General features: G+C 66.4%; 56 protein-coding genes and 1 riboswitch (2 of these 57 only partly in view). Of the genes, 33 read left to right on the forward strand and 23 right to left on the reverse strand.

Annotated features, from left to right (window positions below):
- Both VH567_RS08915 and poxB read right to left on the reverse strand, forming a co-directional pair.
- Window positions 1-455 carry the 5' portion of an NAD(P)H-binding protein gene (locus VH567_RS08915; RefSeq protein WP_423325213.1) on the reverse strand. The gene continues 223 nt to the left of window position 1, outside the view, so the window shows 455 of its 678 coding nt (coding positions 1-455); its start codon is at window positions 453-455; its stop codon lies off the left edge, out of view.
- A gap of 82 nt (window positions 456-537) precedes the next feature.
- Window positions 538-2,283, reverse strand: a complete 1,746-nt coding sequence (gene poxB, locus VH567_RS08920; RefSeq protein WP_423325215.1) for a ubiquinone-dependent pyruvate dehydrogenase — start codon at window positions 2,281-2,283, stop codon at window positions 538-540.
- A 345-nt stretch (window positions 2,284-2,628) separates the two neighbouring features.
- On the opposite strand from poxB, the gene VH567_RS08925 reads away from it, so the two are divergent.
- The 5 genes from VH567_RS08925 to VH567_RS08945 all read left to right on the forward strand — a co-directional run bounded on the left by VH567_RS08925 (window position 2,629) and on the right by VH567_RS08945 (window position 7,327).
- The gene (locus VH567_RS08925; RefSeq protein WP_423325217.1) at window positions 2,629-3,312 is read left to right on the forward strand and encodes an NAD(P)H-dependent oxidoreductase; all 684 of its coding nucleotides are present in this window, start codon (window positions 2,629-2,631) and stop codon (window positions 3,310-3,312) included.
- 40 nt (window positions 3,313-3,352) lie between these two features.
- Entirely contained in the window at window positions 3,353-3,505 is a 153-nt protein-coding gene (locus VH567_RS08930) for a hypothetical protein (RefSeq protein WP_423325219.1), read from the forward strand.
- Entirely contained in the window at window positions 3,502-5,886 is a 2,385-nt protein-coding gene (locus tag VH567_RS08935) for a phosphoketolase family protein (RefSeq protein ID WP_423325221.1), read from the forward strand. The genes VH567_RS08930 and VH567_RS08935 overlap by 4 nt, the downstream gene beginning before the upstream one ends.
- Window positions 5,874-6,914 (forward strand): acetate/propionate family kinase, encoded by a 1,041-nt coding sequence (locus tag VH567_RS08940; protein WP_423325223.1) that lies wholly within the window; start codon window positions 5,874-5,876, stop codon window positions 6,912-6,914. Before VH567_RS08935 ends, VH567_RS08940 begins: the two co-directional genes overlap by 13 nt.
- A 128-nt stretch (window positions 6,915-7,042) precedes the next feature.
- Window positions 7,043-7,327, forward strand: a complete 285-nt coding sequence (locus VH567_RS08945) for a hypothetical protein (protein WP_423325225.1) — start codon at window positions 7,043-7,045, stop codon at window positions 7,325-7,327.
- 29 nt (window positions 7,328-7,356) lie between these two features.
- On the opposite strand, the gene VH567_RS08950 is transcribed toward VH567_RS08945, so the two are convergent.
- From VH567_RS08950 to VH567_RS08965, 4 genes are all read right to left on the reverse strand, one after another.
- A complete protein-coding gene (locus VH567_RS08950; protein WP_423325227.1) occupies window positions 7,357-7,779 on the reverse strand; it encodes a histidine kinase in 423 nt (140 codons plus the stop codon).
- An 83-nt stretch (window positions 7,780-7,862) separates the two neighbouring features.
- The gene (locus VH567_RS08955) at window positions 7,863-8,495 is read right to left on the reverse strand and encodes a response regulator transcription factor (RefSeq protein ID WP_423325229.1); all 633 of its coding nucleotides are present in this window, start codon (window positions 8,493-8,495) and stop codon (window positions 7,863-7,865) included.
- Window positions 8,496-8,503: 8 nt separating this feature from the next.
- Complete coding sequence (locus VH567_RS08960; RefSeq protein ID WP_423325231.1) at window positions 8,504-10,063, reverse strand: PAS domain-containing sensor histidine kinase; 1,560 nt, start codon at window positions 10,061-10,063, stop codon at window positions 8,504-8,506.
- A gap of 256 nt (window positions 10,064-10,319) precedes the next feature.
- Window positions 10,320-11,138, reverse strand: coding sequence for a universal stress protein (locus VH567_RS08965; RefSeq protein WP_423325233.1), 819 nt, complete (start codon window positions 11,136-11,138; stop codon window positions 10,320-10,322).
- Window positions 11,139-11,321: 183 nt separating this feature from the next.
- Between VH567_RS08965 and VH567_RS08970 the strand changes: the two genes are divergently transcribed.
- The 4 genes from VH567_RS08970 to VH567_RS08985 all read left to right on the forward strand — a co-directional run bounded on the left by VH567_RS08970 (window position 11,322) and on the right by VH567_RS08985 (window position 16,521).
- Window positions 11,322-11,972, forward strand: a complete 651-nt coding sequence (locus tag VH567_RS08970) for a BON domain-containing protein (RefSeq protein ID WP_423325235.1) — start codon at window positions 11,322-11,324, stop codon at window positions 11,970-11,972.
- Window positions 11,972-12,688, forward strand: a complete 717-nt coding sequence (locus VH567_RS08975) for a VIT1/CCC1 transporter family protein (protein WP_423325237.1) — start codon at window positions 11,972-11,974, stop codon at window positions 12,686-12,688. The genes VH567_RS08970 and VH567_RS08975 overlap by 1 nt, the downstream gene beginning before the upstream one ends.
- A 261-nt stretch (window positions 12,689-12,949) precedes the next feature.
- Window positions 12,950-13,891 carry a L,D-transpeptidase gene (locus VH567_RS08980; protein ID WP_423325238.1) on the forward strand — a complete coding sequence of 314 codons (942 nt, stop codon included), beginning with the start codon at window positions 12,950-12,952 and terminating at the stop codon, window positions 13,889-13,891.
- A complete protein-coding gene (locus tag VH567_RS08985) occupies window positions 13,888-16,521 on the forward strand; it encodes a cation-translocating P-type ATPase (protein ID WP_423325240.1) in 2,634 nt (877 codons plus the stop codon). Before VH567_RS08980 ends, VH567_RS08985 begins: the two co-directional genes overlap by 4 nt.
- A gap of 5 nt (window positions 16,522-16,526) precedes the next feature.
- Here the strand turns inward: VH567_RS08985 and VH567_RS08990 are convergent, their stop codons facing one another.
- Entirely contained in the window at window positions 16,527-17,096 is a 570-nt protein-coding gene (locus VH567_RS08990; protein ID WP_423325242.1) for a GNAT family N-acetyltransferase, read from the reverse strand.
- Between the two features lie 167 nt (window positions 17,097-17,263).
- Here VH567_RS08990 and VH567_RS08995 point away from each other — a divergent pair, with 167 nt between their 5' ends.
- Window positions 17,264-17,851, forward strand: coding sequence for a hypothetical protein (locus VH567_RS08995; RefSeq protein WP_423325244.1), 588 nt, complete (start codon window positions 17,264-17,266; stop codon window positions 17,849-17,851).
- Between the two features lie 31 nt (window positions 17,852-17,882).
- Here the strand turns inward: VH567_RS08995 and VH567_RS09000 are convergent, their stop codons facing one another.
- From VH567_RS09000 to VH567_RS09010, 3 genes are all read right to left on the reverse strand, one after another.
- On the reverse strand, window positions 17,883-18,845 hold the full coding sequence (locus VH567_RS09000) for a Brp/Blh family beta-carotene 15,15'-dioxygenase (protein WP_423325246.1): 963 nt from the start codon (window positions 18,843-18,845) through the stop codon (window positions 17,883-17,885).
- The gene (locus VH567_RS09005; protein WP_423325248.1) at window positions 18,823-19,590 is read right to left on the reverse strand and encodes a bacteriorhodopsin-like; all 768 of its coding nucleotides are present in this window, start codon (window positions 19,588-19,590) and stop codon (window positions 18,823-18,825) included. The genes VH567_RS09000 and VH567_RS09005 overlap by 23 nt, the downstream gene beginning before the upstream one ends.
- A gap of 273 nt (window positions 19,591-19,863) precedes the next feature.
- Window positions 19,864-20,517, reverse strand: coding sequence for a PAS domain-containing protein (locus tag VH567_RS09010; protein ID WP_423325250.1), 654 nt, complete (start codon window positions 20,515-20,517; stop codon window positions 19,864-19,866).
- A 248-nt stretch (window positions 20,518-20,765) separates the two neighbouring features.
- Between VH567_RS09010 and VH567_RS09015 the strand changes: the two genes are divergently transcribed.
- The 7 genes from VH567_RS09015 to pnuC all read left to right on the forward strand — a co-directional run bounded on the left by VH567_RS09015 (window position 20,766) and on the right by pnuC (window position 29,106).
- Complete coding sequence (locus tag VH567_RS09015) at window positions 20,766-22,535, forward strand: tryptophan-rich sensory protein (protein ID WP_423325252.1); 1,770 nt, start codon at window positions 20,766-20,768, stop codon at window positions 22,533-22,535.
- On the forward strand, window positions 22,532-22,891 hold the full coding sequence (locus VH567_RS09020; protein WP_423325254.1) for a thiol-disulfide oxidoreductase DCC family protein: 360 nt from the start codon (window positions 22,532-22,534) through the stop codon (window positions 22,889-22,891). Before VH567_RS09015 ends, VH567_RS09020 begins: the two co-directional genes overlap by 4 nt.
- Window positions 22,888-23,382 carry a DUF427 domain-containing protein gene (locus VH567_RS09025; RefSeq protein WP_423325256.1) on the forward strand — a complete coding sequence of 165 codons (495 nt, stop codon included), beginning with the start codon at window positions 22,888-22,890 and terminating at the stop codon, window positions 23,380-23,382. The genes VH567_RS09020 and VH567_RS09025 overlap by 4 nt, the downstream gene beginning before the upstream one ends.
- On the forward strand, window positions 23,376-24,854 hold the full coding sequence (locus VH567_RS09030; RefSeq protein ID WP_423325258.1) for a deoxyribodipyrimidine photo-lyase: 1,479 nt from the start codon (window positions 23,376-23,378) through the stop codon (window positions 24,852-24,854). The genes VH567_RS09025 and VH567_RS09030 overlap by 7 nt, the downstream gene beginning before the upstream one ends.
- A 95-nt stretch (window positions 24,855-24,949) precedes the next feature.
- A riboswitch (TPP riboswitch) is annotated at window positions 24,950-25,059 on the forward strand.
- A gap of 32 nt (window positions 25,060-25,091) precedes the next feature.
- Complete coding sequence (locus VH567_RS09035) at window positions 25,092-27,401, forward strand: TonB-dependent receptor (RefSeq protein WP_423325260.1); 2,310 nt, start codon at window positions 25,092-25,094, stop codon at window positions 27,399-27,401.
- Window positions 27,402-27,448: 47 nt separating this feature from the next.
- Window positions 27,449-28,552: a phosphotransferase enzyme family protein gene (locus VH567_RS09040; RefSeq protein WP_423325874.1), complete on the forward strand. Its 1,104-nt coding sequence runs from the start codon at window positions 27,449-27,451 to the stop codon at window positions 28,550-28,552.
- Complete coding sequence (gene pnuC / locus VH567_RS09045) at window positions 28,552-29,106, forward strand: nicotinamide riboside transporter PnuC (RefSeq protein ID WP_423325262.1); 555 nt, start codon at window positions 28,552-28,554, stop codon at window positions 29,104-29,106. Before VH567_RS09040 ends, pnuC begins: the two co-directional genes overlap by 1 nt.
- A gap of 27 nt (window positions 29,107-29,133) precedes the next feature.
- Here the strand turns inward: pnuC and VH567_RS09050 are convergent, their stop codons facing one another.
- On the reverse strand, window positions 29,134-30,084 hold the full coding sequence (locus tag VH567_RS09050) for a 3-keto-disaccharide hydrolase (protein WP_423325264.1): 951 nt from the start codon (window positions 30,082-30,084) through the stop codon (window positions 29,134-29,136).
- Between the two features lie 23 nt (window positions 30,085-30,107).
- Window positions 30,108-31,112 (reverse strand): LacI family DNA-binding transcriptional regulator, encoded by a 1,005-nt coding sequence (locus tag VH567_RS09055; protein ID WP_423325266.1) that lies wholly within the window; start codon window positions 31,110-31,112, stop codon window positions 30,108-30,110.
- A 125-nt stretch (window positions 31,113-31,237) separates the two neighbouring features.
- Here VH567_RS09055 and VH567_RS09060 point away from each other — a divergent pair, with 125 nt between their 5' ends.
- From VH567_RS09060 to VH567_RS09100, 9 genes are read left to right on the forward strand one after another with little or no spacing between them, the layout of a single operon-like run.
- Entirely contained in the window at window positions 31,238-32,476 is a 1,239-nt protein-coding gene (locus VH567_RS09060; protein WP_423325268.1) for an MFS transporter, read from the forward strand.
- A complete protein-coding gene (locus tag VH567_RS09065) occupies window positions 32,473-33,537 on the forward strand; it encodes a sugar phosphate isomerase/epimerase family protein (protein WP_423325270.1) in 1,065 nt (354 codons plus the stop codon). Before VH567_RS09060 ends, VH567_RS09065 begins: the two co-directional genes overlap by 4 nt.
- Window positions 33,534-34,688: a Gfo/Idh/MocA family protein gene (locus VH567_RS09070; protein WP_423325272.1), complete on the forward strand. Its 1,155-nt coding sequence runs from the start codon at window positions 33,534-33,536 to the stop codon at window positions 34,686-34,688. Before VH567_RS09065 ends, VH567_RS09070 begins: the two co-directional genes overlap by 4 nt.
- A complete protein-coding gene (locus tag VH567_RS09075) occupies window positions 34,685-35,071 on the forward strand; it encodes a c-type cytochrome (protein WP_423325274.1) in 387 nt (128 codons plus the stop codon). The genes VH567_RS09070 and VH567_RS09075 overlap by 4 nt, the downstream gene beginning before the upstream one ends.
- A gap of 13 nt (window positions 35,072-35,084) precedes the next feature.
- A complete protein-coding gene (locus VH567_RS09080; protein WP_423325276.1) occupies window positions 35,085-36,008 on the forward strand; it encodes a hydroxypyruvate isomerase family protein in 924 nt (307 codons plus the stop codon).
- 26 nt (window positions 36,009-36,034) lie between these two features.
- Complete coding sequence (locus VH567_RS09085) at window positions 36,035-36,865, forward strand: 3-keto-disaccharide hydrolase (RefSeq protein ID WP_423325278.1); 831 nt, start codon at window positions 36,035-36,037, stop codon at window positions 36,863-36,865.
- The gene (locus VH567_RS09090; protein ID WP_423325280.1) at window positions 36,862-37,443 is read left to right on the forward strand and encodes a gluconate 2-dehydrogenase subunit 3 family protein; all 582 of its coding nucleotides are present in this window, start codon (window positions 36,862-36,864) and stop codon (window positions 37,441-37,443) included. Before VH567_RS09085 ends, VH567_RS09090 begins: the two co-directional genes overlap by 4 nt.
- On the forward strand, window positions 37,440-38,273 hold the full coding sequence (locus VH567_RS09095; RefSeq protein ID WP_423325282.1) for a sugar phosphate isomerase/epimerase family protein: 834 nt from the start codon (window positions 37,440-37,442) through the stop codon (window positions 38,271-38,273). The genes VH567_RS09090 and VH567_RS09095 overlap by 4 nt, the downstream gene beginning before the upstream one ends.
- A 52-nt stretch (window positions 38,274-38,325) precedes the next feature.
- The gene (locus tag VH567_RS09100; RefSeq protein ID WP_423325284.1) at window positions 38,326-40,002 is read left to right on the forward strand and encodes a GMC family oxidoreductase; all 1,677 of its coding nucleotides are present in this window, start codon (window positions 38,326-38,328) and stop codon (window positions 40,000-40,002) included.
- 27 nt (window positions 40,003-40,029) lie between these two features.
- On the opposite strand, the gene VH567_RS09105 is transcribed toward VH567_RS09100, so the two are convergent.
- From VH567_RS09105 to VH567_RS09120, 4 genes are all read right to left on the reverse strand, one after another.
- Window positions 40,030-40,773 (reverse strand): MipA/OmpV family protein, encoded by a 744-nt coding sequence (locus VH567_RS09105; RefSeq protein WP_423325286.1) that lies wholly within the window; start codon window positions 40,771-40,773, stop codon window positions 40,030-40,032.
- A 169-nt stretch (window positions 40,774-40,942) separates the two neighbouring features.
- Entirely contained in the window at window positions 40,943-41,473 is a 531-nt protein-coding gene (locus VH567_RS09110) for a TetR/AcrR family transcriptional regulator (protein WP_423325288.1), read from the reverse strand.
- Between the two features lie 185 nt (window positions 41,474-41,658).
- Window positions 41,659-42,303 carry a glutaredoxin 2 gene (gene grxB, locus VH567_RS09115; protein ID WP_423325290.1) on the reverse strand — a complete coding sequence of 215 codons (645 nt, stop codon included), beginning with the start codon at window positions 42,301-42,303 and terminating at the stop codon, window positions 41,659-41,661.
- 132 nt (window positions 42,304-42,435) lie between these two features.
- Complete coding sequence (locus tag VH567_RS09120) at window positions 42,436-43,344, reverse strand: LysR substrate-binding domain-containing protein (protein WP_423325292.1); 909 nt, start codon at window positions 43,342-43,344, stop codon at window positions 42,436-42,438.
- A 113-nt stretch (window positions 43,345-43,457) separates the two neighbouring features.
- Here VH567_RS09120 and VH567_RS09125 point away from each other — a divergent pair, with 113 nt between their 5' ends.
- From VH567_RS09125 to VH567_RS09140, 4 genes are all read left to right on the forward strand, one after another.
- Window positions 43,458-43,811, forward strand: a complete 354-nt coding sequence (locus VH567_RS09125) for a putative quinol monooxygenase (RefSeq protein WP_423325294.1) — start codon at window positions 43,458-43,460, stop codon at window positions 43,809-43,811.
- Window positions 43,812-43,867: 56 nt separating this feature from the next.
- Window positions 43,868-45,331 (forward strand): glycoside hydrolase family 1 protein, encoded by a 1,464-nt coding sequence (locus VH567_RS09130; RefSeq protein ID WP_423325296.1) that lies wholly within the window; start codon window positions 43,868-43,870, stop codon window positions 45,329-45,331.
- A gap of 28 nt (window positions 45,332-45,359) precedes the next feature.
- Window positions 45,360-46,991 (forward strand): tannase/feruloyl esterase family alpha/beta hydrolase, encoded by a 1,632-nt coding sequence (locus VH567_RS09135; RefSeq protein ID WP_423325298.1) that lies wholly within the window; start codon window positions 45,360-45,362, stop codon window positions 46,989-46,991.
- Between the two features lie 139 nt (window positions 46,992-47,130).
- The gene (locus VH567_RS09140; RefSeq protein WP_423325300.1) at window positions 47,131-47,499 is read left to right on the forward strand and encodes a cupin domain-containing protein; all 369 of its coding nucleotides are present in this window, start codon (window positions 47,131-47,133) and stop codon (window positions 47,497-47,499) included.
- A 92-nt stretch (window positions 47,500-47,591) separates the two neighbouring features.
- On the opposite strand, the gene VH567_RS09145 is transcribed toward VH567_RS09140, so the two are convergent.
- Complete coding sequence (locus VH567_RS09145; RefSeq protein WP_423325302.1) at window positions 47,592-48,488, reverse strand: LysR family transcriptional regulator; 897 nt, start codon at window positions 48,486-48,488, stop codon at window positions 47,592-47,594.
- Between the two features lie 84 nt (window positions 48,489-48,572).
- Here VH567_RS09145 and VH567_RS09150 point away from each other — a divergent pair, with 84 nt between their 5' ends.
- From VH567_RS09150 to fghA, 3 genes are read left to right on the forward strand one after another with little or no spacing between them, the layout of a single operon-like run.
- Window positions 48,573-49,682 carry an S-(hydroxymethyl)glutathione dehydrogenase/class III alcohol dehydrogenase gene (locus VH567_RS09150; RefSeq protein ID WP_423325304.1) on the forward strand — a complete coding sequence of 370 codons (1,110 nt, stop codon included), beginning with the start codon at window positions 48,573-48,575 and terminating at the stop codon, window positions 49,680-49,682.
- Between the two features lie 17 nt (window positions 49,683-49,699).
- Window positions 49,700-50,266, forward strand: a complete 567-nt coding sequence (gene gfa, locus VH567_RS09155; RefSeq protein ID WP_423325307.1) for an S-(hydroxymethyl)glutathione synthase — start codon at window positions 49,700-49,702, stop codon at window positions 50,264-50,266.
- A complete protein-coding gene (fghA, locus tag VH567_RS09160; protein ID WP_423325309.1) occupies window positions 50,266-51,111 on the forward strand; it encodes an S-formylglutathione hydrolase in 846 nt (281 codons plus the stop codon). The genes gfa and fghA overlap by 1 nt, the downstream gene beginning before the upstream one ends.
- A gap of 48 nt (window positions 51,112-51,159) precedes the next feature.
- On the opposite strand, the gene VH567_RS09165 is transcribed toward fghA, so the two are convergent.
- From VH567_RS09165 to VH567_RS09190, 6 genes are all read right to left on the reverse strand, one after another.
- Complete coding sequence (locus tag VH567_RS09165) at window positions 51,160-51,723, reverse strand: NADPH-dependent FMN reductase (RefSeq protein ID WP_423325311.1); 564 nt, start codon at window positions 51,721-51,723, stop codon at window positions 51,160-51,162.
- On the reverse strand, window positions 51,720-52,670 hold the full coding sequence (locus VH567_RS09170; protein WP_423325315.1) for a LysR family transcriptional regulator: 951 nt from the start codon (window positions 52,668-52,670) through the stop codon (window positions 51,720-51,722). Before VH567_RS09170 ends, VH567_RS09165 begins: the two co-directional genes overlap by 4 nt.
- Window positions 52,667-53,074 (reverse strand): DoxX family protein, encoded by a 408-nt coding sequence (locus tag VH567_RS09175; RefSeq protein WP_423325317.1) that lies wholly within the window; start codon window positions 53,072-53,074, stop codon window positions 52,667-52,669. Before VH567_RS09175 ends, VH567_RS09170 begins: the two co-directional genes overlap by 4 nt.
- A 4-nt stretch (window positions 53,075-53,078) precedes the next feature.
- Entirely contained in the window at window positions 53,079-53,708 is a 630-nt protein-coding gene (locus VH567_RS09180) for a hypothetical protein (RefSeq protein WP_423325319.1), read from the reverse strand.
- Entirely contained in the window at window positions 53,705-54,508 is an 804-nt protein-coding gene (locus VH567_RS09185; RefSeq protein WP_423325321.1) for a DODA-type extradiol aromatic ring-opening family dioxygenase, read from the reverse strand. The genes VH567_RS09180 and VH567_RS09185 overlap by 4 nt, the downstream gene beginning before the upstream one ends.
- Window positions 54,509-54,647: 139 nt before the next feature.
- Window positions 54,648-55,668, reverse strand: the 3' portion of a protein-coding gene (locus VH567_RS09190; protein ID WP_423325323.1) for an NAD(P)-dependent alcohol dehydrogenase. It continues 122 nt past the right edge of the window; only the last 1,021 of its 1,143 coding nucleotides appear in the window; the start codon falls outside the window, past its right edge; its stop codon occupies window positions 54,648-54,650.

A 55,668-nucleotide genomic window follows, 5' to 3' on the forward strand; every position in this document is an offset into this window, starting at 1 on the left:
TCTCCGCCCAGGAAGCCGGGACGCACGATCGTGAGCGACGCGTATCCGAGGCCGCGTACGGCGTCCTCCAACGCACCCTTGGTCTGGAGATACAGCAATCGCGACCGCGCGTTCGCACCGACGGACGAGGTCAGGGCGAAACGGGTTGCACCGGCGCGGCGGGCTTGCGTGGCAATCGCGAGGGAATAATCATAATCGATTGCCCGGAATGCCGCCGCCGATCCCGCCTGCGCACGTGTCGTCCCGAGCGCACAGATGACGGCATCGACAGCCCACCAACTCGCGTCCAGCGGGAGGCTGTCGCTTTCGACTATCGGATTGATGAGCTTTCCATGGAGCGGCAATTGCCTGCGTGTCGGCGCGACGACCTGGGTCACGCTCTCGTTCTCCAGCAGGAGCTTTAGGACTTTACTCCCGATCAAGCCGGTGGCTCCTGCCAGAAGAATCTTGGTCATCGAATGATCCTAAGGTTGCTTGACGGAAGACACGCAGAAAATGGGAAGGGCGGCGCGATCGTGACGGCGCCGCCCTCCGTCTTTAGAAAAACCGTTTCAGCAGCCCGACGTTGGTCTTGGCAAGCTCGACGATCTCGTCGCCTCGCCCGCTGATGACGGCCTTGGCCATGTACAGCGTGAAGCCCTTCATCTGTTCCAGGGTGATCGTCGGCGGCACCGCGAGCTCGGTCCGCGCGGTGACCGCGTCGAGCAGGGCGGGACCCGGGTGCGCCAGAACCTCGCGAACCGCGCCTTCCAGATCGCCGGGATCCGTCACTCGCACCCCGTGGATTCCGATCGCCCGCGCCATCGCCGCAAAGTCCGGGTTGTCGAGCGCGACGCCGGTCTCGATCAGCCCGGCGGCCTTCATCTCCAGCTCCACGAACCCCAGCGTTCCATTGTTGAACACCACGATCTTGACTGGAAGCGCCTGCTGCCGAAGCGTGAGCAGCTCGCCCATCAGCATCGCAAGTCCGCCGTCGCCGGACAGCGTCACGACCTGCCGACCGGGATAGGCCGACTGGGCGCCGATCGCCTGGGGAAGCGCGTTGGCCATCGATCCGTGGTTGAACGATCCGATCAGGCGGCGGCGGCCGTTCATCGCGACATACCGCGCTGCCCAGATCGTCGGGGTCCCGACGTCGCACGAGAATATGGCGTCGTCGTCCGCCAGGTCGCTCAGGACGCGGGCGATGTGCTGAGGGTGGATGACGCCGCTTCCCGGCTTGCCGTCGGCCAGTTCGTCGAGGGCCTCGCGCGCCTTCGCATAGTTGGCTCGAGCGTCCCGGAGGAACGCGCCGTCACGGCCGCCGGCGATATGGGGAAGCACCGCATCGATCGTCGCACCGACGTCGCCGATGAGCCCCAGGTCGATCGCCGTCCGGCGTCCGAGATTCTCCGGCCGGATGTCGATCTGGGCGACCACTGCGTCTTCGGGATAGAATTGCCGATACGGAAAGTCGGTGCCGAGCATCAGCAGCATGTCGCATGCCATCATCGCGTCGTACCCGGACGAGAAGCCGATCAGTCCGGTCATGCCGACGTCGAACGGATTGTCGTATTCGACGAACTCCTTGCCGCCCAGCGCATGGACGATCGGCGCCTGCAACGCCTCGGCGATCCTGAGCAGTTGCGGATGCGCGGTACGGCACCCCCGGCCTGCCAGGATCGTGACACGGCCGGCAGCGTTCAGCATCGTCGCCAACGCAGCGATCTGCGTGGCTTCGGGGATGACGGTGGCCGCGGCCGGCAACAGCGCCTGGTCCGAGCGGGCCCGTTTTCCCTCGGCCGGACGAAGCGCGACGTCACCCGGCATCGATACCACCGACACGCCGCGATGGCCGACGGCGGCGCGGATCGCGGTCTCCAGCGTCCGCGGCATCTGGTCGGCGTCGGAGATGGTCTCGCAATACACGCTGCACTCGCGGAACAGCGCTTCCGGTCGCGTTTCCTGGAAATAATTGGAGCCGATTTCCGCGCTCGGCACCTGGGCAGCGATCGCCAGGACCGGGACGCGGGTGCGGTGGCAGTCGTACAGGCCGTTGATGAGGTGCATGTTGCCCGGGCCGCACGACCCGGCGCACACTGCGAGCCGGCCGGTCAGCTGCGCCTCGGCGCCGGCCGCGAACGCGGCGGCTTCCTCGTTGCGGACATGGATCCATTCGATCTTGCCCTGGCGGCGAAGGCTGTCCGTCAGGCCGTTGAGACTGTCGCCGACGACGCCGTATATCCGCTCGACCCCCGCAAGGTGGAGCGTCTCGGCAAAAAGATCTGCGACCGTCTTCGACATCAATATCTCCGGAATTCTACTCGACCGCTGCCCAGGGTAGCATGGGCGAGCGACATATGGGGCCGGTTCGATCGTCGAACCGATGGAAGGAACCGCGGTCTGCGCTACGCCGGCGGCATCGATCCATAGCGATCATAGCGGTCATCTCGTTCCGTCGGCACCACACCTGCTGCATCGAACGCCGACGACCCCCGGCGTTGGTTTCTATGGGCCCCTGCGTAGTTTCCGAGGGTCATCGTGCGGTCGTCGCCCGGGTAACCTCCGTGACTTGATCCTGCGTACCGCGGCGGCGTGCACCTTGCCACCATACGCTGCGGATCGCGACACTCGGGCGAGGACGGCATGATGACGATTGGCGAACGCATTGCAACAGCGGGAAGACACGCGGTGATCCTCTGCCATCCCGGTCCGGTCAGCTTCAACCATGCGATCGCCGACGCCTATTGCGCGGCGGTCCGCGCCGCCGGGCAGTCGGTCGTGTTGCGCGACCTGTATGCGATCGGGTTCGACCCGGTGCTGAAGGCGGCGGAGCGGCCGACCAATGTCGCGGCGACCTACGGCCAGGACGTGCTCGACGAGATCGCGCATATCGACGGGTGCGACGTGTTCGTGCTGATCTACCCGATCTGGTTCGGCACCCCGCCGGCGATGCTCAAGGGCTACGTCGAGCGCGTGTTCGGGGCGGGCGTGCAGCCCGAGGCGCTGCAGGACCGCGCGCGTACCGACCTGCTCGGCGGCAAGCGGCTGCTGAGCTTCTCGACCTCCGCGGCCAGCAAGATATGGCTCGACGAACAGGGGCAGGGGCAGGGCCTCAACAGCGTGTTCGACCAGTATCTGGTGCATGCGTTCGGGATGCGATCCCAAGAGCACCGGCGGTTCGCGCATATCGTGCCGGGACTGAACGCGCGGTTCGCCGACCAGTATCTGCGCGAGGTCGCGGCGCAGGCGCAACGGACCTGCGCGCAGATCGCGTTCGGGGACGAGGCCTTGCTGGCCGATCCCGGCCTTGTCGCCCGGATCGCGATTTGAATTTTCCGCATCTTCAAGCCCGCATCTTCAAGGACGTTCCATGACCCGTATGATGCAAGCCGCCGTCGTCGAGGCGTTCGGCAAGGCGGATATCGAACAGCAGCCTTTGTCGGCGATCAACGCCATCTTCGACCGCGTCGAACACGGCCAGGTCGCCTCGCGCGTCGTCCTCGATTTCGGGAGTCGGACATGACCGAGCTTGCAACACTGGCTCCGACCAAGGCACAGCCGCTGTCCCCCGACATGCTCCGCCGGATGCACGCTTACTGGCGCGCGGCGAATTATCTGTCGGTCGGGCAGATCTATCTGCGCGACAACGCGTTGCTCGATCGGCCGCTGACGATCGCGGACGTGAAGCCGCGGCTGCTCGGCCATTGGGGGACGACGCCGGGGCTGAATTTTCTCTACGTCCATCTCAACCGGCTGATCGTCGAGCATGATCTCGACATGATCAACATCATCGGGCCCGGGCATGGCGGGCCGGGGCTTGTGGCCAACACCTATCTGGAGGGCTCGTACACCGAGCGCTATCCGGCGATCGAGCGGAGCCGCAGCGGCATGCACCGGCTGTTCCGGCAATTCTCGTGGCCCGGCGGAATCCCGAGCCATGTCGCGCCCGAGACGCCGGGCTCGATCCACGAGGGCGGCGAGCTGGGGTATTCGCTGGCGCATGCGTACGGCGCGGCGTTCGACAATCCTGACCTGATCGTCGCGTGCGTGGTCGGCGACGGCGAGGCGGAGACCGGCGCGCTGGCGGCGAGCTGGCATTCGAACAAGTTCCTCAATCCCGCGCGCGACGGGGCGGTGCTGCCGATACTCCACCTCAACGGCTTCAAGATCGCCAACCCTACGATCCTGGCGCGGATCGATGGGCATGAGCTGGACGCGTTGCTGCGCGGCTATGGGCATGAGCCCTATTATGTCGGCGGCAGCGACCCGGCGGCGGTCCACCAGCAGCTTGCCGCGGCGCTCGACAAGGCGCTGGCGAAGATCCAGGCGATCCAGGCGGCGGCGCGTGTCGAGGGCGTCACGCCCGAACGACCGCGTTGGCCGATGATCGTGTTCCGCACGCCCAAGGGGTGGACCGGGCCGAAGTTCGTCGATGGCAAGCCCGTCGAAGGTACGTGGCGCGCGCATCAGGTGCCGATCGCGGGCTTCAAGGATCCCGAGCATCTACGCCAGCTCGAAGACTGGATGCGGAGCTATCGGCCCGAGGAGCTGTTCGACGCGAATGGCAAGTTCACGGAGGAGTTTGCCTCGCTCGCGCCGACCGGGCATCGGAGGATGGGTGCGAACCCGCACGCCAATGGCGGCGAACTGATGGTGCCGTTGTCGCTGCCCGACTTCCGCAGCTTTGCGGTGCCGGTGGACGCGCCGGGCAAGGTGAAGGCGGAAGCGACACGGGTGCTGGGGCGTTATCTACGTGACGTGATGAAGCTCAACCTCGCGAGCGTGAACTTCCGCCTGTTCGGCCCCGACGAGACCGCGTCGAACCGGCTGGCCGACGTCTATGACGTGTCGGGGAAGGTCTGGATGGCGGAGGTCGAGGCGGTCGACGAGCATCTCGGGCCCGACGGCCGGGTGATGGAGGTGCTGAGCGAGCATCTGTGTCAGGGCTGGCTCGAAGGGTATCTGCTGACCGGGCGGCACGGGCTGTTCTCGTGTTACGAGGCGTTCGTCCATATCGTCGATTCGATGGTCAACCAGCATGCCAAGTGGCTGAAGACGACCAGGACGATCCCGTGGCGGCGGCCGATCGCCTCGCTCAATTACCTGCTGACCTCGCATGTCTGGCGGCAGGATCACAACGGGCTGTCACATCAGGATCCGGGGTTCATCGATCACGTCGCGAACAAGACGGCCGACGTCGCACGGATCTATCTGCCGCCCGACGCGAACTGCCTGTTGTCGGTCGGCGACCACTGTCTGCGCAGTCGCGGCTATGTGAATGTGATCGTCGCGGGCAAGCAGCCCGAGTGGCAATGGCTCGGGATCGACGCGGCGGTGCGGCATTGCACCGCAGGCGCGGGGATCTGGGACTGGGCGGGCGACGATGCGGACCCGGACGTGGTGATGGCGTGCGCGGGCGACGTGCCGACGCTGGAGACGCTCGCGGCGGTGACGCTGTTGCGGGAGTATGTGCCCGACATCCGTATCCGGGTGGTGAACGTGGTCGACCTCATGAGCTTGCAGCCGCGGTCGGAACATCTCCACGGGCTCGACGAGCGCGAGTTTGATGCGCTGTTCACGAAGGATACGCCGGTGATCTTCGCGTTCCACGGCTATCCGGCGATGATCCACAAGCTGACGTATCGGCGGGCGAACCACGCCAACATCCATGTCCGCGGATACAAGGAGATGGGGACGACGACGACGCCGTTCGACATGGTTGTGCTGAACGATCTCGACCGGTACCGGCTGGCGCTCGACGCGATCGAGCGGATTCCGCGCTTCCGCGACCGAGTGCCGCGCGAGACGGCGCGCTACTGGACGACCATGGAACGGCACAAGCTCTATATCGCCGAACAGGGCGACGATCTGCCGGAGGTGCGTGACTGGCAATGGTCGCGGTAGAGGGGGGCGCGGTAGTTCTGGCGCTCAACAGCGGGTCGTCGTCGCTCAAGTACGGGCTTTATGTCGTGGAGACGGCGCCGTCCTTGCTGGTCGGCGGGACGATCGAGACGGCCCAAGATCATGGCGACGATCATGCACGCTTCTTCGATACGATCGAAGCGGCGTTGCGGGAGTGGCCGACGCCGACGGTGATCGGTCATCGGATCGTCCACGGCGGCCCGCATCGCGACGCGCATTGTCGGATCGACGATGCGGTGATGGCGGACCTGGCGGCGGCGTGTGCGTTCGCGCCGCTGCATGGACCGGCGTCGCTGGCGCTGATCCGGGCGGCGGGGGCGCGCTATCCGGGCGTGCCGCAGGTCGCGTGCTTCGATACGGCGTTCCATGCGGGGATGCCCGACGTCGCGAGCACGCTGCCGATCCCGCGCGCGTATCGGGCGGGCGGGGTGCGCCGCTATGGCTTCCACGGCCTGTCCTGCGAGTCGATCGTCCGCCTGCTCGGCGACGACATGCCCGCGAGGCTGGTGATCGCGCACCTAGGCAATGGCGCGAGCGTGACCGCGGTGCGCGACGGCGGCTCGATCGACACCAGCATGGGGCTGACCCCGTCCGGCGGCGTGATGATGGCGACGCGGACGGGCGATATCGATCCCGGCGTGCTGCTGTATCTCCTGCGCGAGACCGGACTGGACGGGACCGCGCTGGCGACGCTGGTCGATCATGGATCCGGTATGGCTGGCGTATCCGGTCTGTCCGGCGACATGCGGGTTCTTCGCGCGGCTACTGCCGACGACTCCGACCTCGCCATCCGTATGTTCGAGAGGTCGGTGTGCAAGCAGATCGCGGCAATGATCGCCTCGCTGGGCGGTGCCGACATGCTCGTATTGACCGGCGGGATCGGCGAGAACGATGTGGCGACTGGTCGGGCGATTCGTGCGGGTCTGGCCTGGGTGCCGGGGCTCGACATCCGCATCATGCCCTCGCAGGAGGATGCGCAGATCGCGCGCCATGCCGCCGCGCTCGGCTGACGAAACCAGCGAGTACGTGCTTTCCGAGTCCCGACGGCTTCGTCCGCCCGCGCTATTGTCTTGATACGGATCAGCCCTTCGATACCCGCATCGTGCGGCGGCGAGGGCGGGCCGGCGGGGACTTCGCCATGAACGCTATCCATACCGAGATGCTCTATTTCCAGCGCCGCCTGGACGCTACGCGAGCGATGGCTGACGCCGCGGCGGGGCCTTGCGCGCGCGTGGCGCATGAGACGCTCGCGCGGTTGTATGGCGAGACGCTGGACGCACTTGCGGCAACGTTGCCGTGCCTGGTCGCCGAACCGGTGGCTGCGATCTCGCGGCGTGTGTTCCGGATCGAGCGCGCGGTGACGCCGCCGACGCAGCGCAAGGCGACGGCCCGCCCCCGTCTTACGCTCCACCTCGCCTGTTAGCGCACGGGCCGCATGTGGGCCTCTTCCCGTTAGCCCTCGGCGTTCCAGGTGGACCAGCCGCGGTCGATCGAGGCGGCGATCGCGGTGAGGAGGGGGGCGTCGCCGGTGGTGCGGTCGAGAATGCGGTCGCCGTGGCGTTCTGCGGCGTGGACCAGCGCGGGCAAGGGGGAGCCGCTGTCGAGCAGGATCGCCTTGCCCCGCCAGCCCGAGGCGCGCATCGCTTGCACCACGTCGACACCGCGGCCGTCCTTGTTATCACAACCGATATCGACGACGATGCATGAGACGTCGCGCGATCGCGGGTCGGCGAGTAGCGCGGCACAGGTCGCGTAGGAGCGGACGTCGTAGCGTTCGGACACCAGCATGATCTGGCGCGCACGGCGGATCACCGGGTCGCCGTCGACCAGCGAAACGCCGATGCCGTCATGGGTATAGGGGAGTTGGTCGGTCATCGCGCGGTCCTTTGTCTCGACCGTGGATGACACGCGTACTGCGCTACGTCTGTACGTAGAAGGCGAGGGTTGGGTGCGGGGTTTCAGGCGGGCTCGGCGGTCTCGCCCAACCCCGCCGCGAACGCGATGCGAAGGACGTCCGACAGGCTGCGCGCGGCCAGTTTCTCCATCAGATTGGCGCGGTGAACCTCGACGGTGCGGGTGGCGATGTCGAGGTCGTAGGCGATCAGCTTGTTCGGGCGGCCGAGTACCATGCCGTCGAGCACGTCGCGCTCGCGCGGCGTCAGCGCGGCGAGCCGGACGATGGCGTCGGCGGCGGCGAGGTGCTCGCGGTCGGACCGTGCGGCGTGCGCCAGCGCGGACTCGATCGCCGCCAGCAACGCGCTGCGCTCGAACGGCTTTTCGAGGAATTCGATCGCGCCCGCCTTGATCGCGCGGACCGCCAGCGTCACGTCGCCGTGCCCGGTCAGCATGATCACCGGCAGCGCGATGCCGGTCTGGGCAAGCCGCGCCTGGACTTCGAACCCGTCGAGATCGGGCATCCTCACGTCGATCAGCACGCACCCCCGCGTCTCCCGCGTGACGGCTTTCAGGAACTGCGTGCCTGCGGGATAGGTTTCGACGGCGTAGCCCGCCTTGCGCAACAGGAAGCCGACCGATTGGCGGATCGCTTCGTCGTCGTCGACGATGTGGACGATGCGCGCCAGTTCAGTCATGGGGAGTGTCAGACATCGGTGTCGCCTTCCTGAAGCGCGGCGAGCGGCACGGTGAAGTGGAACGCGGTGCCGCCGCTCGCCACGCCGTCCGCCCAGATCCGGCCGCCATGTGCCTCGACGATCGTCCGGCAGATCGACAGGCCTAGGCCCATGCCGTCCTCCTTGGTGGTCGCGAACGCCTCGAACAGGCGCGCGCGGACGGCGGTGTCGATTCCCGTGCCGGTGTCCGCGACGGTGATCTGCATGCAGCCCTCGCGTTCGGGCGCGGTGGCGATCGTCAGCACTTTGCACGGCGAGCACGCCATAGACTGGATCGCGTTGCGGATCAGATTGACCAGCACCTGCTGGATCTGGATGCGATCGACCAGCACCATGACGTCGCCCGGCGCGACGTGCCTGGTCACCGTGATGCCGGCCTCGTGCGCGCCGAGCAGTCCAAGGCTGGTCGCCTCCTCGACGAGCAGGTCGAGCCGTTCGTCGCGAAACCCGGTATCGCCGCCGTCGACGAACGCGCGCAGCCGCCGGACGATCGTCCCTGCGCGCAGCGATTGCGCTGCCGCCAGATCCAGCGCCTCGGCTACGTCGGCCAACAGCGGATCGTCGCTGTCACCGATCATCGCCCGCGTTGCTTCGAGATAATTGGCGATCGCGGTCAGCGGCTGGTTGATCTCGTGCGCCAGGGTCGACGCCATCGTCCCCATCGCGCTGACGCGGGAGACGTGGACGAGTTCGGACTGGAGCTCCTTCAACCGCCGTTCGGTCGCGTGGCGGTTGGTGAGGTCGCGGATGAAGCCGGTGAAGATCCGTTCGCCGCCGATCGACGCCTCGCCGACCGCCAGTTCGATCGGGAACGTCTCGCCGCCTTTGCGCATCGCGCGTTCGAGACGGACGTTGCCGATCACGTGACGCTCGCCGGTATGGCGGTACTTGCGCAGGTGCGCGTCGTGATCGCGCGCGTCGGCGTGCGGCATCAGCATCCCGACGTTCTGGCCGACCACCTCGCTTGCGGTGTAGCCGAAGACGAGTTCGGCGGCCGCGCTGAACGAGGCGACGATGCCGTTCTCGTTCATCACGATCATCGCGTCGGGGACGGTGTTGAGGATCGAGCGAAGGTGATGTTCGCGGCGGACGATCGCGGCCTCGGCGGCCTTTTCGTGCGTGATATCGCGGATGACTTTGCCGAACCCGCGCAGCGCGCCGGCCTCGTCGTGCAGCGCGGTGATCGTGACCGCGGCGAGAAATTCGGAGCCGTCCTTGCGCACCCGCCAGCTCTCCTCCTCGATCCGGCCGCAGGCATGCGCGCGGGCGAGGTCGGCCTCGGGCTTGCCCGCAGCGATATCGTCAGCCGGGTAGAAGACCGCGACGTCGCGACCGATGATCTCCGCCTCGGCCCAGCCCTTGATCCGCTCGGCGCCGCGGTTCCAGATCGTCACGCGGCCCTGCGGATCGAGCATGTAGATCGCATAGGTCGTCGCGCCGTCGATCAGCAGCCCCAGTTCCTCCGCCAGTGTCGCATCGCCGCGCGCGACGGATGCGGCAGTACCGTCGGAAGATTGCGACGCGATCATGCGGGCCGTGCGGTTGCTCGTGGCACGAAGCGGCAAGTCATTGAGACGCGGGCCTTGTCTTGCGAACGATTCCGATCCGTCGGGCGTCGAGGTTTCGACCTCCGACATCGGAACATGACCCATGTTAAGCGAAATATTCACTATACGCCAATAATCCTTCGATAATCGTGATCGCCGACAATATCGTCCCGCCGATCGCTAGTCTTGGGTTCACCGCCGCGAACGGCCGCAAATACTTGCCGGCCCCGGTCATGGCTCAGTGCGACAACAAGGTGCAGCGCCGGTCGCGCAGCAACAGGTCGCGGGTGACGCCCCCGAACGCCCATTCGCGAATCCGGCTATGGCCGTACGCGCCCGCGACGACGAGATCGGCCTCTACCTCGTCGGCGACCGCGGCGAGCGTGTCGATGCTGGTGCCCTTCATCCGCGCGACGATCTTGTCCGCGTCGACGCCGTGGCGCGCGAGCCAGGCGGCTGCGTCGTCGATCGGCGCCCGCGCGTCGATCGCATCGATCGCCACTTCGGCGATGACGACGCGGTCGGCGGCGTGGAGCATCGGCAGCGCATCGCTGATCGCGCGGCGGCATTCGCGCGTGTCGGTCCAGGCGACCATGACGGTTTCGAACGTCGCGGTGGCGGCGCCGTCGGGGACGACCAGCACCGGGCGGCCCGCGCGCAGGATCAGATCGCCGGTATCGGCATGCGTCGCCAGGTCGGCGAACCCTGGCCCTGCGCTGGTGATGACGAGATCGGCGGCGCGCGCATTCTCCGCCACGATGTGCGCGATGTTGGCGAGCGTCGGGATCGAGCGCCATTCGAGCGTGTGCCGCGCTAGCCGTTCGTGCGCGTGGAACTCGGTCTTGGCGCGGGCGAGTTCGCCGGCGACGATGTCGCGCTCGATCACCGCATAGTCGCCGCCGAGATAGCCGTCGCACGTGCCGATCTGGACAGGCTGGCACGCGGCGATGCCGATCACCGCGGCGTCGTATTGGTCGGCGAGCGTGGCCGCTACGTCGAGCAGCGCGGCGTTGGGCCGCCCACCATCGAGATGCACCATCAGGGTCGAATAGGTCATGCGCGGTCTCCCTCTTTCGCCAAGCTTTCGGCGTTCGGGCGGTCGCGCGAAAGGATCGGGAATTACGCAGGTGTGCCGCGGTTCGTCGGCATGTGCGTAGTTCCCGACGCTGTCGGCGATCGGCCGCATCGATAGGCTCGCGGTCATCGGCCGGGCCTCCCCGCGTCGCTTCAGGAGAGTGTCATGTCCCACGACGCAAGATTGCAGAAGGCCGTACTCGCCGAACTCAACTGGGATCCTAGCGTGCCCGCCGGGCATATCGGCGTCACCGCGAACAACGGCGTCGTCACGCTGAGTGGCCACGCGGGCAGCTATGCGGCGAAATATGCCGCCCAGCGGGCCGCGGCGCGCGTCGACGGCGTCAAGGCCGTCGCCGAGCAGATCGAAGTCCAGCTGGAGGACCGGTTCAAGCGCGGCGACGAGGCGATTGCCAGCGCGATCGTCGAGCGGCTGTCCTGGGACACGACGATCCCGGCCGACTGCATCAAGGCGCAGGTCGAGGATGGCTGGGTCAGCCTGCGCGGCGAAGTGCGCTGGCATTTCCAGAAGGACGCGGCCGAGGCGGCGGTTTGGCCGCTCGCAGGCGTGGTCGGCGTGGTCAACCACATCACGCTGAAGCCGCGGGTCGACGTCACCGATGTCAGCAACGACATCCGCACCGCGCTGCACCGCTCGTGGTTCTTCGATGGCGACACGATCAAGGTGTCGGTCGACGGCGGCACGGTGCGGCTCACCGGATCGGTCGATTCGCCGCACGACCGGATGGTCGCCGAGCGGACCGCCTGGGCAGCGCCGGGCGCGGTGAAGGTCGAGAACATGCTAGAAATCGCGTGATGGCCCGCGCGATCTCCAGCCACGGCGAACGTCATGTCGTCGACCGGATCGGCTGGCTTCGCGCGGCGGTGCTCGGCGCAAATGACGGGATCGTGTCGACCGCGAGCCTGATCATCGGCGTCGCGGCGGCGTCCGCGCCGGGTGCGAACCAGACGAGCGCTATCGTCATCGCGGGGACGGCGGGTCTGGTCGCCGGCGCGATGTCGATGGCGGCGGGCGAGTATGTTTCGGTCAGCGCGCAGGCGGATACCGAGAATGCCGAACTCGCGCGGGAACGGCGCGAGCTGGTCGACGATCCGGGCGGCGAGCTGGCCGAACTCGCGGCGATCTACGTCGCGCGCGGGGTGGACGAGGCCACCGCCACGACGGTCGCGGCGCAGTTGATGGCGAGGGATGCGCTCGGCGCGCATGCCCGCGACGAACTCGACATTCTACTTGGGGCACGGGCGCGGCCGGTACAGGCGGCGTTCGCGTCTGCGGCGAGCTTCACGGTCGGCGCGGCGCTGCCGTTGCTGACCGTGTTCGTGGTGTCGCCGGGGCTGCTTGTCTGGGCGGTCGGCATCGGCTCGCTGCTGTTCCTGGCGATGCTCGGGGCGATCGGTGCGAAGACCGGCGGCGCGATCGTCTGGCGCGGTACGCTCCGCGTCACTTTCTGGGGCGCGTTCGCGATGACGGCGACCGCGGCGATCGGGAAACTGATCGGCGGCGCGGTGTGATGCGTATCCCGATGAACCATCGGACCGGACGATCCTCTCCCGCAAGGGGGAGGTGGCGCCGAAGGTGACGGAGGGGGAGGATAAGAAACAGAGGTTATCCCTTTCCTCCCCCTCCGTCAGGCTGCGCCTGCCACCTCACCCTGCCGGGGGAGGATCGTGACGATCCGATGCGTAGTTTCCGATGGTGATGCGGGCGCGGCGGGATCGGTAGCGTCTGGTCGACCGCGCTGTTCGGCGACACCCCTACGATCGGAACCCACCATGACGACGCGCCGCCTGACGTGTAGCCTCGCGCTCGCCCTCGTTTTGGCCACGACCGCGTCGGCGCAGCTACCGCCTAGCGTCGACGGCCGGATCGAGCAGCTCAAGCCCGGCGAATATCTCTGGGCGCCCGAGATCGCACCCGCAGGCCCCGTCACGGTAATCGTCAGCCTCGCCGCGCAAAAGGCCTATGCCTACCGCAACGGCGTGGCGATCGGGGTCTCGACCGTGTCGACCGGCAGCGACGGCCATGCAACGCCGACCGGGGTCTTCACCGTGCTCCAGAAGGACGTGGATCACGTGTCGAACCTCTACAAGGACGCAGCGATGCCGTTCATGCAGCGGCTGACCTGGGGCGGGATCGCGATGCATGCGGGCAATCTGCCGGGCTATCCCGCGTCGCATGGCTGCATCCGCCTGCCGCCCGCGTTCGCGAAACTGCTGTTCGGGATTACCCGGCTCGGGATCACCGTGGTCATTACGCAGGACGCGCGCGTTCCGGTGGTGGCCGCCAAGCCGGGCATGCTGACGTCGGCGGGATCGGCGGGCGGGGACTTCGTGTGGAACCCGGCGCTGTCGCCCAAGGGGCCGGTCTCGATCGTGATCAGCGGGCGCGACAAGCGGGTGGTCGTGCTGCGGAACGGGATCGAGATCGGCTCCGGCGCGATCGCGTTCGATACGCCGATCGAGCGGACCGCCGCGTTCACGTTGCAATCGATCGATGCGGCCGGCGAGCATTGGCTGCGCCTGCCGTTGCCCGGCGATCCGAGAACCGGCGAACTGACCGCCGAGGATCGTGCCAAGGGGCATCTGGCGGAGGGGTTCCGCGCCGCGCTGGCGACCGTGACGACGCCCGGTACGACGCTGCTGGTGACGCGCGAGACGTTGGCGAGCGCCGGCACCGGTACTCCCGTGACGATCATCGAAGCGACCGGACAATGATCGCCGAGCGCCCGATCGACCAGCGGCACGACCAGACGCCCGTCCCGCGGGCATGGCATGCGACGCCTGCCGCACGCGTGATGGCGCTGCTCGATACCAGTGCGAGCGGTCTGAGCGCGAATGATGCCGCCGCGCGCTTGCTCCGGGACGGGCCGAACGAACTCGCGCCGCCGCCGGCGCCCTCGACGCTGCTGCTGTTCGCGCGGCAGTTCAACAGCCCGCTGATCTACCTGTTGATCGCCGCGGCGGCGATCTCGCTCGGGCTCGGCCACCGCACCGATGCGGGGTTCATCGGTGTCGTGCTGCTCGTCAACGCGGCGATCGGCACGGTGCAGGAGAGCAAGGCGGCGGACAGCCTCGCCGCGCTCGGCCGGATGATCGGCCAGACCGCGACCGTCCTGCGCGGCGGTGCGGTATCGGTGGTCGACGCGCGCGCGATCGTGGTCGGCGATGTCGTCGCGCTGGAGAGCGGCATGGCCGTGCCCGCCGATATCCGCCTGTCGTCGAGCAGCGCGCTGCGCGTCGACCAGTCGACCTTCACCGGTGAGTCCGTGGCGGTCGCGAAGGACCAGACGGCGCTGTTGCCCGCCGCCACGCCGCCGGGCGAGCGCACGACGATGGTGCTGGCGGGCACGATGATCGAGCAGGGGCGCGGTACCGGCGTCGTCGTCGCGACCGGAGCGGATACCGCGCTGGGTGCGATCGACGCGTCGTTGCGGACCGCGAAGGCTACGCCGCCACCGCTCGTCGTCCGGCTCGACCGGCTGGCGCGGCAGATCAGCATCGCGACCATCGTGCTGATCATCCCGTTCGCGCTCGTCCTGGTGATGCAGGGGCGGCCGGGCGACCAGATCCTGCTGCTCGCGGTTGCGCTGGCGGTGTCGGCGATCCCCGAAGGCCTGTCGATCGCGGTGACGGTCGCGCTGGCGGCGGGGACCCGGCGGATGGCGGCGCGGAAGGTGATCGTCCGCTCGCTCCCCGCGGTCGAGGGGCTGGGCGCGTGCACGATCATCGCCAGCGACAAGACGGGGACGCTGACGCGGAACATCCTGTCGGTGGAGAAGATACTGCTCGCCGACGGACGGGTTTTCGCGAGCGCCGACTGGCCCGCGGATAGTCTGGCGGAGATGCGCCGCGCCGCTGCGCTCTGCAACGAGGCATCGATCGGACCCGACGGTACGCCCGTCGGGGATTCGGTCGACGTCGCATTGCTGCGGTTTGCGGGCGAGGGGGGCGAGGATCTGGCCGCGCTGCATGCGGTCGCGCGGACCGCGGCGCTGCCTTACGAACCGGTCCGTAAATTCTCGACCGTCGCGGTGGCGGAAGGGCAGGGCGTCCGCGTGTTCGCCAAGGGTGCGCCCGAGATCATCCGCCAGATGTGTCGTCCGATCGACCCTGCCGCGTTCGCCGCTGCCTTGGCGATGGCCGGTGAAGGGTATCGCATGATCGCGGTCGCTGCATCGGATGGCGCGACGACCACCGATCCGACTGCGCCGACCGACCTCGTGCTGCTGGGCTGGATCGGGCTGATCGACCCGGTCCGACCCGAAGTCCCCGCCGCGATCGCGCGCTGTGCCGAGGCAGGGATCGGCGTGCGGATGGTCACCGGCGACCATCCCGGTACGGCCTTGACGATCGCCCGCGGGCTTGGCCTCGAGGTCACCGAGGAGCAGGTCGTCACCGGCGCGCAGATGACCGATCTTGCGGGCCAACCCGAGCGGCTCGCAGCGCTGGTGCTCGACGGCCGCGTGTTCGCGCGGATCGAACCGGTACAGAAGCTGGAGATCGTCCGCATCCTGGCGGCAAGCGGCGAACTCGTCGCGGTCACCGGCGACGGCGTCAACGACGCGCCCGCGCTCCAGGCGGCGCATATCGGCGTGGCGATGGGCGTCGCCGGCACCGACGTCGCGCGTGGCGCAGCCGATTTGGTGCTCGCCGACGACAATTTCGCGTCGATCGTCGCCGGGGTCGAGGAGGGGCGCGTGACCTATGCCAACGTCCGGCGGATCGTCATCATCCTGCTCGCCACCGGGATCGCCGAGATCGGCATGTTCATCGGCGCGGTGATGCTCGGCCTGCCGATGCCGCTGACCGCGGTGCAGTTGCTGTGGCTCAACCTCGTGACCAATGGCGCGCAGGACGTGATGCTCGGCTTCGGCCGCGGCGAGGGCGACGAACTGCGCCAGCCGCCGCGTCCGCCAAGCGCGCCGATCCTAGACCGGAGCGCGATCGCACTGATGATCCCGCCCGCACTGCTGATGACCGGGCTCGCGCTGTATCTCGTGTCGCAGATGCGCGGCGAGGGGCGCCCGCTTATCGAGATCCAGAACGCGGTGCTGTTGATGACGGTGCTGTTCCAGAACGTCTACGTGCTGTGCATGCGCAGCGAGCGACTGTCGATCTTCCGGGAGCCGGTATTGTCGAACGCGTGGTTGCTGCTGGGCGTCGGTATCGCACTGGCGTTGCAGGCGACCGCGATGCTCTGGCCGCCGCTTGGCGGGGTGCTCGGGACGTCGCCGGTTTCGACCGGCACGCTGCGCTTCTGCCTCGTTGCGACAATCGCCACTGTGATCGTGACCGAGGCGACGAAATGGACGGTCGCGCGCCATGCGCGGCGACCGTCGTCATAGCCGATTCAGGTGAGGGACGGGGCCAGCGTCATCCGCAGGATCATCGCCGCGGGATCGCCGGGACAGGCCGACGCGACCCAGCCCCGTTCGCGCTCGAGATCGATCGCCTGGTGATTGTCCCGGCTCTCGATCGATTCTAGCGTCAGGATGCCCTTCGAACGCGCGAACTGCGCGACATGATCGAGCAACGTCCAGCTGATCCCCCGTCGCTTGAAATCGGCACGGATTGCGACCGCGACCTCGGCGCGCGCGAAGCTGTCGTCGGCGGCGAGCATCGCGGTCGCGATGATCCGACCGGTCGCGGGGTCGAACGCGAGGAAGTTCTCGGTGTGGTCGTGGTCGATCGTCACCAGCGCCTTCAGCTGGTCATGGCCGACCTTGTGGATCGCGCTCAGGAAGCGGAACCGCAGATCTTCCCGGTCGACGTGGCGGAAGAATTCGCCGAGCGCGGGTTCGTCCTCGGGAGCGGCGGGCCGGACGTGGAACAGATAGCCGTCGCGCGCGATCAGGTCGGTGGACCATGGTCCGGGAGAAGGCGGGGTGGCGCGGGTGCGTTCGTTGACGAGTTCGACCATCTTGGCGTCCTTTCGAGACCGCACCGCGGACACGGGCGCATTTTTCGAGTAGCCGCTCCGCCGGGCCCTTCGCAGTGTCGGGAAACACGTAGTTTCCGATCCTATCGACGGGGTCGCGGAAGCCTAGGGTGCGGACGGGCGATCCCACGTCCGAACGAGGAGACCGTATGACGATCGATATCCAGCGGATGCAGGATCTGGCGCAGGAGATCGTCCGGCTTCAGGGCGAGCTCGACCGCGAGATCGAGCGGCGACGGCGCGCGCTGGGCGTCGAGCTTACCGGCCGGATTATCGGGTTCGAATACGGTGTGCTCGATGCGCAACGGCGGTTGAAGGTGTCGGTGATCCGCTTCGTCGCGCGCTCCGATCTGGTCTCGATCGTCACCGCGCCGGTCATTTATTCGCTGATCGTGCCGCTGCTGATCGTCGATGCGTGGGTGAGCCTGTACCAGGCGATCTGCTTTCGCGCGTACGGCATCGCCCGGGTACGGCGCCGCGACTACATCATGTTCGACCGCGCGCATCTCGGTTACCTGAACCGCATCGAGGCGCTCAACTGCGCCTTCTGCTCCTACGCCAACGGCCTGGTCGGTTTCGTGCGCGAAGTCAGCAGCCGGACCGAACAATATTGGTGCCCGATCAAGCACGCGCTGCGCGTCGACGATCCTCTCCATCGCTATTATTCGTTTCTCGAATACGGCGATGCGGACGGCTATCGATCGCGGCTCGCCGAGTTTCGGGACCGGTTGCGATGACGGACGCTCGGTTTCGTCAGGCGGCTATCGACTAGCCACCACTCCGCGCCAGCCGCCGCTCGATCCACCTGGAAAACACCAGATGCGGCACCGCGACAGTGGCGAGCAACTGGAATGCCTGCGCCGTCAGGTCGGTCGGCAGAAAACGCTGGAGGCTGGTGGCGAAGACAAGCCAGCCGCCGATCGCCGCCACCGACAAGGCCGCCCCCGTCGCCAGCCACCAGCGCTGCGAAACCCCGCCCAGCGTGATCCGCGCATCGGCCAGATGACGCGGCGAGTGAAGGAACACGAAGAACAGCGCGAACCCGGCCACCGGTGGCGCAAGGATCAGTCCAAGGATCGCGACCGCCGTCGCCGCCGCCCATTCGCGCGCGCCGCTCCGCCAGGCGTCGCTGATGCCGACGATCGTGACCAGCAGCGCGACCGGCGCGACCGCGATCAGCGACCGCGCAACCGTCTCGCCACCCGCGCCGCCGACCATCGCGACGAACAGCCGCGCGACTTCGGCCGGGTGACCGATTGCGGGTGCCGCGATGATCGCGGTCCCCGCTGCGACCTTGAGCAAAGGCTCGTCGATCATCGTCCAGTCCTCGCCGAAATGGACCGAGGCGACCGCGACGAACAGGATCAGCGCGACCAGCGGACTCATCACCCACATTGCGGCCATCGCGACCGCGATCCCGACATAGCCACCAACCGCAAGCCCGAGCCCGTGGCGCCCGAGGCGGCCTGTACGCGCAAGCAACGCGATGTCGTAGGCGCCATGCGGCATGCCCCCGCCAATGAAGACGATCGTCGCGATCAGCGTCGCGATAGGTCCATCAAGCGACAGTCCCGCTGCCAATGCTGTCGCGAGGTACAAGGCAGCCAGCCAGAAGCCGGGATGCACGAAGCCGCCGCGCCCCGAGGGGACGCGGCGGTTTGTACCGGTCTCGGCAACGGTTGCCGCGACCCGAACGGAAGGATCGGTATCAATGGTTGTGGACAGCGACACCGTGCGCCTCGACCTGCGACTTGCGAACAGAGATCATGTAGATCAGCACGCCGACGCCGGCCTTCGCGACGATGTCCGCGATCGTGTAGCCGAGCTGGATGACGGTCGTCGCGGTCGCGCCGCTGATCCCGGCATAGGGCGCCATATAGACGATCGGGTAGAAGCCCCATGACGCGAAGGTCAGCAGGCGTGCCTTGCGCACGAGGTCGCGTGCGGCGGCCGGCTGCTGCTCGATCGACTCGCCGAGCCCGCGGAACAATTCCCAGACGATGTAGATGAACGGGATCGCCGACAAGGTGCCCCACAGCGCGCGGGTCGGGATGTCGGTCGCAATCTCGCCAGGATAACCCAGCACGATCATCAATGCCGCGGCCGAACCCAGCCGGACGGTCTTCGACGAGGTCTGCTCGGGCGACAGTCGCATCACCAGCACCAGCTCGACCAGCAACAGCGGCACGGTCAGCAACCAGTCGACATACCGATAGGCGTCGTTGAACGCGAAGCCGGTTGCCGAGATGATCCCGTCCTTCAAGATGTAGGCCGCGTTCCAGCTCTCGAAGATGCGCAGGTAATGATAGGCGGCGATCGCAGTCACCAGTCCAGAAATGGTCACGGCGGTGCGGTAGGCTGGCGCGACCTGCGATCGGCACAGCCACAGAAAGGCGGTCGCCGCGGCCATCGTCGCGAACGTGAACGAGAACGCGTTATATACCAGCGAGAACTGGAACGGGGTTATGCTGTCCATGAAGGTCTCCATCACCTTGCTGCGCCTGGCCCGCTACGCTGGCGAACCGGCCTTGTTGCGGGAGAGCGAGGGCCGACGGAGAGATCGGTTTCGGTCCACCCGGGGATGGCGCCACAGCGACTCGAAGGGCAACGGAGGGAGTTCCACCCAAGTCGCGGAACCGATGGCTAACACGGCCCGCGACCCAGCCGCTGTGACGACCAAAGACCGGATACGCCGGGGTAGGGCAGGGTGCGATACGGACCTTGGCCCATATGCCGGGTGCGTTCTGGCCTAGAGCCCGGCCTCGACCGCGAGCCGGATCAGGTCCGCGGTGGTAGTAAGGCCGAGCCGATCCATCAGGATCGCGCGGTGCATCTTCACCGTCTTCTCGGCCAGCCCGAGTTCGGCGGCGATCTGCTTGTTGAGGAGGCCCTGCGCGACGAACTTGAGCACCTGGCCCTGCCGTGGCGACAGCGCCTTGACCATCTCCGCCGCACGGATCCGCCGCATGCTGGTCGGCGGCGCTGCATTGGTGTCGATCTCGACCTGCGAGCCGAGGAAATACAGCAGGCGGTCTTCCTCGTCGTACAGCGGCGCGACCAATACCGCGTTACGGAACGGCTGGCCGTTGCGCTTGTAGTTGAGGATCTCGACCAGCACCGGCTTGTGCTCGCGCACGCCGCGGCGGATCTCCTCGGACAGCCAGGGTTCGGTCGCCGGTCCCGACAGGAATCGGCAATTGCGTCCGATCACCTCGTCCGCGGGATAGCCGGTCAGGTCGCAGAACGGCTGGTTGCACGCCACGATCGGGTTGTCGGGCAGGCGGGGGTCGCTGATCACCGACGGGATCGGGCTGTCGGTGACGAGCCGCACGAGACGCTGGTTCGACCGTGCATCGGCGCTATCGGTCGAAAAGCCGGCGGCCGAAATGGTGTCGATGCTCATCGCCTTCCGCTCCCCCCGTCGCTTGATCGCTCGCTGCGCTGTTCGGCGAACGATACCATGGTTTCACACGACATCCCTAAAGCCATGATCGCGCGCGACAGCAAAAATCAATCGAGGCCTATTGCGAGCCACGAAAGCGCATTGCGTAGCTCGACCACCGATCCAATCTCTCCAACGTCCTGCCCGGGTATCGAGGCAGGCGACTTAACATCGGCTCGCCCGTTGTGCGGTGCAGAGGAGAGCGTTTCATGGCCCGCCATATCCTGATCACCGGCGCCAGCGTTGCGGGGAATACTGCGGCGTGGTGGCTGGGTCGCGTCGGGTTCAACGTGACCTTGGTCGAACGCGCGCCGGCGTTTCGCGATGGCGGGCAGAACATCGACGTCCGCGGTTCGGGGCGCGAGGTGCTGCGGCGTATGGGGCTTGAACAGGCGGCGCTGGACCACGGCACCGGCGAGGAGGGTACCGCGTGGGTCGATGCGGAGAACCGGATCGCCGCGCAGTTCCTGGTCACCGATGCCGGCGGCGAAGGCATGACCGCCGAGATGGAAATCCTGCGTGGCGATCTCGCCCGCCTGCTCTACGAACCCGCCGCGCAGCATGTGACCTATCGGTTCGGCGACAGCGTAACCGCGATCGAGCAGACCGAAACGGCGGCATCGGTCACCTTCGCCAGCGGCCGCACGGAGCGTTACGACGCGGTGATCGTGGCCGAGGGCGTCGGCTCCGCCACGCGCGCGCACGTGTTCCCGAACGAGAACGACCCGCGATGGATGGACCTGACCATCGCCTATTTCACGATCCCGCGTACGCCGGACGACGATCGGCTCTGGCGGTGGTACAACACAACCGAGGGTCGCAGCGTGTCACTGCGACCCGATCGCCACGGCACGACGCGCGCCATGTTGTCCGTGCAGCAAGCACCACAGGGTGAGCAGGACTGGAGCATCGCTGACCAGAAGGCATGGCTCCGCGAGCGCTTCGCCAATGCCGGGTGGAAGTCCCAGCGTGTGCTCGACGGCATGGACACGACCGACGACTTCTATTTCGACGTGCTGCGACAGGTGCGGATGAAGAGCTGGTCGAAGGGCAGGGTGGTGCTGACCGGCGATGCGGCATGGTGCGCCACGCCGATCGCCGGCATCGGCACCACGCTGGCGATCACCGGCGCTTATGTTCTGGCCGCCGAGATGGCGCGGACCGACGACGTCGCCGCCGCGTTCGCCGCCTACGAAAAGGCGATGCGGCCGATGGTCGAGGACGCGCAGGGCGTGCCCAAGATCGCGCCGAAGATGATGAACCCGCAGACCCGCACGGGCATCCGCCTCCTGCACACTGCGTTGAACGTCGCCAGCAAACCCGCCGTTCGCCGCGTTACCGGCAAACTATTCGGTGGCCGTTCGAAAGCCCCCGATCTCTCCCGCTACAAGGACATAATCATGGCGCACGACGCCGACACCGCGCGATCGGAACCGCCAATGCCCGCCGATACGCCGCCGTCTAAAGGCCTCTCGCCATTGCTGGCGCTGGGCGCAGTCGGCCTGGTGCTCGGCGCAAGCGCGCTCGTCGGGCGGCGCAATGCACCCGATCCATCGCATCCGCGCATCCGCCGCTGGTATCGCCGGCTCGACAAACCCGAGTTCACGCCGCCCGACGCCGCGTTCGGGGCGGTGTGGCCGGTATTGGAGACGGGGCTCGCGGTCGGCGGCTATCGGCTCTTGCGGCAGCCATCGGGCCCGGCGCGCAATACCGCGGTCGGGCTCTGGCTGCTGAACACCGCGATGGTCGGCGGCTGGACCCAGCTGTTCTTCCGCCAGAAGAAGCTCGGGGCGAGCGCGGTGGCATCGGCCGCGATGGTCGCCTCCAGCGCCGCCTATGTCGCGACCGCCGCCAAAGTCGACAAGCCGGCTGCCGCCACTGGAGTGCCGTTCGTGGCCTGGCTCGGCTTCGCGACCTTGCTCGCCAAACGCATCTGGCGCGATAATCCGGCCGACAAGACGCGGGGTACGAGGACATGAGCCGCGTGACCGTCTGGCATGACGGCAACTGCCCGCTGTGCCGACGCGAGATCGCGATCATGCGACGGCTGGACCGGCGTGGCAGGATCGATTTCATCGACGCGACGGGCGTGGAATCCTGCCCGATCGACCGTGCCGATCTGCTCGCCCGCTTTCACGCGATGGAGGACGGCCGTCTTCTGTCCGGCGCTGCGGCGTTCGCCGCGATGTGGCGGGCGATCCCGGTGCTGCGGCCGTTCGGGCTGCTCGCGCGGCATAAGCCCGTGCTCGGCCTGATGGAGCGCGCCTATCTGGGCTTCCTGAAAGTCCGTCCGCGCTTGCAACGCTGGGCCGGCAAGCAGGAGGTCCGACCATGAAGCCGAAGCCCGATCCGGCAGCCCCCGGCCAGGAGAGCGTCTGGCGATATCCGCGTCCCGCCGTCGTGCAACCGAACGATCGACACATTCGCATCGAGCATGCCGGTATCGTCGTCGCCGACACGCGTGCCGCGGTGCGGACGATCGAAACCAGCCACCCGCCAAGCTGGTACATCCCCCCGGACGCGATCGCGCCCGGCCTGCTCCGTCCCTCGCCTCGGCGTTCGTTCTGCGAATGGAAGGGCGAAGCACGCTATTGGCATGTCGAGATTGGCGGACAGGTCTTCAACGACGTCGCGTGGAGCTATCCCAATCCCACGCCAGCGTTCGCGATCCTGCGCAATCACGTCGCCTTCTACGCGGCCCCGTTCGATCTGTGCACGGTCGACGGCGAGCGCGTCCGCCCACAGCCGGGCGGCTTTTACGGCGGGTGGATCACCTCAGACCTCGCCGGCCCGTTCAAGGGCATACCGGGCAGCATGGGATGGTGACCGCCATGCTGCCACCCGGCCTGTCCGACTGGCGTGAGGCGCCGCGCGTCCGCGCCATGAACGAGATGCTGCTGGCGTCGGACGCACGATACGTGCTGTGCTGGCTCCAGCAGGCGTTGCGCGCACGGGACAATCCGGTGATCGATGCCGCCGTCCGGCTCGGCAATGCGCTCGGCGTGCCGGTGCTCGTCTATCACGGCGTGCGCGAGGACTATCCCTACGCGTCGGACCGGCTGCATCATTTCATCCTTGGCGCGAGCCGGGACGTCGCCATCGGCTGCCGCGAGCGTGGGCTCGCCTGCGTCCAGCACGTCGATCGTGAAGGCCGCCGCGAAAAGGGCCTCGTCTACCGCCTATGTGCCGACGCCGCGGCGCTTGTCGTGGAGGATCAGCCGACCTTCGTCGCGCGCTGGCAGGTCGATCGCGTGGCGGCGCAGATCGCCGTGCCCGTCTACGCGGTCACTGCGGCGTGCTTGGTCCCGCCCGCGGTGCTCGGCGACGATGTGAGCAGCCGGTCGGCGTTCCTGCGGCGCCATGAGCCGGCGCGTGCGGACTGGACGGACTCGCAGGACGAGGCGACCGAACTCGCACCCTTCGATGGCGCGCTGCCGTTCACACCCGATCGGCTTGAAGACATCGACCTGGATGCACTGGTCGCCGGTCTGGCCATCGACCACAGCCTTCCGGTGAGCCCAGCCTTTCCTGCGGGTCGCGCGGCCGCCGAGGCCCGCCTGCTCCGCCTGACCCAGGATGTGCTGCCCAGCTACGCCACTGCCCGCAACGACGCGATGCGCCCGGAAGGCGCCAGCGGTCTCTCCGCCTACCTCCATTTCGGCATATTGGGTCCGCGCGAGGTCATGCGGGCCGTAAATGCCGCCCCGGCGGGCGCCAAGCACACGATGAAATTCGCCGACGAACTACTCGGCTGGCGCGAATGGTTCCACTACCAAGCCCGCGCGCTCAATACACCCGAGACTTACGATCGCGTAGCAGCATGGGCGCGCAACACACTGGCAGACCATGCGAACGATCCAAGGCCGGACGTGGAAGATTTGTCGGCATTGTTGCGCGGCGAGACCCGCGACGAAACCTGGAACGCCTGCCAGCGTCAGTTCGTCCGCTTCGGCTGGATGCACAACAATCTGCGGATGTACTGGGCTAAGCGCCTGATCGCGATGACCCCCGATCCCGAGACGGCATGGGCGACGGCGTGTTACCTGAACGACCGGCTGAGCCTCGACGGTCGCGATCCGTCGACCTACGGCAACATCGCCGCGATGTTTGGCGGCGCGCCCGGCGATCGCGAGCGTCCTGTCTACGGCCGTGTCGCCACCCGCGGCGATGGCTCTACCCGAGGCCGCGACGGCGGTGCCGAGTGGCTCGCCGCCGCTGCATCGCGGCAGGGACCGGCCATCGCGATACCCGCCGATCTGCCCCGCGACCGGTATCTCAAACCCGGCAAGGCTCGTTGAAGCGCCGCCACGAGCTGCCTTCAAGCCGCGTCTGCCACGAGGTCCAGATTATCCACCGATAGCTGTTTCCACGCGCCGTCCGATAGCCTAGACGGCGCGGATCCCCGGGGGGCCGCTTATGCGCGGCTGAGAGGTGGGCTGCAGCCCATGACCCGCTGAACCTGATCCGGCTGAAACCGGCGTAGGGAGGGTTGGCGGCACGTCCGTCGTCCCTCCGTGTGGAGTGGACCTGAGACGATGCCGGCTGTGATTTCGTGCGACAAGATGATGGTTCGGTGCAGCGCACTGGCGCTGGCCGCGGGGCTGCTGGCAGTCCCCGCTGCCGCGTGGGCGCAACAAGTGACCGCAGACCCGGCGGATATCCGCGTGATCGGGCACCGCGATCCCGAGGGGCTGTTGCCCGATCAGACCGATCCCAAGGCCGTAAGCGCGATTTCCGCCGACTTCATCGTCAAGCAGGCACCGACGCTCAACGCGTTTCAGCTCGTGAACCTGTTGCCGGGCGCGAACGTCGCGTCAAGCGATCCCTACGGCCTGTCGACGAGCTCGAGCCTGACGTTGCGCGGGCTGGGACAGGACCAGATCGGCGTCTTGCTCGAGGGGTCGCCGCAGAACGACATCGGCTATTATTACGCCTATCCGTCGCAGTTCGCCGATGCCGAGAACGTGAAGCAGATCGCGTTGGCGCAAGGCTCGGTCGACATCGATTCGCCGACGGTCGGCGGGGCAGGCGGGCTCCTGTCGCTGACGCTCGACGATCCCAAGGCGACGCGGCAGGGCCTCGTCGATCTCTCGCTCGGCTCGTATGATCTGCGGCGCGTGTTCGTTCGGGTCGATACGGGCACGATCGGGAATACGGGCCTCAAAGCGTTCGTGTCCTATTCGAACACCCGCGCGGACAATTGGCGCGGCGCAGGCTATGATACGCGCCAGCACGTCGACGCCAAGCTGCTGCGCGAATGGGGTAACGGCAACCGCGCCAGCCTGGCGCTGTCGTACAATGACGGGAATACGTCGGCCTATCCCAGCCCGACGCTCGCCGACTGGCAAGCGCAGGGCCGCGGGTTCAACCATGACGCGCGCTATACCGCGGGGAACACCAATTACTGGCGGCTCTACCGCGCGCCGTTCCGCAACCTCTACGCCTCGGCGCCGGTGCATGTGACGCTGAACGACCGCCTGACGCTCGACAGCACGACTTACCTCCAGTTCGGCTATGGCAATTCGCCCTACGGCACCGAACTCGCCACCACCGGCAATTTCCTCGGGAGCGAGGAACTGGCGCAGCCGATCGCGCTGCCCGGCGCGGTCGACGGCGTCGCGACGGTGCTTGGCAATTACACCGGCGACCAGATGCGTACCGGCAATGTCAGCAAGCTGACGCTGCAGGCGGGCATACACCGGATCACCGCGGGCCTGTGGTTCGACTATGGTACGGACCGGGTCGCCCAGACCTACACCGCAGTCGACGCCGACGGCGACCCGACCGACCGGTGGGGATATCGCAGCAAGGCGATCCGAACCGCCGATGGCCGCCTGCTCGCCTATGAGAACCAGCGGACCGTCACGGTGACGAAGGCCTTCTTCCTGGCCGACAGCATCGCGCTTGGGCCGCGCCTGACGGTCGATGCAGGCTTCAAGGGCGTCAACCTGCTCCGCAACGGTCGCAACTATCTGCCCGGGCCGCAGACCCGCGTCCGCAAGGACAGCTTTGCCGCCTTGCCACGCGCCGCCATCCATTATGCGCTGGATGATCGCCAGCAGATATTCGCCAACGTCACGACCAATTTCCGCACGCCCAACGAATTCACGCTCTACGACAGCTACGCGGGCGGCGTGGTGTCGACGCGCGGCACGGACGCGCTGAAGAACGAATATTCGGTCTCGCAGGAACTGGGCTATCGCTATATCGGCCCAAGCCTGTCGTTATCGGCGACTGGTTTCCACTATAAATTCCGCAACCGGCAGCTGGCGACAGTGGTCGACGTCGGCGGCGCGCAGGTCAATTCGACGCTGAACGCCGGCGGGCAGACCAGCTGGGGCGTCGATGCGGAGATCGATTATCGCCCGGCAAAGGGTGTCAGCGTCTATGTCTCCGGCGAATATCTGCGCGCGCGGATCGACGACGATCTACCGGTTGGCGGAGACTATCTGCCGACCCGCGGCAAGCGGGCTGTGTCGAGCCCGACCGTGCAGATCGGCGGTGGCGGCACCTATGACGACGGGCGCCTGTTCGGCAGCATCGCCGGCAAATATGTCGGCCGCCAATATGCGACGTTCATGAACGACGAGAGCATCAAGGGTTATGCGACGCTCGACCTGTCGGTCGGCCTGCACCTGGCCGACTGGATCGACGGCAAGCGCACCGATCTGCGCATCAACGCGATCAACGTGACCGACCCGCACGTCCTGGCCGGCGTCCAGTCGGTCAGTACCAACGCCCGCGATGTCGTCGGGCGCGGCGGCACGGTCATTTCGGGCTCTGCGCCGGCCTATTATATCGGCAGCGGTGCGGCGGTGATCGCGACCGTGTCGCGCGGCTTCTGAGCGTGACGGAAGTTGCAGACGCCACCACCGGGCATCTGGTTCACGGCATGGGCACCGAGCTGGAGACGCCCGTCTGGCCTGCGATCGAGGACGATGAAGCCGAAGCGGTGCTGGCCCGGTTTCCCGCGGCGGGTCGTATCGAGGGGTTGCGCTGGCATTCCCCCCGGCCGTTTTCCGCGGCGACGCTGGTCGATACGACGCGGGGATCGTTCCTGCTGAAGCGCCATGATCGCCACGTGCGGTCGGTCTCGGGACTGGCGCAGGAGCACGCCTTCGCTGCTCATCTTGCTGCCGCGGGGGTGTCGGTGCCGGAGGTAATGCTCGCTGAGGACGGCGCTACTGCCATCGCGGTCGGCGAGGGCACGTACGAGCTGCATCGTCGCGCGGCGGGGGCCGATCTGTACCGCGACAGGCCGTCTTGGACGCCGTTTCTGCTGCCCGGCCACGCACACGCCGCCGGTGTCGCGCTGGCCCGGTTGAATCAGGCTTCGCACGGGTTCGATGCTCCTGCGCGCACCGTCCAGCCGCTGGTCGCGAGCTTCACCATTCTGCCCGCCACCGATCCGTTGGCGGCGGCGGAAGCCTATGTCGCGGCGCGTCCCGCGCTGGCCGCGTTTCTGGCGGACCGGCCATGGCGGCGGCAACTGGCATCGCTCTTCGCGGCGTCGGTCAGTGGACTGGCACCGCGGCTTGCCGCGCACCGGCCGTTGTGGACGCATAACGACTGGCATCCCTCCAATCTTCTATGGGCGCCGGATGGCACGGTCGAGACGGTGTTCGACTTCGGGCTGGCCGACCGGACCTGCGCGGTGCACGATCTGGCCACGGCGATCGAGCGGACCGCCATCGCGTGGCTGGAACTGGGAAAGAACGCCGCCATCGCCGACCCCGAGGCTGCGCTGTCGCTGATCGCGGGCTATGCGACGATCCGCCCGCTGGACCCTGCCGAAATCGAGACGATGCTCCGCCTGCTGCCGTTGGTGCATCTCGAATTCGCGCTATCGGAAGTCGCGTATTTTGCCGGTGTCCTCGGCGATCATGTGGCTGCGACGCAGGCTTGGGACCAATATGCGATCGGCCACGCCGAATGGTTCCTGTCGGCATCGGGGCAGGATTTCCTCGCCCGGATCGCCTTGGGTGCACGCGGCTGATGTCGATGCTGGAGATCGTCGCCGTCGTCGTCAGCGTCCTCGCGATCTGGCTGACTGCGAAGCGCAGGATGCTGTGCTGGCCGCTGAATCTCGTCGCCTGCGCGCTGTATTTCAAGCTGTTCCTCGATGTCCGGCTCTATGCCGACATGGCGTTGCAGGCGGTGTTCGGCATCGGCATCCTCTATGGCTGGATATCCTGGACCCGCGGCAGCCGCGATACGGGGAGCGTCGTGGTGATGCCGCTGGCACGATCGCAGGCACTGGCCGGGCTGGCGGCGGGCGCGGTCGGTGCGCTCGCGATCGGATGGTTCACCAGCACCTACACCGATGCGGCCTTGCCGTGGATCGACGCGACGCTCAGCAGTTTCAGCCTCGTCGCGCAATATTGGACGGCGCGTCGCCACCGCGAGAACTGGCTGCTCTGGATCGCGGTGGATATCGCCTATGTCGGGATGTTCGTCGTCAAGGGGTTGATGCTGACCGCGGGGCTCTATGCGGTCATTATCGGCCTTGCGGTCGTGGGGTACAGGGGGTGGCGCCGCGCCCATCCCTGATCGCACGAGTGACGTGCTTCGACCACGTCAGTCGGGCGAACTGCTCGCAACGACGATCTTCGGCAAGCTTCGGATCGGCTCGACGGTAATGCTGCGAAACCACGTCTCGGCGCCTTCCGACTGAAGCTGGATTGGGCCGTGGGTCAGTGGCTGGCGGGTGCCGTCGGGCGCGATCGTCGCGATATCGGTGACCGCGGCAACCGGGACTCCGTTGACGACATGCACGGCGCGATCGCCCAGCACGTAGAGATCGAGCGTATTCCACTGGCCGATCGGACGTTCGGCGTCGGTGGCGGCTTCGACGTTCCATGTCGGGCTGCCGTTGACCATGTCGACCGGTCGACCGCCGACGCGGAAACGCAGATGCGGCGCAATGAGCGACGGGTCGGACGTGACGGTCGTCCGGCCGCGAACCTTGCTCCCGACGACCACGGCCATACCGGTCGAGCCCTTCATGATCTCGAACTCCATCGACGGTTGCCACGTCCCGAACACCTCGCCGGGGGTGCCGTGGCTATGGTAGAGCAGGCCGTTATTGGGCGACTGCCGGTCACGCGGCGCCCATGTCTTCGCACCCCATTTATACTGTAGGCGAAGATGGTAATTGCTCAGGTCGGCGCGGTGGACGAGGCTGCCCCAGGTCTCGCCCTTGATCCAGATTGCAGGGCGGCCGTCGACCTGGCGAACGGCGAAGTCGCCGCTTGTGTCCCGACCGGTACCGATCGGCGTGCTGCCGGGTTCGCCGCGATAGGTCACGGCGGGATCGCCGTAACCGAGCCAGGGGCGCCAGTCGTCCAGGCTCCGCCCGTCGAACAGCGTGATCGTCTTTCCGGCGGCCCGCGGCAGGTCGGTCAGGACGAGGCGCTGACCGCCGGTCGCCGGTTCGCCGCCAATGGCGCGCGCCTGTTCGGTCGAGCTTTGTGCCAGCGCCGCCGCGGGCAATGCGCTGACGGCGAAGAGCAGCCAATTCCTGAACATGAAGATCCTTTCGGTGAGGTCCGTCAAATGCTGCGGGGGGCCGCGGTGCTATTCCGCACCACGAGCTCGTGATCGAGCGTGACCTGATTGAGCGGGCTGTCGACGCCGCGCAGGATATCGACCAGCAATTCGACGGCGCGGCGGCCGATCATGCCCTTGGGCTGCGCGATGGTGGTCAACGGCGGCTGGAAATAGCGGGCGAGCGGCAGATCGTCGAAGCCGATGACCGAGACGTCGGCCGGGCACGACAGCCCCGCATCACCGATCGCGCTGAGTGCGCCCATCGCCATCTCGTCGCTGAAGCAAAAGATCGCGGTGACGTCATGGGCGAGCAGGTCGCGGGTCTGGTCGACGGCCGAGCCGGCGGAATAGTCGCCGACGCGGATGTGCAGGCTGTCTCGCAGACCTGCGCGGCTCGCCGCATCGATCGCCCCGGCGAGACGGTCGCGGCTGATCGGGCTGATCTCGGGGCCGGTGACGACGCCGATCGTGCGGTGGCCGAGACCGATCAGATGGTCGATCGCGTCCGCGCTCGCGGCCGCGTTGTCGATATGGACGCTCGGAACGCCCAGGTTTGGGCTATATTCGCAGCCGTTGACGATCGGCGCGGCTGCACCTTTGCGCGCCAGCAGCGGGGCGAGGCGGTCGGGCAGGCGATGACCGAGGAAGATCAGCCCGTCGACCTCGCGGCGCGACAGCATGTCGGCATATTGATCCTCGACTTCCGGGTCGTGGCGCGTGTCGCCGACCACCACCGAATAGCCGGCGTCGCGTGCCGCCTCTTCGGCGCCGCGGATGACGCTGGCGAAGAACGCGTTGGAGATGTCGGGGACGGTCAGCAGGATCTTGGCGGCGCGCAACGTCCGCAGGCTGCGTGCGGCGACGTTGGGCGCGTACCCCGTTTCGCGCACGACCTCGAGCACGCGCAGGCGCGTTTCCTCGGACACCTGTTCGGGCCGGCTCAACACGCGCGACACGGTTGCAGTAGAGACACCCGCGAGTGCGGCCACTTCGATGATCGTCGGCATGGGCCCGTCATGTAGCCCGTTGTCGGCACTGTCGATATATATCCGATGTAATCCTTTACATTCGTGTCGAGCCTCCGTAGCTTTGCCGTCGACAAGCAGCAAAACTGCGATCGGAGAGGTAGCGAATGGCGCGTGCAGATACTGGATCCCAGGCCACGACTGGCGGTCTTCTGACCGGCCGCCTGAGCGCCATGATGTTCATGCAGTTCTTCGTCTGGGGTGCCTGGACCGTAACACTCGGCCTCGTCATGCAGACCGTCGGCATCGGCAACCTGATCGGCAACGCGTTTTCGGTCGGGCCGATCGCGTCGATCGTCGGGTCGTTCCTGCTCGGCATGGCGGCCGCGCGCTATGTCAGCCCGCGGATGCTGATGGTGATCCTGCACCTGATCGGCGGCGTGCTGCTGTTCGTGCTGCCGTCGCTGGTGACGCCGGAGAATGGCCGCACCTTCGTCTGGCTGCTGCTCTGCTACATGATCCTCTACATGCCGACGGTCGGCCTCGCGAACACGATCGCGCTGAAGAGCTTTGGCGAGCGGACCGACAAATTCCCGTTCGTCCGCGCGTTCGGTACGCTCGGCTGGATCACGGCGGGGCTGCTCATCGGCTGGGCGGGCCTGTCGGCGAGCCCGGAGATTTTTCGCGTCGCCGCAGTCGTCTCGATTGCGCTGGGGCTGTACAGTTTCACGCTGCCGAACGTCACGGCGGATGCGCCGCGCGACGAGAGCGTGCTCCGCCAGGTGTTCTGCGTCGAGGCGTTCGGACTGCTCAAGCAGCGCTCGTTCCTGATCTTCATGACCTGTGCGACGCTGATCTCGATCCCGCTGGCGATGTATTACGCCTATGCCTCGCCCTATGTCGGCGCGACCGGAATCAGCAACGTCGGCGGTACGCTCGCGATCGGCCAGATGTCCGAACTCGTCTTCATGTTCTCGATGCCGTGGCTGTACCGCCGGTTCGGGGTGAAGCCGCTGCTGCTGGTCGGTATGGCCGCATGGGCGTTGCGCTACGCTCTGTTTGCGATCGGCGACGGCGGTTCGTCGATCTGGGCGGTATATCTCGGCGTTGCGCTGCACGGCGTGTGCTATGATTTCTTCTTCGTCGCCGGCGCGATCTATACCGGTACGATCGCCACGCCGAAGGGGGTGAACGCGCAGGCGCAGGGCATGCTGACGCTGTTCACCTACGGCGTCGGGATGTTGCTCGGATCGCAGATCGGCGCGCTTCTGTACGCGCAGCTGCCCGCATCGCCGACGATCGCCGACTGGCAGCATATGTGGTGGTATCCCGCGATCGCCGCGGCGGTGATCGCCCTCCTGTTCCAGTTCACGTTCCGCGATGACACCAGAAAGAATGCAGCATGACCGGTATGAAGGGCCCCGGAATATTCCTCGCCCAGTTTCTGGGTGATGCAGCCCCTTTCGACACGCTCGACGCGCTGGCCGAATGGGCGGCTGGCGTCGGTTACGTCGGCGTCCAGATCCCCTGTAACGCGCAACTGATCGACCTGAAGCTTGCCGCGGAGAGCAAGACCTATTGCGATGATCTTCGCGGCGGCTTGGCCAAGCACGGCATTGAAGTCACCGAACTGTCGACGCATCTGCAAGGACAGCTCGTCGCCGTCCACCCGGCATACGACACGCTGTTCGACGGCTTCGCGCCCCCCGAAGTCCACGGCAAACCTGCCGAGCGCCAGCTCTGGGCGGTCGAACAGGTCAAGCTCGCCGCGCGCGCCAGCGCCAATCTCGGCCTGTCCGCGCACGCGACCTTCTCGGGCGCGCTGGCATGGCCGTACGTCTACCCGTGGCCACAGCGCCCCGCGGGGCTGATCGAGGAAGCCTTTGCCGAACTGGCGCGCCGCTGGACCCCGATCCTCGATGTGTTCGAGGATGCGGGCGTCGACTGCGCCTTCGAAGTGCATCCGGGCGAAGACGTCCACGACGGCGCGACCTGGGAACGCTTCCTTGCCGCGGTCGACAACCATCCTCGCGCACGTCTCCTGTTCGACCCCTCGCATTTCGTGTTGCAGCAGCTCGACTATCTCGACTTCATCGATCGCTATCACGACCGGATTTCGTGCTTCCACGTCAAGGATGCCGAGTTCAACCCGACCGGCCGAACCGGTGTGTACGGTGGCTACGAGAACTGGGTCGACCGCGCTGGGCGGTTTCGCTCGCTCGGCGACGGGCAAGTCGATTTCTCCGCGATCTTCAGCAAGATGGCACAGTACGGGTATCAAGGCTGGGCGGTGCTTGAATGGGAGTGTGCGCTCAAACGGTCCGATGACGGTGCGCGCGAAGGTGCGCCGTTCATCCGCGACCACATGATCCGGTTGACCGAGCGCCCGTTCGACGATTTCGCTGCCAGCGGCATCGATCGCACCGCGATCCGCAAGTTGCTCGGACTGTCGGAGGAGCGCCCATGAGCCGTCTTCGTCTCGGCATGGTCGGCGGCGGGGAAGGGGCCTTTATCGGTGCGGTCCACCGGATGGCAGCCGCGCTCGACGGCGACTGGGATCTCGTCGCGGGGGCGTTCAGCACCGATGGTGGGCGCAACACGCGCACCGGCGCGCTGCTCGGTCTGGATCCCCAGCGGGTCTACCCGACGCTCGATGCTCTGATCGCGGACGAACGTACGTTACCCGCGGACCAGCGCATCGAAGCGCTCGCGGTCGTTACGCCGAACCACCTCCACGCGCCGATGGCAATCGCCGCGCTGGACGCCGGCTTCCACGTATTCTGCGAAAAGCCGATGGCGATGAGCGTCGTCGAGGCCGAAGCGATCGCCGCAGCCGCCAAGGAAAGCGGTCGACTGTTTGCGCTGGCCTTCACGTACAGCGGCTACCCGATGGTCGAAGAGGCACGCGCGCGAATTGAACGCGGCGATTTCGGCGCGATCCGGCTGGTGCAGGTCGAATATCTGCAAGGCTGGCTCAGCCAGCCGATCGACATCGACGGCAACAAGCAGGCCGAATGGCGCACCGATCCCGCCCGCGCCGGGCTCGGCGGCTGTCTCGGAGACATCGGCACGCATGCGTTTCAGCTTGCCGAGCATGTCTCCGGCCTGTCGGTACACTCGGTCTCCGCAGACCTGACGACGCATGTCGAGGGCCGGCGGCTCGACGACGACGTCAGCGCGCTGCTCCGGTTCGAGGGCGGCGCTCGCGGTACGCTCAAGGCGAGTCAAGTCGCGGCGGGCGAGGAGAACGGGCTTCGATTGCGTATCCACGGCGAACGCGGCGGGCTGGACTGGTTGCAGATGGAGCCCAACACGCTGACGCTGCGCTGGATAGACCGCCCGGCCGAGATCGTCCGGACCGGTGGCCCGGGCATGCTCGACGCGACCGCCACGCTGGTGCGTACACCTGCCGGTCATCCCGAAGGCTATATCGAGGCGTTCGCCAACCTTTACCGCGCGTTCGCCTCGGCAATCCGCGGCGATGGGCGCGAGGACGGGGGGCGTTGGTTTCCGGGCGTGACCGATGGCCTGCGCACGATGCGCTTCATCGAGGCGGTGATCGCCAACGCCGGCGCAAACCAGAAATGGACTTCAGTAAATCCGGGAGAGAATGAATGAAGCTGCTCATGGCTCTGGTCGCGGGAAGTATCGCGGTAGTTGCGGCGGTCACGGTCTCAGCGCCGACCACCGCGCAATCCACCGCGGCCGCACCGCCGGCCTTCGCCGCGTGCCGTGCCTGCCACACCGTCGTGAAGGGCGGCAAGAACGGCATCGGCCCGAACCTGTACGGCGTAGTCGGCCGTGCCGCGGCCGCGACGCCCGGTTTCAACTACTCCCCCGCGATGAAGGCATCCAAGCTGCGCTGGGACGAGAAGACGCTCAACGAATATCTGACCGCGCCGCAGAAGAAGGTGCCGGGCACGCGCATGCCGATCGCGACGCCCGATGCCGCCAAGCGCGCGACGATCATCGCGTATCTCAAGGCCGAGGGCTCGAAATGATGGTAATGGTCGCATGACGCTCTCCCGTAGAAATCTGCTCGGGGCTGGGCTCGCGGCAGGCGCCGCCGCGTCGCTGGTGCCGGGCATGGCCGGGGGGCAACGCCGCAGCTCGAACGCCGCGCGCTTCTCGCTCGGCTTTGCGCCACACGAGGGTAGCTTCGCCAGCCGCGGGGGACGGATCGAACAGATCGCCTACGCCGCCGATCAGGGCTTCACCGCCTGGGAGGACAACGAGGCGGCGACGCGGTCGGTGGCCGAGCAGGAGCAGATGGCCAAGGCGCTCGCGCAGCGCGGCATGACGATGGGCGTGTTCGTCGCCAGCATGCCCAAATGGTCCAAGTCGCGGCCGTTGCTCGGCGCGATCGACGGCGCCGAGCGCGAGGCGTTTCTCGCCGACATCCGCGCCTCGCTCGACGTCGCCAAGCGGCTGAACGCGAAGCGGATGACCGTCGTCACCGGCTTCATGGATCCGAAGGTGCCGGTCGATATCCAGACGGCGCGCGTCATCGACGTGATGCGCCGCGCCGGCGATATCGTCGCGCCATCGGGGGCGGCGATGGTGATGGAGCCGCTCAACACGCGGACCAACCATCCGGGCGTCTATATGCAGACGATCTCGCAGGGCTATGCGGTCGCGCGCGGTGCCAACAGCCCGGCGGTCAAGGTGCTCGCCGATCTGTATCACGAGCAGATCCAGTCGGGGAACCTGATCCCGACGCTCGACACCTGCTGGGACGAGATCGGCTATATCCAGTTCGGCGACAATCCGGGTCGCAACGAACCCTCGACCGGCGAGATCAACTTCAAGTCGATCGTAAAGTGGCTGAAGGCCAAACGCTATTCGGGCGTGATCGGGATGGAACACGGCAATTCGATCGCCGGCCGCGCAGGCGAGGATCGCCTGATCGCCGCCTATCGCGAAATCGATGCAGCATGAGGGGGACGGGGATGAGGGGAAGACGCATGAACACCTGTTTGATGGCGAGCGTCGTCACGGCGATGTCTCTGATGACGACGGCGCCAGTCGTGGCCCAAGAGAAGCCGGGCTTCAAGGATACGCCGATGTTGCCCGGCGGCCAGTGGCGCGTCCATGATGCCGATCGGCCCGCGCCGATCGTGGTCGCGCCGGCCGCGACTCCCGGCGGTGCGCCTGCCGACGCGGTCGTGCTGTTCGACGGACGTTCGCTCGATGCGTGGAAGCCCGACCGGATCGCGTGGCCGATCGATAACGGCATCCTGACGATCCCGTCGCGCGCGAAAAGCGGTGGCGAGAACAACCTCGTCTCGAAACAGAGCTTCGGCGACGTGCAGATGCATCTCGAATTCCGCTCGCCCAACCCGCCGACCAAGACCTCGCAGGATCGCGGCAACAGCGGCATCTGGTTCATGCAACGCTACGAACTGCAGATCCTCGATGGCTCGCAGAATCCGACCTATGCCGATGGCACGGTCGGCGCGGTCTACGGCTGGAAGCCGCCGCTGGTGAACGCCGCGCGCCGTCCCGGCGAATGGCAGACCTACGACGTCGTATTCGAGCGGCCCCGCTTTGCCGCCGACGGCATTCTGCTCCGCCCTGCTTACGTCACGGCGCTGCTGAACGGTGTGCTCGTCCAGAACCACCAGGCGATGCTCGGCACGACCATCTGGCGCAAGGTCGCCAGTTACACCGCGCACGCCGATGCCGCGCCGATCCAGCTCCAGGATCACGATTCGCCGGTGTCGTTCCGCAACATCTGGGTTCGTCCGCTGACCGAGGCGGCGATCGCGCAGGACCTGAAGAAGGACGGTAAATGATCGATCGCAGAACTGCACTCGCCGGCGTCGTCGGCATGTTCGGCAGCGCGCTCTTCGCGCCGATCGCGCGTGCCGCGGGTATCGGCCAGGCACCGGGCGCAGCGGCGGGCATCCCCGTCATCAGCGAAGGCCCGCCCGGCGTCGCGGTGTTCACAGCCCCCCAGCGCGCGCTGATGACCGCACTCAGCGAACGCGTCCTGCCGACCACCGATACGCCGGGCGCGATCGCCGCGGGTGTCCCGGCCTATATCGAGAAGCTGCTCGCCGACTGGGCCCTGCCGGCCGACCGCGTGCCGATCCTCGCCGGGCTCGACGCGATCGAGGCGCGCAGCCTGAAGGACTATAAGGTCGCCGGCGCGAAGGCTACCGCGGTTCAGCAGGACGCGCTGCTGACGCTCGCGATGAACGACCAGATCCCGTCGGGCGGCGTCTTCTTCGAGGCGTTCCGACAGCTCGTCATCACCGGCTATTACACGTCGGAAATCGGCATGACGCAGGAGCGCGAATATCTGCCGGTGCCGGGCGAGTATAACGGCCAATTCCCCTATTCCCAGGTCAACAAGGTGTATTCCGCATGATCCTCAGCCGTAGAAACCTGCTCGCCGGCTCCGGTGCGGTCGCAGCCCTCGCGTTCGTGCCGACCGCATCGGCCGCACAGTTGAAGGCGATCGGCCTGCAACTCTACACGATCCGCGATATCTTCTCGAAGGACCCGGTCGGCACGCTCGGGCAGGTCGCCAAGATCGGCTACCGCGAGGTCGAATTCGGCGGTGGCGGCTATGACGGCATGGATCATGCGATGCTGCGCCGGACGATGGACAAGCTCGGCCTGACCGCGCCCTCGGTGCATATCGGCTACGACGCGCTACTCAAGCAGTTCGACCAGTCGGTGACGATGGCCAAGACGCTCGGCGCGACCACCGTCGTGCTGCCATACATGACCGACGAGCATCGCAACGAGGCGGGCTGGACCGCGGCGCTGCCGAACTTCAACAAGTTCGCGACCGACCTGAAGAAGGCCGGGCTGGGCTTTGCCTATCACAACCACGATTTCGAGTTCACCACCAAGCCGGGTGGCGTCAGCCTGTACGAGCGGCTGCTGAAGGAGACCGATCCCGCGCTCGTGAAGCTCGAACTCGATCTCTACTGGGCGCTGCATGCTGGCGAAAACCTAACGACGCTGATCGAGCGGCTGTCGACGCGGATCTACGCTTATCACGTCAAGGACATGCGGCCCGATCGCAGCATGGCGGCGGTCGGCGCGGGCACGGTCGATTTCGGCGCGCTCTTCAAGCTGAAGGGCAGCGCTGGCGTGCGGCATTTCTACGTCGAGAACGATCAGGCCCCCGCGCCCTATCTGCCCGACATAACCACCAGCTTCCAGACGTTGCGCGCGCTTCGTTTCTAACCATGCGCGCTTCTGTGGGCGCGTTGTAACCGAATATTAGGAGAGGAAGATCATGGCCGAGACCAACAGGTTCGACGCGATCGTAATTGGTTCAGGCGTAAGCGGCGGTTTCGCTGCGAAGGAATTGACCGAAAAGGGCCTCCGCGTCCTGATGCTGGACCGCGGCAAGATGGTCGAGCACGGCGAAGGCTACACCTATGACGGCAAGCCCGCCTACGAGGTGCCGGCGCGCAACATCATGCCCAAAGCGCTGGTGGAAAGCGATTATTTCATCGGCAAGCACGGCTATGTCCAGCCCAGCAACCGCGAATTCCACAATGACGACCGGTTGAACCCGTACGCCTATGACGAGGGCAGCAAGTTCTACTGGATCCGGCCGGGCGCGGTCGGCGGCAAGTCGCTGATCTGGGGCCGCTGGTGCTTCCGCTGGAGCCCCGCGGATTTCGAGGCGAACAAGCGCGACGGCATCGATGGCGACTGGCCGATCCGCTATGACGACGTCGCGCCGTGGTACAGCTATGTCGAGAAGTACATCGGCGTCTCGGGCTCGCGCGAGAACCTCGCGCATCTTCCCGACAGCGAATTCCAGCCGCCGATGCCGATGAACGTCGCCGAGAAGTGGCTGAAACAGGGCTTGGAAAGCAAGTTTCCCGGCCGGAAGCTGATCAACACCCGGCTGTCGAACATGACCGAGGACAAGCCCGACCAGAACCGCACGAAATGCCAGTTCCGCAACCAGTGCGGCAATGGCTGTTCGTTCGGCGCCTATTTCTCGACGCAGGCGGTGACGTTACCGGCTGCCCGCGCAACCGGCCGCCTCACGCTCAAGTCGGACTCGGTCGTCACCAACCTGGTGTACGATGCGGCGCGGAAAAAGGTTACCGGCGTCCGCTATATCGATGCGAAGACTGGCCAGGCGGAAACCGTCAACGCCGACCTCGTCTTCCTCTGCGCCTCGGCGATCGCCTCGACGCAGATCATGCTCAACTCGCGCGCGCCGGGGAGCGATCGCAGCTATTTCGACGAGAGCGGCACGCTCGGCCGCTATGTGATGGACCACATCTTCCGCGTCGGGATCGAGGGCGACATCCCCGGCATGGAGGAGTTCATCGAGTTCGGCCGTCGTCCGGGCGGCGTCTACATCCCGCGCTTCCGCAACGTCGGTGGCGACGAGGGTGTCGGCTTCAAGCGCGGCTATGGCTATCAGGGTAGCGCGTTCCGCAACCCGGCAGCACCGGTCGGGTTCGGTGCGTCAATGAAGCAGGGCATGCGCAAATACGCGCCGTGGCGGTTCAGCATGGGCGCGTTCGGCGAATGCCTGCCCTATGCGGACAATCGCGTGTCGCTCCACCAGTCGAAGGTGGATCGGTTTGGGGTGCCGCTCGTCCGTTTCGACGTGACCTTCCGCGACAACGAACTGAAGATGATGACCGACGCGCGGACGCAGGGCGAGGCTATGCTCAAGGCCGCCGGGCTGACCAACGTCAAGAGCACGGAGAAGGAGCACGTCCCCGGCGATGCGATCCACGAGATGGGTGGCGCGCGCATGGGCCGCGATCCGCGCACGTCGGTGCTCAACGAGTGGAGCCAGGCGCATGCGGCGTCCAACCTCTACGTCACCGACGGCGCGCAGATGGCGTCGATCTCCTGCGTGAACCCGTCGCTGACGTTCATGGCGCTCACCGCGCGCGCCGCGGATCATGCGGTGCGCCAGATGAAGAAGGCCTAGGATTACTGGCCTTCGCCTGCGCGGCGATCACAAACGATAGGTCGCCGTCAGGAACCCCGCAGGTTGAGTCTTGTGCTCGACCTGCGGGCTGTCGTTGACCTTGCCGAGCAGCGTGGTCACCGTTCCGGTCGCGCTCAGCGAGATCCGGTTCGTCAGGCGGTATGACGCGGTCAGCGCTGCCGAGGCGTCCTTGAACCCTGCGCCCGTGTTGAACCGCGAATACCCGGTCGCGGCCGCCTCGGCGGCGGTCACGCCGAAATACCCGTCATTGTATTTCCGGTCCGCCCAGGTCGTCCCCAGCGTCGGGATCAGCGAAAAGCGCGACGTTACGCGGACGGGGTAGGACAGGCTGACGTCGGCAATCGTGCCCTTCGTGCCGCCGGATACGATCTTGACCACGCCGACCGTCGCGACCAGGCCTTGCGTGTGGACCGTGGCGAACAGCCTTGCGCCGACGCCGTCGCTCAGCCGATCGATCCCGATTGGAACGTCTTTCCGACGATAGCCTTGGACGAAGACCATACTCGCGCCGATCGTCAGCGCGTCGCCGTCGATCGGGGTCACGCCGATGCCGTTACGCAGATTGGCGAAAAACCAGCCCTGCTTGATGTCGATCGCCGGAATCGGGATCACCCGATACGAATCCGCGCCTTGGTAGGCGGGCGCTACCGCGGCACCGACGCCGAGGACGACGCGGTCGGGTTCGCGCGCGTCCGCCGTCGCAGCCTGGAGGGAGACCGTCGCTACGGCCGCGAGAGCCACGCGTCGCACACAAGTCTGGATCCGGCTGCTGTCTGGCATCGATGTCACCCTTTTCGCGTGGTCGAGCGAGGCGCCTCGATCCCGGGCGGGATACTGCGACACCGTCACGAAGCGACCATTAAGATACATACTGTATCCTATCTCGCATCGGTTCCGTCAATAGGGCGCGGTCCGATTTTCAGGGCGTTCGCTCCCGCACGATCAGCGGCAGAAATATGGTGTCGACGATCTCGCAGATTGCGTCGTCGGTGATCTGGCGCTGCGTGATGATCACCTCGTGGAGGACCAGGCTGGTGGGCAGGCGCAGGATCCGCGGCGTCAGCTTTTCAGGCGCGACCTCGCCTCGCGCCACGGCCCTGTCCAGCGCGTCGCGCATCGGCATCTCCCGGAACCTGCCATCGGCGAAACTGACGTCCTCCGATGCCATGTCGTCGCTCATCTCGAAGATCAGGCGCGTCAGATGCGGCGGGGATCGATCCGCGAACGCCCGCAGCAGGAGACGGAGTTCGTCGCGTAGATTGCCGAGGTCGGGAACGCTGACGGGGTTCAGCCGCAGGTGATGGGCGATCGCCGCGAAGGCCAGCATCAGCTTGGTACGCCAGCGGCGGTACAGCACCGGCCGGCTGGTCTGTCCTCGCCGCGCGACCGCTTCGAAACTGAAGCCGACATAGCCGCGCTCGGCGAGTTCCAGCCATGCCGCGTCCAGCAAGGCTTCCTCCAAAGCGCTGCCCCGGCGGCGCCTCGCTATCTCTTCCGTCATTACCCAGCCCTCGATCCCGTGATGCTGGATATCGCAGCATTCCCATCGACGATGTCATGCGCCGAGTATGATGCCGTTCGCAACGTGGGAAGATGCCGGGCGCCGGTGAGCGCCCGGCAATCGCTAGGATCGGTTCAAACCGCGATGCTGTCGTGGAGATCGACGCCGGTCCGCTCGGCCATCCGCAAGCGATATGCCTCGACGGCGGGCGGATAGACGATCCCGCGCACGATCGACAGACTGCGAAGGCTTGCGAACAGGTGGATGTCGTCTTCCGAAAGCACGCCGTTCACCGCGTCGGGCGAGAGGACCAACGGCTCCAGGGCCAGCAGGTGATCGTTCAGCGTGGCGATATAGTCGGGGCTGGCGGCCAGGTGATCCTCGAAGCTGCCGATCATGGCCTCCTTGTTGCGCGTGAAATAGGCGCGCGCCTCGGGTGTCGAGAATTCTTCCAGATCGGCGGACGCCCAGCGCGGCAGCGCCAGCCGGAACAGCGGCTCGGACACGTCGGTAAGCCACTGCGCCACGGCCGGGTTGCGGGGGCCGGACAGGATCTTGGTCCCCGACAGCCCGTCGACATGCGCGACGATGTCCATGCTCTCGGCGATGAAGCGCCCGTCATGCTCGAGGATCGGCGCCATCTTCTTGCCGATCATGCTGACCGGCGTGGCTTCGTCGTCGTTCAACAGGATGGCGAGATCGAAGGGGACGTCCTTCAGCCCGAAAATGGCGCGCGCCTTCACGCAGAACGGGCAATGATCGTAGACGAAGAGCTTCATGAGATTGAACCTGTGAAGGGGGGGCGACGCAGAAATGCGTTCATGCCCCTGATTTACGGTGGCCGCGGACGCTTTGAAGTAGCCGCGTGGCTATTCTGAGTAGAGCGTCGCGCTACCGTCCGGCGGAGAGAGTCAGCTCAAGGCCCCCCGCGCCGCCTCCGAGACCAGCCGGTCGACGACGTGCCGGACCCGCGGCGTGAGGTGCGCGCGGCGTGGCCAGACGGCGTGGACCTCGACCGGGACGGTGGACAGATCGGTCATCACCGCCTCCAGTTCGTTGCGGCGAAGGCGTTCGCGCACCATCGAGATCGGTACCTGGCACAGGCCAAGCCCCGCGACGGTGGCCTCGACCATCGCTTCGCCGTCGCTGATCTGGTGCGTGACCGCGGGCGTGATCTTTCGGATCTGGCCGTCCTCGTGCACGATCCAAGCGAGGGGAGGGCCCTTCGGCGAGCCCACCACGCAGCGATGACCCCGCAGCTCGGCACTGGTTTTCGGTCGCCCGTGCCGGTCGAGATAGAAGGGCGCGGCACAGATTACGCGATCCTGATCGACGAGATGGCGCGCGATCAGATTGCTGCTGTCGGCGAGCGGCCCGAACCGGATGGCGAGATCGACGTCGTCCTGCAGCAGGTCACTGGTCGCGTCGGTGAACGTCAGCGCCAGGTTTAGATCGGGATGCGCGCGCGCGATGTCGGTCAGGATCGGCAGCAACACGCTGCGCCCGAAGGCGACGGGCATGTCGATCCGGAGGCGCCCGCTCAATATGTGTTCGGACGACGACAGCGCGGACTGCGCGGCGGTGACCTCGTCCATCGCCGACGCGCAGGCCGCGAGATAGGCCTCGCCGTCGGATGTCAGGCGGCTCAGCCGGGTCGTACGGTGGAACAGCTTGGTGCCGAGCCTCGCCTCGAGCTTGGCGATCGACTTGCCTACTGCAGACTTAGTGATCCCGAGCCGCTCGGCCGCGAGCGTGAAGCTGCCGGTACGCGCGGCCGCGACGAACACCGATACGCCCTGCAAGGGATCCTGCTCGGCCATGGTAGCCATCCGTTCCACTTAGAGTTGCCGTCGGGCACCTTTATAGCGGTTTATTCCGCCGTACATAGGGGCAGCAACACCGCGCCACCTTGGCACGATCCGAAGGACAGACCATGCACGACGAAATCTATTCGATCTATCATCTGACGATCAAGCCGACCAACTACGACGCGTTCAAGGCGCTGGTCGAGCAGATCGTCGAGGCGACGTCGAAGGAAGTCGACACGACGACCTACGAATATGTCGTCAACGCCGACCGCACCGCGATCCACATCGTCGAGAAGTATCGCACCAAGGGCCTGCTGCCCCACGTCGAGCAGACCTTCTCGCCGTTCGCGGAGCGCTTTCTGGACCTGGTCACGATCGACGCCCTCTATGTCTATGGCGAGACGACGCCGGAAATCCGCGCGAAGCTCGATGGCTTCGGCGCGCAGTATCTGACGCCGTTCGCTGGCTTTTCGCGGTAATCACAATGCCGGCGGGGCGATGATCGTCGCCGCCGGCACAGACGAGGTGTTGGCCGATGCGGCGACTTCTAGCTTTGGGATTGATGCTGGCGATGGCCAAACCCGCGTTCGCAGAACCCAAGGACGAGCAGTTCCGCTGGGGCGCCGCCTCGGCCGCGTATCAGGTCGAGGGCGCCACCACGGCCGATGCCAAGGGCCCATCGATCTGGGACCATTATCTCGACGACCTGAGCCTTGCCGGGCCGGGCATGTCGGGTGCTGTCGCGATCAACTTCTATGACCGCACGCAGTATCTGAAGGACATTGCGCTGATGAAGCGGATGGGCCTGACGAGCTATCGCTTTTCGGTGTCCTGGGCGCGGATCATTCCCGATGGCGTCGGCCCGGTGAACCCGGCCGCGGTCGCGCATTACCGGCAGTTCATCGTCGACCTGAAGGCGGCGGGCATCCAGCCGATGCTGACGCTGTATCACTGGGACATGCCCCTGTCGCTGGCGCGTGCCGGCGGGTGGGACAATCGCGCATCGGTCGACTGGTTCCGGCATTATGCCGAGGTGGTGTTCGCGAACTTTCACGATCAGGTCGACCTGTACGTCCTGGTCAACGAGCCGCTGGTCGAGCGCGCCATGAAGATACTCGCGCAGAAGCGGATTGCCGGCACCAAGGCGGAGTTCGCTATCGTCCCGCCCGCCAGCGATCTGCCGGGCGCGCTGCGGACCTTCAATCACCTGCTTCTCGCCTCAGCCGCCGCCAAGAAGAGCTTCGATGCGAAGGGCTATACCGGCCGTCTCGGGCTTGCGGTGCCATTGTTTCCGACGCTGACGGCGCCCGGCGCCACGGCCGGCGATCGCGAGGCGGCAACGCTTGCCGACGGCGTGATGAACCGGTGGTTCCTCGATGCGATGTACAAGGGGCGCTACCCCGCCGACGTGCTGCAAGCGGCTCGCGCACTGGGCGGCGATCTCGACATTCGCCCAGATGATGCGGCGACGATCGGCGCGGCGCATTTCGACTATCTGGGCATCAACTTCTATTCGCCCCTGTTCATCCGCAGGCCTGCGGGCACAGGTGCAGGCACGGGCTATGCCGCCGAGATGTTCGTGCCGAAGGGCACCTACGCCGCGTATAACGGCGCGGTCAGGCCGGACCAGTTCAAGGCGCTGCTCGACCGTATCCGCGTCGATTACGGCAACCCGCCGGTCATCATCACCGAGAACGGCGCCGGTTTCCCCGGCGACGACGAAATGGTCGACGGCGCGGTCAACGATCGCAAGCGGTGCCGGTATCTCGTCGATCACATCGGCGCGATGAAGTCGGCGATGAAGGACGGTGCCGACGTGCGCGGCTATCATGTGTGGTCGAGCCACGACAATCTCGAATGGCTGTTCGGCTATGGCAGCAGGTTCGGCATGATCCATGTCGACTTCGATACGCAGAAGCGCACGCCCAAGCTGAGCGCCAGGATCTACGCCGACATCATCGCGGGCAAGGCCGTCACGGACAGCGATTGCGATGCGTAACACCCTTCAAATTGAGTGAGTTCTCGACATGACCCTATCCTCACGCACCGCCGGACTTGCCGCGGCGGGGTTTCTTTCATTGGCCGCTGCTCCGGCGGCGGCAAAGGGGAGCGACTGCGCGGCGCTCGCGCGCAGGACGCTTACCGGCGCCCACATCGTCTCAGCGGTGCCGGTCGCGGCGGGCGGGCTCGAAGGCGCGGCGTCGGCGATCGCGCCCGATCTGGCGCAGCGGGTCGCGTCGATGCCCGCCTTCTGCCGGGTGAGGGCCACCGCGACGCCGACCCCCGACAGCAAGGTCGGTATCGAGATCTGGCTCCCGCTCCAGAAATGGAACGGGCGTCTGCTCGGGACCGGCAACGGCGGCGGGGCAGGGCAGATCGCCTATGAGATGGGCATGATCGAGGGCCTGAAGCGCGGCTTCGCGGTCGCCAATACCGACATGGGGACGGCACCGGACATCAACGGTACGATCGGCCATCCCGAACGCTGGGTCGATTTCGGCCACCGCGCGACGCATGAGATGACGCGCGTCGCAAAGACCATGGTGTCGGCCTATTACAAGGTCGCGTCGTTCCGGTCGTATTTCGAAGGCTGCTCGACCGGCGGGCAGCAGGCGCTCAGCGCCGCGCAGCGCTATCCGTCGGATTACGATGGCATCCTCGCTGGCGACACGGGCAACAACCGGACTCATTCCGCGAGCTATTTCCTGTGGAACTACGCCGCCCTGAACGCATCGCCGCTGGCAAAGCTGTCGTCAGGCCAGTGGTCGATGGTCAGCCGCGCCGTGCTCGCCCGTTGCGCCAGCAAGGACGGCGGCGCGCCGGGCGACACATTCCTCACCGATCCGCGCCGCTGCGGCTTCGATCTTGCAACGCTGCCCGTCTGTCGGACGGGTACGTCGGCCGACACGTGCGTCACCGCACCCCAGGTGGCGACGCTTCGCCGGCTGTATGCGGGCCCGACCAATCCCCGCACCGGCGAACGCATCTATGCAGGGCTGACGCCGGGCAGCGAAGACCAGCCACTGGGTCCGGTGATGCAGGGTGATCCGAAAACCTGGCCGGACCAGCAATTCTACCCGTTCCACTGGACCCTCGGGTCGGCATTCGAGGCGAGCCGATTCGACTTCGATTCCGATCTCGATCGCGTCGATGCTCAGCTTGCCAGCACACTCAATGCCAACGCCGCGGACCTGTCCGATTTCGCGCGCCGTGGTGGCAAGTTGATGCTCTATACCGGGCTCGCCGATCCCGCCGTGCCGTTCGCAGAGGTGGTGAATTACTACGAGCGGGTAGGCGCGAGTGCCGGCGGTTCCGACCAGGACTTCGCCCGACTCTTCCTCGTCCCGGGCATGGGCCATTGCTTCGGCGGCCCCGGCGTCACCGATATCGGCCAGCCCTTCACCTCGGCCGTTCCGCCGGCACAGGAGAACGATGCGCTTATGACGCTCGTCGCCTGGACCGAAGGGGGAAAGCCGCCCGCCATGCTGATCGCGCGCAAGCCCGCAGGCGATGGCCGGCCGGCCAAGGAGCGGCCGATCTGCGCCTATCCGGCGCTGCCGGAATACCGTCGCGGCGATGTGTCGAAGCGGTCGAGCTTCGTGTGCGTACCCCATGCCCGCGGCGTCGATCAGCGACCCGCCGGACGTTATCTGAACTGATCGCGAAGGACGCCGGCCCGCAGACACTTCGCGGCGGCAAGATCGTCGTCGTCATTCGAAGAGAAGGAAGAGACATTTGAAGCGATACGCGTTGTGGGCAGCTGCGGCTGTCGTAACTCTAACATTCGGGACAATCACAATGGCTGACGAAGGCGGAGGGAGCCGCACGACCGTGCTCCTCAAGGCAACATCTTCATGGAACGACCTCAAATACGTGGCCTATCCTGCCGGGCAACCGGAGCTGACGACGGTTCGGATGACGATCCCGGCCAATTCGAAGCTGAACTGGCACAAGCACCTGATGCCGAACACGGCATATATCGTCTCGGGCGAGCTCACCATCGAGGAACGCGACACGGGCCGCAAGGCTACCTATCACGCCGGTCAGTCGCTGGCCGAATCCGTCGACAACGTGCACCGCGGCTCGACCGGCAAGGAGCCCGTGGTCGTGATCGTGACCTATGCGGGCGTGCAGGGGCAACCTCTCTCGGTGCCCGTGCAAGATTAAGGCAAGGCTGACGGGGCGATGGTTCGCCGTCACCTCCCGCCGGCTCCCGACAAGGCGGGGATATTAGGGGCAGCCGAGCGGCACGTCCCCTGTCATCTCCCGCCGAGTCGAGACTGCAATTGCGTCTTGAGGCGATCCACCAGGACCCGGACCTTGGGCAGCAGGTGGCGCCGCTGCGGGTACACTGCCCAAATCGGCTGCGCGTCGGGTTCGGCATTCTCCAGAAGCGCGACGAGGCGACCATCCTCGATCGCTTTTCGCACGTAAAAGTCGGGTAGCTGGCAAATCCCCATGCCCGCGACGGCGGCTTCGGCGGTGGATTCGCCGCTGTTGCAGTGCCACCGGCCTTTGACGCGGCGGACGACTTCGGCACCGTTTACCGAGAAGTTCCAGTGTGGGCTCGTACCGATCAGGCAGGAATGCCGATCGAGGTCCGCAATCTCGACCGGTGCCGGGCAGTCCGCGAGATAGGAAGGCGCGGCGCAGACCTGCAACCGCCTCGACGCGATACGCGTCGCGACGTAGCTGGAATCGTGGAGCCCGCCGGTACGGACGGCAATGTCATACCCTTCCGCGATCAGGTCGACGATGCGGTTGGTGAGATCGATGGTGACGCTGACGTTCGGATAGTCCGTCGCGAATTGCCGGACGATCGGCACGACGAAGCGATCCCCCAGCGCAATCGAGCAGGTCAGCTTCAAGTCCCCTTGGGGTTCACCGTCGACCGCCACGCTTGCAAACGCCTGGTCGCGGTCGTCGACGACCCGACGGAGTTGGTCGAGCAAAAGCCGGCCCTCCTCGGTCGCGACGACGCGGCGCGTGGTCCGGTTGAAGATCTGGACCTGGAGCGTCGCCTCGAGCCGCGCGACCGCCCGGCTGATATGCGACGTCGACACCTTCAAAGACCGCGCCGCGCCCGCAAACGTGCCGGCGGTATCGACGGCGACCGCCTCTGCAATTCCGTCCCAGCCCTGCACGACCATCTCCATACAGCAACAATGAATTGCCAAATGCCCGGATTATCCCGGCGCGTCGAGCATGGCATGACATGGATCGCAGAATTGGAGATCAAAATGAAAACGCGCGCGGCCGTCGCCTTCGAAGCAAAGAAGCCCCTGGAAATCGTCGAGCTGGACCTGGAAGGGCCCAAGTTCGGTGAGGTCCTCGTCGAGATCATGGCGACCGGCCTGTGCCATACCGACGCCTACACTTTGGGCGGCCTCGACAGCGAAGGCCTGTTCCCGAGCGTGCTCGGCCATGAAGGCGCCGGCATCGTCCGGGAAGTCGGCCCCGGCGTCACCAGCGTGAAGCCGGGCGATCACGTCATCCCGCTCTACACGCCCGAATGCCGCCAGTGTAAGTCGTGCCTCAGCGGCAAGACCAACCTGTGCACCGCGATCCGCGCGACGCAGGGCAAGGGGCTCATGCCCGACGGCACGACCCGCTTCTCGTACAAGGGCCAGCAGATCTTCCATTACATGGGCTGCTCGACCTTCTCGAACTTCACGGTCTTGCCGGAGATCGCCGTGGCGAAGATCCGTGAGGACGCGCCGTTCAAGACCACCTGCTATATCGGTTGCGGCGTGACTACCGGCGTGGGCGCCGTGGTAAACAGCGCCAAGGTCCAGGTCGGCAACACGGTGATCGTGTTCGGACTCGGCGGCATCGGCCTGAACGTGGTCCAGGGTGCCCGCATGGTGGGTGCCGACATGATCATCGGCGTCGACCTGAACGACGACAAGGAGGAGTGGGGCCGCAAGTTCGGCATGACGCACTTCGTCAATCCGTCGAAGATCGACGGTGACATCGTCGCGCACCTCGTCGCGCTGACCGCTGGCGGCGCGGACTTCACGTTCGACTGCACCGGCAACACGATCGTGATGCGCCAGGCGCTCGAAGCCTGTCATCGCGGCTGGGGTGTCTCGACCGTGATCGGCGTGGCGGAGGCCGGCAAGGAAATCTCGACGCGTCCGTTCCAGCTGGTCACCGGCCGCGTCTGGCAGGGCAGCGCGTTCGGCGGCGCCCGCGGCCGCACCGACGTTCCGAAGATCGTCGACTGGTACATGAACGGCAAGATCGAGATCGACTCGATGATCACGCATGTCCTGACGCTGGACGAGATCAACAAGGGCTTCGAGCTCATGCATTCCGGCGAGAGCATCCGCTCGGTCGTCGTCTACTAATCACACGGAGTTATCCCATGACCATATCCCTCCACCCTATGCTCGATAGCGGCGTGACCCCCGGCACCGGCGATTTCGCCGGCGGCACGCTCAGCTGTCATTGCACCGACCGCACCGTCACGGTGACGGTCGACGGCGACGTCGCACACAACCATGCGTGCGGCTGCACCAAGTGCTGGAAGCCCGAGGGCGCGGCATTCGCCGTCGTCGGCGTCGTCCCGCGCGAGAAGGTCGCGATCACCCGGAACGGCGACAAGCTGGCGATCGTCGACGAGAGCGCGGCGATCCAGCGCCACGCCTGCACCGTGTGCGGCGTGCATCTGTACGGCCGGATCGAGAACAAGGACCACGGCTTCTACGGTCTCGATTTCGTCCACGCCGAGCTGTTCGACAAAAAGGGTGCAGCGGCACCGGGTTTTGCGGCATTCGTCTCGTCGATCATCGAAGGCGGCGTCGATCCATCGGAAACCACGCCGGTGCGCGCGCAGCTCAAAACACTCGGTCTCGAGCCTTATGACTGCCTCAACCCGACGCTGATGGATGTGCTCGCGACGCAGGCCTACAAGCTGAAGCAGGCGGCGTAATGGCCATGATCGAGACGGTTTCGACCAATCGATCGCATGGTGGCGTGCAGGGCGTGTACAAACACGCCTCTGCCGCCACCGGTACCGAGATGACGTTCTCGGTCTATGTCCCGCCGCATGACGAGGGGGCGACGCTGCCGGTCGTGTGGTTCCTGTCGGGGCTGTCGTGCACGCACGCCAACGTCACCGAAAAGGGCGAGTTTCGCGCGGCCTGTGCGGAACTCGGCCTTATCCTCGTCGCGCCGGATACCAGCCCGCGCGGGGAAGGCGTGCCCGACGATGCCGCCGGTGCCTATGACTTCGGTCTCGGCGCCGGATTCTACGTCGACGCGATCGAAACGCCGTTCGCGGCCAATTACCGGATGTGGAGCTATGTCACCGAGGAATTGCCTGCGCTCGTCGCCGCCAATTTCCCGGTCGACATGACGCGGCAGTCGATCATGGGCCATTCGATGGGTGGACACGGCGCGCTGACCATCGGCCTGCGTCACCCCGACCGGTTCAAGGCGGTCTCCGCACTCGCGCCGATCGTCGCGCCCAGCCAGGTGCCGTGGGGCGTCAAGGCGCTCCCGGGCTATCTGGGCGACGATCGCGCGACATGGCGTTCGCATGACGCGGTCGCGCTGATCGAGGACGGCGCGCGCCTTCCGGCGATACTCGTCGATCAAGGCGATGCCGACCAGTTCCTAGTCGAACAGCTCCGCCCCGAACTGCTGAAGGCGGCATGCGATGCGGCCGCGATCGACCTGACGTTGCGGATGCAGCCTGGGTACGATCACAGCTATTACTTCATCTCGACCTTTATGGCCGACCATCTACGGTGGCACGCGCAGCGTCTGGCGTAACCCGGTGAACCCGGCCGGCCGATAGGCTGGCCGGGTCCCCTTGGTCGATCAGGCCTTGCTTGGGTGCAGTGCTACCCAAGCGGTGAATGCCGCGCAGAAGCCTTCGAGGAAGGTCTTGCCGCTGCCTTCGACCAGGTTGCCGGCGTCATCGAACAGGCTGGCGGCGTGTCCCAGATAGGCCTCCGGCTGCTGCATCGCGGGCATGTCGAGGAATACCAGGCTCTGCCGCAGGTGATGGTTGGCGCCGAACCCGCCGATCGCGCCGGGCGACTGTGATACGACCCCGGCCGGCTTACCCGACCAGACACTGGCACCGTAAGGACGCGAGCCGACATCGATCGCGTTCTTGAGCGCGGCGGGAACGGACCGGTTATATTCCGGCGTCACGAACAGGATGCCGTCCATCGGCGCGACCGCCGCCCGGAAATCATTCCATTCGGCCACGCCCTGCTCTTCACGCTCGGGATTGTAGAGCGGGAGGGCACCGATCTCGATAACCGAGACGTCGAACTGGTCGGCGCCGAGCTTCGCGATCGCGGTCGCGAGTTTGCGCGTCAGGCCATTGGTTTGCAGGCTGCCGATAAGGATACCGATTGTTGGCTTGCCGGTCATGATGCGTTCCCTTGTGGTTGAGCAGTAAGTGAAGATGGAGGCGCGGCCGTACCGAAATTCGGCAACAGCAACGCCTTGTTCGTGGCGATCGCGGCGACGAGGACGTCCTGGACCGCCATGATCCGCGGCGCGTGGCGGGTGTCGCGGTGGACGCCCATCCATATCTCGCGCGTGAGGGCTTCGCCGGTATCCAGGCGGACCAGATCCGACTGATGCGCGGCGAGGTAACAGGGCAGGTGAGCGAGCCCGAGGCCCGCCTTGACGCCCTGCATCTGAACTTCGCGGCTGTTCGCGAGAAGCGCAGGTTCGGCGCGCGTCGTGCGGTCCGCGAACCAGCGTCCGTCCGGCGTGTCGAGCAGGTCGTCCTGGACTCGCACGATCCTGTGCCCCGGCGCGCCGGCCGCCCAGTCGGGCAAACCGCGTGCGTCGAGATAGGCGGCGGAACCATAGACGGCGAACGCCATCTCGCCGATCTTCCGCACGACCGTTTCATGGGCATCGAACCGACCGAGGCGGACGGCGATGTCGGCTTCGCGGCGGGCGAGGCTGAGCGAGCGATTATCGGTGATCAACTCGATCACGATACCGGGATGTGCGTCGTGAAGCGGCTTGAGACCGGCGGTGAGGATGTGCGCGGCGAGCGCATCGACCGTGGTGACACGGACTAGTCCCTCCAGGCGCTGATCCTCGCCGCTGATCGTGCGCTCCAGCGACAACGCCGCATCCTCCATGCGCTCGACCTCGCCGAGGATCGCCGCACCCGTCGGGGTCAATCGGAACCCCGTCGGCGTACGATCGAGCAGGGTTGCGCCGGCCCGACCATGGAGATGGTCGAGCCGGCGGCCCATCGTCGTCTGGCTGACCTTCAGCGCCCGCGCGGCCGCGGACAGCGTGCCGTGCCGGGTGATCGCCAGGAACGTCTTGAGGTCATCCCAGTCGAGCATCATGCACCGCGCTTGGCGTCGATGCTCCAGGGGCCGGAACCCGCGGCGGCCAGGAAGAGGAAGGCGAAGGTGTAGATGACCGCGAGCTCGCCGCCGTTTAGGACCGGGAAGAAGCCCTGGGGAGCGTGAACCATGAAGTAGGCGACGGCCATCTCGCCTGCCAGCACGAAGGCGATCGGGCGGGTGAACAGGCCGACGAGCAGGGCGAGGCCGCCGACGAGTTCAAGGACGGCTGCAAGCCCGAACAGGCTCAGCAGCGGCACCTGGCCCGGTGCGGCGCCGGCGGGAAAGCCGAACAGCTTCACCAGTCCGTGCGACAGGAACAGGAGCGCCAGGACGATCCGGAAGATGGCGTGCAGGCGAGGCGCCCAGGAAGAGGCGGTGGTATCCAGGCTGTTGGTGGTCATGATGTCATCCTTCGATCGTAAGTGCGGGGGTGAGTTCGGGGGTTCGTGGTGAAGCGGTCGCGGCGAGCCAGCTTGCGATCGATGAAAGAGTTTGCGCGCCGATGCTATGGCCGATCCCGGAAGTCAGGATCTGATCGACATGGTGGCCTGCCGCGCGAAGCCGTTCGGCGGCATCCTGCGACAATCCTTGCGGCATCACCCGGTCGACGGAGTCGGCGATGACGATCAATGACGCGGGGTTTGCTCCGGCCGGGAGGACAGGGGCTGCTAGTCGGCCTGCGATCGCGATGGCACGCCCGGCGTGAAACCCCTGCGCCACCATCGCGAGCGTCATGATCGCGCCCTGGCTGAAGCCGAGCAGCACGAGATTCTCTCGCGCGACACCGTGCTGTCTTGCCAGGTCGTCGAGCCGCTTGAGCATGCGAGGCAACGCACCCGCCACGCGCCGCGGCCGGTCGGCCTCGGTCACGCCGCTGACCGAGAACCATTGCCGCCCGCGGCCGCCGCCGTCGAAGGGTTCGCAGCCATCGAGTGCGATCACCTCGGCAACGGCAGTCAACGGGGCGAGGGCCGCGCCCATGTCGGGGCCGGACGATCCGACACCGTGCAGCGCGACGATCAGCGGCCGGTTCATGCCGCTCCTCCAAATGCGAAGGCATCCATCCGCAGGATGCCGTGTGTGGTGCTCGCGTGGAGATGCTCGGCCCGTCCGGCCTCGCTACCGCCGCTTCCGGCTCCCAGCGCTACGAACAGCGGCAGGAGATGCTCCTCGGTCGGATGGTTGCGCACAGCTTGCGGCGCGCGGTTCCGATAGGCGAGCAGGTCATCGATGCGCCCTTCCTCGATCGCATCGGTCATCCAGTCCGCGAACTGATCGACCCAGGCCGGGGCGGGGGCGTGCAGAGCGTTGTAATATTGGCGGAAGCTGGACAGGTCGTGGGTGAAGCTGCCCGAGCCGACGATCAGCACGCCCTCCTCGCGGAGGGGTGCCAGCAGCTGGCCTAGCTTGTAATGATAGTCCGGCCCCAGAGCGGTCTGGACCGAGAGCTGGACGACGGGGATGTCGGCCTCGGGATAGACGAGCCGGACCGGCACCCACGCGCCATGATCGAGGCCGCGGCCGGGGACGCGCGCGACCGTGCCGCCAGCCGTTTCGATCAGGCCGGCGACACGATCGACCAGCCAGGCGGAGCCGGGCGCTGCATAGCGGATCGCATACAGCTCGGCGGGAAAGCCGGTGAAGTCGTGGATCGTCTCGTTGACCGCGCTCGCGGTCACGCTCGGCGCGGCGGTTTCCCAATGCGCGGAGATCACGAGGATCGCGCGCGGTCGTTCGGGAAGCTCTGCCCCGAGTTGCTCGAGAAACAGGCGGGCGGGCGCATCCGTCAGCGGGAAGGTCGGCGCACCGTGCGATACGAAAAGGGCGGGAAGCATTTGGACACCTCGTTGCTACCCGGCTGATATGAGCGCTGCATAAAGCTTTAGCGATACGCGATGTGCGCGTGACGTGTATGCGTTTTCGCATAGATCAAAAGGGAAATGGAGTCCCGTGGTAGGGACTCCACCCGGTCGTTCAGACGGCAACAGGCTCGCGAGCGATACGCAGGATCGGCTTGATCGTGACGCCGCGTTCGGAATCCTCCATCGCCTGGTTGATGTCGTCGAACGCGTAGAACCGGACGAGCCGGTCGAACGGGAAACGGCCCTGCTTGTACAGGTCGATCAGGACCGGAATGAACGTCTTGGCAACGACGTCGCCCTGGACGATGCCCATGATACGCTTGCCCGGAATCATGACGTCGTTGACGTCGAATGCCACTTCGGTCCCCTGCTTGGTCGCACCGACGATGCCACAGACGCCGAAGATGCCCAGGCAATCGATCGCCTGCCGGAGCACTTCGCCGCGACCGCTCGCCTCGAGTGCGAAATCCACGCCCTTGCCGGTGATCTCGCGGATGCGCGCGACGGGATCCTCTTCCTTGCTGTTGACGATATGCGTCGCGCCGAGTTCGAGCGCGAGCGCCAGTCTGGCCGGGTTGACGTCGGCGGCGATGATCGTCGTCGCCCCGGCGACCTTGGCCGCCATGATCGCACTGAGACCGACCGCACCGGTGCCGAAGGCGACAAAGCTCGATCCAGCACGGACCTTCAATGCGTTCAGGACCGACCCGGCGCCGGTCTGGATACCGCATCCCAGCGGACCCATCAGTTCGAGCGGAACGTCCTGCGGCACGCGAACGACGTTGCGCTCGTTGGCGAGGGCGTATTCGGCAAACGCCGACTGACCGAAGAAATGGTCGTGCATGACGTGACCCTCGGCATCCGTGGCGCCGCTCGATCCATCCAGCCGACCGCCGCCGAAATTGAGCGGCCCCATGTTCTCGCAATGCGCTGGATGGCCGGACTCGCAGGTGTCGCACAGGCCGCACGACATATAGGTCATCACGACATGGTCGCCGACCGCGATCGTCGTCACGTCCGCGCCGATCGCTTCGACGACGCCCGATCCTTCATGGCCGAGGATCATCGGCAGCGGCGTCGTATAGCCCTGGTTCCGGACAAGCATGTCGGTGTGACACACGCCGCTGGCGACC

The organism is Sphingomonas sp. 4RDLI-65 (genome assembly GCF_049472435.1).
GTDB lineage: Bacteria > Pseudomonadota > Alphaproteobacteria > Sphingomonadales > Sphingomonadaceae > Sphingomonas.

What these genes read in the sequence shown, in the direction of transcription:
- VH567_RS09180 (WP_423325319.1), bottom strand. Translation starts at nt 53,708, where the DNA reads ATGAACCGGCCGCTGATCGTCGCGCTGCACGGTGTCGGATCGTCCGGC.
- VH567_RS08945 (WP_423325225.1), top strand. Translation starts at nt 7,043, where the DNA reads ATGAACGCTATCCATACCGAGATGCTCTATTTCCAGCGCCGCCTGGAC.
- VH567_RS09165 (WP_423325311.1), bottom strand. Translation starts at nt 51,723, where the DNA reads ATGACCGGCAAGCCAACAATCGGTATCCTTATCGGCAGCCTGCAAACC.
- VH567_RS09050 (WP_423325264.1), bottom strand. Translation starts at nt 30,084, where the DNA reads ATGTTCAGGAATTGGCTGCTCTTCGCCGTCAGCGCATTGCCCGCGGCG.
- VH567_RS08970 (WP_423325235.1), top strand. Translation starts at nt 11,322, where the DNA reads ATGTCCCACGACGCAAGATTGCAGAAGGCCGTACTCGCCGAACTCAAC.
- gfa (WP_423325307.1), top strand. Translation starts at nt 49,700, where the DNA reads ATGACCATATCCCTCCACCCTATGCTCGATAGCGGCGTGACCCCCGGC.
- VH567_RS09035 (WP_423325260.1), top strand. Translation starts at nt 25,092, where the DNA reads ATGCCGGCTGTGATTTCGTGCGACAAGATGATGGTTCGGTGCAGCGCA.
- VH567_RS09070 (WP_423325272.1), top strand. Translation starts at nt 33,534, where the DNA reads ATGAGCCGTCTTCGTCTCGGCATGGTCGGCGGCGGGGAAGGGGCCTTT.
- pnuC (WP_423325262.1), top strand. Translation starts at nt 28,552, where the DNA reads ATGTCGATGCTGGAGATCGTCGCCGTCGTCGTCAGCGTCCTCGCGATC.
- VH567_RS09010 (WP_423325250.1), bottom strand. Translation starts at nt 20,517, where the DNA reads ATGAGCATCGACACCATTTCGGCCGCCGGCTTTTCGACCGATAGCGCC.
- VH567_RS08985 (WP_423325240.1), top strand. Translation starts at nt 13,888, where the DNA reads ATGATCGCCGAGCGCCCGATCGACCAGCGGCACGACCAGACGCCCGTC.
- VH567_RS08955 (WP_423325229.1), bottom strand. Translation starts at nt 8,495, where the DNA reads ATGACTGAACTGGCGCGCATCGTCCACATCGTCGACGACGACGAAGCG.
- VH567_RS09125 (WP_423325294.1), top strand. Translation starts at nt 43,458, where the DNA reads ATGCACGACGAAATCTATTCGATCTATCATCTGACGATCAAGCCGACC.
- VH567_RS08980 (WP_423325238.1), top strand. Translation starts at nt 12,950, where the DNA reads ATGACGACGCGCCGCCTGACGTGTAGCCTCGCGCTCGCCCTCGTTTTG.
- poxB (WP_423325215.1), bottom strand. Translation starts at nt 2,283, where the DNA reads ATGTCGAAGACGGTCGCAGATCTTTTTGCCGAGACGCTCCACCTTGCG.
- VH567_RS08925 (WP_423325217.1), top strand. Translation starts at nt 2,629, where the DNA reads ATGACGATTGGCGAACGCATTGCAACAGCGGGAAGACACGCGGTGATC.
- VH567_RS09030 (WP_423325258.1), top strand. Translation starts at nt 23,376, where the DNA reads ATGGTGACCGCCATGCTGCCACCCGGCCTGTCCGACTGGCGTGAGGCG.
- VH567_RS08930 (WP_423325219.1), top strand. Translation starts at nt 3,353, where the DNA reads ATGACCCGTATGATGCAAGCCGCCGTCGTCGAGGCGTTCGGCAAGGCG.
- VH567_RS08965 (WP_423325233.1), bottom strand. Translation starts at nt 11,138, where the DNA reads ATGACCTATTCGACCCTGATGGTGCATCTCGATGGTGGGCGGCCCAAC.
- VH567_RS08940 (WP_423325223.1), top strand. Translation starts at nt 5,874, where the DNA reads ATGGTCGCGGTAGAGGGGGGCGCGGTAGTTCTGGCGCTCAACAGCGGG.
- VH567_RS08995 (WP_423325244.1), top strand. Translation starts at nt 17,264, where the DNA reads ATGACGATCGATATCCAGCGGATGCAGGATCTGGCGCAGGAGATCGTC.
- fghA (WP_423325309.1), top strand. Translation starts at nt 50,266, where the DNA reads ATGGCCATGATCGAGACGGTTTCGACCAATCGATCGCATGGTGGCGTG.
- VH567_RS09100 (WP_423325284.1), top strand. Translation starts at nt 38,326, where the DNA reads ATGGCCGAGACCAACAGGTTCGACGCGATCGTAATTGGTTCAGGCGTA.
- VH567_RS08960 (WP_423325231.1), bottom strand. Translation starts at nt 10,063, where the DNA reads ATGATCGCGTCGCAATCTTCCGACGGTACTGCCGCATCCGTCGCGCGC.
- VH567_RS08950 (WP_423325227.1), bottom strand. Translation starts at nt 7,779, where the DNA reads ATGACCGACCAACTCCCCTATACCCATGACGGCATCGGCGTTTCGCTG.
- VH567_RS09060 (WP_423325268.1), top strand. Translation starts at nt 31,238, where the DNA reads ATGGCGCGTGCAGATACTGGATCCCAGGCCACGACTGGCGGTCTTCTG.
- VH567_RS09120 (WP_423325292.1), bottom strand. Translation starts at nt 43,344, where the DNA reads ATGGCCGAGCAGGATCCCTTGCAGGGCGTATCGGTGTTCGTCGCGGCC.
- VH567_RS09095 (WP_423325282.1), top strand. Translation starts at nt 37,440, where the DNA reads ATGATCCTCAGCCGTAGAAACCTGCTCGCCGGCTCCGGTGCGGTCGCA.
- VH567_RS09150 (WP_423325304.1), top strand. Translation starts at nt 48,573, where the DNA reads ATGAAAACGCGCGCGGCCGTCGCCTTCGAAGCAAAGAAGCCCCTGGAA.
- VH567_RS09090 (WP_423325280.1), top strand. Translation starts at nt 36,862, where the DNA reads ATGATCGATCGCAGAACTGCACTCGCCGGCGTCGTCGGCATGTTCGGC.
- VH567_RS09080 (WP_423325276.1), top strand. Translation starts at nt 35,085, where the DNA reads ATGACGCTCTCCCGTAGAAATCTGCTCGGGGCTGGGCTCGCGGCAGGC.
- VH567_RS09015 (WP_423325252.1), top strand. Translation starts at nt 20,766, where the DNA reads ATGGCCCGCCATATCCTGATCACCGGCGCCAGCGTTGCGGGGAATACT.
- VH567_RS08975 (WP_423325237.1), top strand. Translation starts at nt 11,972, where the DNA reads ATGGCCCGCGCGATCTCCAGCCACGGCGAACGTCATGTCGTCGACCGG.
- VH567_RS09005 (WP_423325248.1), bottom strand. Translation starts at nt 19,590, where the DNA reads ATGGACAGCATAACCCCGTTCCAGTTCTCGCTGGTATATAACGCGTTC.
- VH567_RS09020 (WP_423325254.1), top strand. Translation starts at nt 22,532, where the DNA reads ATGAGCCGCGTGACCGTCTGGCATGACGGCAACTGCCCGCTGTGCCGA.
- VH567_RS09185 (WP_423325321.1), bottom strand. Translation starts at nt 54,508, where the DNA reads ATGCTTCCCGCCCTTTTCGTATCGCACGGTGCGCCGACCTTCCCGCTG.
- VH567_RS09170 (WP_423325315.1), bottom strand. Translation starts at nt 52,670, where the DNA reads ATGATGCTCGACTGGGATGACCTCAAGACGTTCCTGGCGATCACCCGG.
- VH567_RS09130 (WP_423325296.1), top strand. Translation starts at nt 43,868, where the DNA reads ATGCGGCGACTTCTAGCTTTGGGATTGATGCTGGCGATGGCCAAACCC.
- VH567_RS09085 (WP_423325278.1), top strand. Translation starts at nt 36,035, where the DNA reads ATGAACACCTGTTTGATGGCGAGCGTCGTCACGGCGATGTCTCTGATG.
- grxB (WP_423325290.1), bottom strand. Translation starts at nt 42,303, where the DNA reads ATGAAGCTCTTCGTCTACGATCATTGCCCGTTCTGCGTGAAGGCGCGC.
- VH567_RS09175 (WP_423325317.1), bottom strand. Translation starts at nt 53,074, where the DNA reads ATGACCACCAACAGCCTGGATACCACCGCCTCTTCCTGGGCGCCTCGC.
- VH567_RS09055 (WP_423325266.1), bottom strand. Translation starts at nt 31,112, where the DNA reads ATGCCGACGATCATCGAAGTGGCCGCACTCGCGGGTGTCTCTACTGCA.
- VH567_RS09135 (WP_423325298.1), top strand. Translation starts at nt 45,360, where the DNA reads ATGACCCTATCCTCACGCACCGCCGGACTTGCCGCGGCGGGGTTTCTT.
- VH567_RS09140 (WP_423325300.1), top strand. Translation starts at nt 47,131, where the DNA reads ATGGCTGACGAAGGCGGAGGGAGCCGCACGACCGTGCTCCTCAAGGCA.
- VH567_RS09065 (WP_423325270.1), top strand. Translation starts at nt 32,473, where the DNA reads ATGACCGGTATGAAGGGCCCCGGAATATTCCTCGCCCAGTTTCTGGGT.
- VH567_RS09040 (WP_423325874.1), top strand. Translation starts at nt 27,449, where the DNA reads ATGGGCACCGAGCTGGAGACGCCCGTCTGGCCTGCGATCGAGGACGAT.
- VH567_RS08990 (WP_423325242.1), bottom strand. Translation starts at nt 17,096, where the DNA reads ATGGTCGAACTCGTCAACGAACGCACCCGCGCCACCCCGCCTTCTCCC.
- VH567_RS09075 (WP_423325274.1), top strand. Translation starts at nt 34,685, where the DNA reads ATGAAGCTGCTCATGGCTCTGGTCGCGGGAAGTATCGCGGTAGTTGCG.
- VH567_RS08935 (WP_423325221.1), top strand. Translation starts at nt 3,502, where the DNA reads ATGACCGAGCTTGCAACACTGGCTCCGACCAAGGCACAGCCGCTGTCC.
- VH567_RS09025 (WP_423325256.1), top strand. Translation starts at nt 22,888, where the DNA reads ATGAAGCCGAAGCCCGATCCGGCAGCCCCCGGCCAGGAGAGCGTCTGG.
- VH567_RS09145 (WP_423325302.1), bottom strand. Translation starts at nt 48,488, where the DNA reads ATGGAGATGGTCGTGCAGGGCTGGGACGGAATTGCAGAGGCGGTCGCC.